General features: G+C 63.8%; 53 protein-coding genes and 1 pseudogene (2 of these 54 cut by a window edge). 21 read left to right on the top strand and 33 right to left on the bottom strand.

Annotation, left to right across the window (positions count from 1 at the left end; genetic code table 11):
• From ACZ5KW_RS05485 to pyrH, 4 genes are all read right to left on the bottom strand, one after another.
• On the bottom strand, window positions 1-357 hold the beginning of the coding sequence (locus ACZ5KW_RS05485) for a sensor histidine kinase (RefSeq protein ID WP_343775581.1). It extends 555 nt beyond the left edge of the window; the window shows 357 of its 912 coding nt (coding positions 1-357); its start codon is at window positions 355-357; its stop codon lies off the left edge, out of view.
• A 111-nt stretch (window positions 358-468) separates the two neighbouring features.
• Window positions 469-720, bottom strand: a complete 252-nt coding sequence (locus ACZ5KW_RS05480) for a DUF7573 domain-containing protein (RefSeq protein WP_343775584.1) — start codon at window positions 718-720, stop codon at window positions 469-471.
• Complete coding sequence (lysS, locus tag ACZ5KW_RS05475) at window positions 721-2,436, bottom strand: lysine--tRNA ligase (RefSeq protein ID WP_343775587.1); 1,716 nt, start codon at window positions 2,434-2,436, stop codon at window positions 721-723.
• Entirely contained in the window at window positions 2,433-3,152 is a 720-nt protein-coding gene (gene pyrH, locus ACZ5KW_RS05470; RefSeq protein ID WP_343775589.1) for a UMP kinase, read from the bottom strand. The genes lysS and pyrH overlap by 4 nt, the downstream gene beginning before the upstream one ends.
• A 132-nt stretch (window positions 3,153-3,284) precedes the next feature.
• Between pyrH and ACZ5KW_RS05465 the strand changes: the two genes are divergently transcribed.
• The 4 genes from ACZ5KW_RS05465 to ACZ5KW_RS05450 all read left to right on the top strand — a co-directional run bounded on the left by ACZ5KW_RS05465 (window position 3,285) and on the right by ACZ5KW_RS05450 (window position 7,007).
• Entirely contained in the window at window positions 3,285-4,109 is an 825-nt protein-coding gene (locus ACZ5KW_RS05465; RefSeq protein WP_343775591.1) for a molybdopterin synthase, read from the top strand.
• 360 nt (window positions 4,110-4,469) lie between these two features.
• Window positions 4,470-4,730 (top strand): DUF7123 family protein, encoded by a 261-nt coding sequence (locus ACZ5KW_RS05460; protein ID WP_343775594.1) that lies wholly within the window; start codon window positions 4,470-4,472, stop codon window positions 4,728-4,730.
• A 197-nt stretch (window positions 4,731-4,927) separates the two neighbouring features.
• Window positions 4,928-6,076 carry a site-2 protease family protein gene (locus ACZ5KW_RS05455; RefSeq protein ID WP_343775597.1) on the top strand — a complete coding sequence of 383 codons (1,149 nt, stop codon included), beginning with the start codon at window positions 4,928-4,930 and terminating at the stop codon, window positions 6,074-6,076.
• Between the two features lie 25 nt (window positions 6,077-6,101).
• On the top strand, window positions 6,102-7,007 hold the full coding sequence (locus ACZ5KW_RS05450) for an FkbM family methyltransferase (protein WP_343775600.1): 906 nt from the start codon (window positions 6,102-6,104) through the stop codon (window positions 7,005-7,007).
• A gap of 1 nt (window position 7,008) precedes the next feature.
• Here the strand turns inward: ACZ5KW_RS05450 and ACZ5KW_RS05445 are convergent, their stop codons facing one another.
• The 4 genes from ACZ5KW_RS05445 to ACZ5KW_RS05430 all read right to left on the bottom strand — a co-directional run bounded on the left by ACZ5KW_RS05445 (window position 7,009) and on the right by ACZ5KW_RS05430 (window position 10,749).
• The gene (locus ACZ5KW_RS05445) at window positions 7,009-8,682 is read right to left on the bottom strand and encodes an ABC1 kinase family protein (RefSeq protein ID WP_343775603.1); all 1,674 of its coding nucleotides are present in this window, start codon (window positions 8,680-8,682) and stop codon (window positions 7,009-7,011) included.
• Between the two features lie 3 nt (window positions 8,683-8,685).
• Window positions 8,686-9,060 carry an Hsp20/alpha crystallin family protein gene (locus ACZ5KW_RS05440; protein WP_343775606.1) on the bottom strand — a complete coding sequence of 125 codons (375 nt, stop codon included), beginning with the start codon at window positions 9,058-9,060 and terminating at the stop codon, window positions 8,686-8,688.
• A 147-nt stretch (window positions 9,061-9,207) separates the two neighbouring features.
• A complete protein-coding gene (locus tag ACZ5KW_RS05435; RefSeq protein ID WP_343775609.1) occupies window positions 9,208-9,894 on the bottom strand; it encodes a DUF2391 family protein in 687 nt (228 codons plus the stop codon).
• 84 nt (window positions 9,895-9,978) lie between these two features.
• On the bottom strand, window positions 9,979-10,749 hold the full coding sequence (locus ACZ5KW_RS05430) for an alpha/beta fold hydrolase (RefSeq protein WP_343775612.1): 771 nt from the start codon (window positions 10,747-10,749) through the stop codon (window positions 9,979-9,981).
• A 204-nt stretch (window positions 10,750-10,953) separates the two neighbouring features.
• Here ACZ5KW_RS05430 and ACZ5KW_RS05425 point away from each other — a divergent pair, with 204 nt between their 5' ends.
• A complete protein-coding gene (locus tag ACZ5KW_RS05425; protein ID WP_343775615.1) occupies window positions 10,954-11,205 on the top strand; it encodes an Hsp20/alpha crystallin family protein in 252 nt (83 codons plus the stop codon).
• A complete protein-coding gene (locus tag ACZ5KW_RS05420; protein WP_343775617.1) occupies window positions 11,202-13,469 on the top strand; it encodes a CDC48 family AAA ATPase in 2,268 nt (755 codons plus the stop codon). Before ACZ5KW_RS05425 ends, ACZ5KW_RS05420 begins: the two co-directional genes overlap by 4 nt.
• A gap of 30 nt (window positions 13,470-13,499) precedes the next feature.
• Here ACZ5KW_RS05420 and ACZ5KW_RS05415 read toward each other — a convergent pair whose 3' ends face one another.
• Complete coding sequence (locus ACZ5KW_RS05415; RefSeq protein WP_343775620.1) at window positions 13,500-13,742, bottom strand: hypothetical protein; 243 nt, start codon at window positions 13,740-13,742, stop codon at window positions 13,500-13,502.
• A gap of 425 nt (window positions 13,743-14,167) precedes the next feature.
• On the opposite strand from ACZ5KW_RS05415, the gene ACZ5KW_RS05410 reads away from it, so the two are divergent.
• Window positions 14,168-17,332 (top strand): adenosylcobalamin-dependent ribonucleoside-diphosphate reductase, encoded by a 3,165-nt coding sequence (locus tag ACZ5KW_RS05410; protein ID WP_343775622.1) that lies wholly within the window; start codon window positions 14,168-14,170, stop codon window positions 17,330-17,332.
• Between the two features lie 137 nt (window positions 17,333-17,469).
• On the opposite strand, the gene ACZ5KW_RS05405 is transcribed toward ACZ5KW_RS05410, so the two are convergent.
• From ACZ5KW_RS05405 to ACZ5KW_RS05390, 4 genes are all read right to left on the bottom strand, one after another.
• Complete coding sequence (locus tag ACZ5KW_RS05405) at window positions 17,470-17,916, bottom strand: hypothetical protein (RefSeq protein ID WP_371152243.1); 447 nt, start codon at window positions 17,914-17,916, stop codon at window positions 17,470-17,472.
• Between the two features lie 101 nt (window positions 17,917-18,017).
• Entirely contained in the window at window positions 18,018-18,173 is a 156-nt protein-coding gene (locus tag ACZ5KW_RS05400; protein WP_343775630.1) for a hypothetical protein, read from the bottom strand.
• Window positions 18,174-18,269: 96 nt separating this feature from the next.
• The gene (locus ACZ5KW_RS05395) at window positions 18,270-19,247 is read right to left on the bottom strand and encodes an aldo/keto reductase (protein ID WP_343775633.1); all 978 of its coding nucleotides are present in this window, start codon (window positions 19,245-19,247) and stop codon (window positions 18,270-18,272) included.
• A 117-nt stretch (window positions 19,248-19,364) separates the two neighbouring features.
• The gene (locus ACZ5KW_RS05390) at window positions 19,365-19,562 is read right to left on the bottom strand and encodes a hypothetical protein (protein WP_343775636.1); all 198 of its coding nucleotides are present in this window, start codon (window positions 19,560-19,562) and stop codon (window positions 19,365-19,367) included.
• 86 nt (window positions 19,563-19,648) lie between these two features.
• Here ACZ5KW_RS05390 and ACZ5KW_RS05385 point away from each other — a divergent pair, with 86 nt between their 5' ends.
• Window positions 19,649-21,346 carry a cryptochrome/photolyase family protein gene (locus tag ACZ5KW_RS05385; RefSeq protein ID WP_343775639.1) on the top strand — a complete coding sequence of 566 codons (1,698 nt, stop codon included), beginning with the start codon at window positions 19,649-19,651 and terminating at the stop codon, window positions 21,344-21,346.
• 28 nt (window positions 21,347-21,374) lie between these two features.
• On the opposite strand, the gene ACZ5KW_RS05380 is transcribed toward ACZ5KW_RS05385, so the two are convergent.
• Together ACZ5KW_RS05380 and ACZ5KW_RS05375 are read right to left on the bottom strand one after the other, a co-directional pair.
• Window positions 21,375-21,620, bottom strand: a complete 246-nt coding sequence (locus tag ACZ5KW_RS05380; RefSeq protein WP_343775642.1) for a hypothetical protein — start codon at window positions 21,618-21,620, stop codon at window positions 21,375-21,377.
• Between the two features lie 96 nt (window positions 21,621-21,716).
• Window positions 21,717-21,896: a DUF7470 family protein gene (locus ACZ5KW_RS05375; protein ID WP_343775645.1), complete on the bottom strand. Its 180-nt coding sequence runs from the start codon at window positions 21,894-21,896 to the stop codon at window positions 21,717-21,719.
• A 138-nt stretch (window positions 21,897-22,034) separates the two neighbouring features.
• Here ACZ5KW_RS05375 and eif1A point away from each other — a divergent pair, with 138 nt between their 5' ends.
• Together eif1A and ACZ5KW_RS05365 are read left to right on the top strand one after the other, a co-directional pair.
• The gene (gene eif1A / locus ACZ5KW_RS05370; protein ID WP_343775647.1) at window positions 22,035-22,325 is read left to right on the top strand and encodes a translation initiation factor eIF-1A; all 291 of its coding nucleotides are present in this window, start codon (window positions 22,035-22,037) and stop codon (window positions 22,323-22,325) included.
• Window positions 22,326-22,426: 101 nt separating this feature from the next.
• Window positions 22,427-23,353: an ATP-grasp domain-containing protein gene (locus tag ACZ5KW_RS05365; protein WP_343775650.1), complete on the top strand. Its 927-nt coding sequence runs from the start codon at window positions 22,427-22,429 to the stop codon at window positions 23,351-23,353.
• Between the two features lie 46 nt (window positions 23,354-23,399).
• Here ACZ5KW_RS05365 and ACZ5KW_RS05360 read toward each other — a convergent pair whose 3' ends face one another.
• Window positions 23,400-23,780, bottom strand: coding sequence for an Hsp20/alpha crystallin family protein (locus ACZ5KW_RS05360; RefSeq protein WP_343775653.1), 381 nt, complete (start codon window positions 23,778-23,780; stop codon window positions 23,400-23,402).
• Between the two features lie 196 nt (window positions 23,781-23,976).
• On the opposite strand from ACZ5KW_RS05360, the gene gap reads away from it, so the two are divergent.
• Together gap and ACZ5KW_RS05350 are read left to right on the top strand one after the other, a co-directional pair.
• A complete protein-coding gene (gene gap, locus ACZ5KW_RS05355; RefSeq protein WP_343775656.1) occupies window positions 23,977-25,029 on the top strand; it encodes a type I glyceraldehyde-3-phosphate dehydrogenase in 1,053 nt (350 codons plus the stop codon).
• Window positions 25,030-25,150: 121 nt separating this feature from the next.
• Window positions 25,151-26,377, top strand: a complete 1,227-nt coding sequence (locus tag ACZ5KW_RS05350; protein WP_343775658.1) for a phosphoglycerate kinase — start codon at window positions 25,151-25,153, stop codon at window positions 26,375-26,377.
• A 19-nt stretch (window positions 26,378-26,396) separates the two neighbouring features.
• Here the strand turns inward: ACZ5KW_RS05350 and lrp are convergent, their stop codons facing one another.
• Entirely contained in the window at window positions 26,397-26,855 is a 459-nt protein-coding gene (gene lrp, locus ACZ5KW_RS05345; RefSeq protein ID WP_343775660.1) for an HTH-type transcriptional regulator Lrp, read from the bottom strand.
• Window positions 26,856-26,981: 126 nt separating this feature from the next.
• On the opposite strand from lrp, the gene glnA reads away from it, so the two are divergent.
• Window positions 26,982-28,352 (top strand): type I glutamate--ammonia ligase, encoded by a 1,371-nt coding sequence (gene glnA, locus ACZ5KW_RS05340; RefSeq protein WP_343775663.1) that lies wholly within the window; start codon window positions 26,982-26,984, stop codon window positions 28,350-28,352.
• Window positions 28,353-28,480: 128 nt separating this feature from the next.
• On the opposite strand, the gene ACZ5KW_RS05335 is transcribed toward glnA, so the two are convergent.
• The 4 genes from ACZ5KW_RS05335 to ACZ5KW_RS05320 are packed head-to-tail and all read right to left on the bottom strand — an operon-like array spanning window position 28,481 to window position 33,032.
• Entirely contained in the window at window positions 28,481-29,458 is a 978-nt protein-coding gene (locus ACZ5KW_RS05335) for a calcium/sodium antiporter (protein WP_343775666.1), read from the bottom strand.
• 24 nt (window positions 29,459-29,482) lie between these two features.
• Window positions 29,483-30,487 carry a phosphatase PAP2 family protein gene (locus ACZ5KW_RS05330; protein WP_343775669.1) on the bottom strand — a complete coding sequence of 335 codons (1,005 nt, stop codon included), beginning with the start codon at window positions 30,485-30,487 and terminating at the stop codon, window positions 29,483-29,485.
• 45 nt (window positions 30,488-30,532) lie between these two features.
• Complete coding sequence (locus tag ACZ5KW_RS05325; RefSeq protein ID WP_343775672.1) at window positions 30,533-31,843, bottom strand: YihY/virulence factor BrkB family protein; 1,311 nt, start codon at window positions 31,841-31,843, stop codon at window positions 30,533-30,535.
• Between the two features lie 58 nt (window positions 31,844-31,901).
• On the bottom strand, window positions 31,902-33,032 hold the full coding sequence (locus tag ACZ5KW_RS05320) for a tRNA (guanine(26)-N(2))-dimethyltransferase (protein ID WP_343775675.1): 1,131 nt from the start codon (window positions 33,030-33,032) through the stop codon (window positions 31,902-31,904).
• A 180-nt stretch (window positions 33,033-33,212) separates the two neighbouring features.
• On the opposite strand from ACZ5KW_RS05320, the gene ACZ5KW_RS05315 reads away from it, so the two are divergent.
• The gene (locus ACZ5KW_RS05315) at window positions 33,213-34,016 is read left to right on the top strand and encodes a DUF485 domain-containing protein (RefSeq protein ID WP_343775678.1); all 804 of its coding nucleotides are present in this window, start codon (window positions 33,213-33,215) and stop codon (window positions 34,014-34,016) included.
• A gap of 515 nt (window positions 34,017-34,531) precedes the next feature.
• The gene (locus ACZ5KW_RS05310; protein ID WP_343775681.1) at window positions 34,532-35,809 is read left to right on the top strand and encodes a site-specific integrase; all 1,278 of its coding nucleotides are present in this window, start codon (window positions 34,532-34,534) and stop codon (window positions 35,807-35,809) included.
• 5 nt (window positions 35,810-35,814) lie between these two features.
• Here the strand turns inward: ACZ5KW_RS05310 and ACZ5KW_RS05305 are convergent, their stop codons facing one another.
• Window positions 35,815-35,991, bottom strand: a complete 177-nt coding sequence (locus ACZ5KW_RS05305; RefSeq protein WP_343775683.1) for a hypothetical protein — start codon at window positions 35,989-35,991, stop codon at window positions 35,815-35,817.
• A gap of 410 nt (window positions 35,992-36,401) precedes the next feature.
• Between ACZ5KW_RS05305 and ACZ5KW_RS05300 the strand changes: the two genes are divergently transcribed.
• From ACZ5KW_RS05300 to ACZ5KW_RS05280, 5 genes are all read left to right on the top strand, one after another.
• Window positions 36,402-37,079, top strand: a complete 678-nt coding sequence (locus ACZ5KW_RS05300; RefSeq protein WP_343775685.1) for a hypothetical protein — start codon at window positions 36,402-36,404, stop codon at window positions 37,077-37,079.
• Between the two features lie 225 nt (window positions 37,080-37,304).
• On the top strand, window positions 37,305-37,961 hold the full coding sequence (locus ACZ5KW_RS05295; RefSeq protein ID WP_343775687.1) for a helix-turn-helix domain-containing protein: 657 nt from the start codon (window positions 37,305-37,307) through the stop codon (window positions 37,959-37,961).
• Window positions 37,962-38,032: 71 nt separating this feature from the next.
• Window positions 38,033-38,386, top strand: a complete 354-nt coding sequence (locus tag ACZ5KW_RS05290) for a DUF7344 domain-containing protein (RefSeq protein ID WP_343775689.1) — start codon at window positions 38,033-38,035, stop codon at window positions 38,384-38,386.
• 368 nt (window positions 38,387-38,754) lie between these two features.
• On the top strand, window positions 38,755-38,934 hold the full coding sequence (locus tag ACZ5KW_RS05285; protein WP_343775692.1) for a hypothetical protein: 180 nt from the start codon (window positions 38,755-38,757) through the stop codon (window positions 38,932-38,934).
• Between the two features lie 1,176 nt (window positions 38,935-40,110).
• Window positions 40,111-40,407, top strand: coding sequence for a hypothetical protein (locus ACZ5KW_RS05280; protein WP_343775695.1), 297 nt, complete (start codon window positions 40,111-40,113; stop codon window positions 40,405-40,407).
• 263 nt (window positions 40,408-40,670) lie between these two features.
• Here the strand turns inward: ACZ5KW_RS05280 and ACZ5KW_RS05275 are convergent, their stop codons facing one another.
• Entirely contained in the window at window positions 40,671-42,551 is a 1,881-nt protein-coding gene (locus tag ACZ5KW_RS05275) for a hypothetical protein (RefSeq protein WP_343775698.1), read from the bottom strand.
• Between the two features lie 185 nt (window positions 42,552-42,736).
• Window positions 42,737-43,762: a DnaJ domain-containing protein gene (locus ACZ5KW_RS05270; RefSeq protein ID WP_343775701.1), complete on the bottom strand. Its 1,026-nt coding sequence runs from the start codon at window positions 43,760-43,762 to the stop codon at window positions 42,737-42,739.
• A gap of 264 nt (window positions 43,763-44,026) precedes the next feature.
• On the opposite strand from ACZ5KW_RS05270, the gene ACZ5KW_RS05265 reads away from it, so the two are divergent.
• Window positions 44,027-44,617 carry a tyrosine-type recombinase/integrase gene (locus tag ACZ5KW_RS05265; protein ID WP_343775704.1) on the top strand — a complete coding sequence of 197 codons (591 nt, stop codon included), beginning with the start codon at window positions 44,027-44,029 and terminating at the stop codon, window positions 44,615-44,617.
• 292 nt (window positions 44,618-44,909) lie between these two features.
• On the opposite strand, the gene ACZ5KW_RS05260 is transcribed toward ACZ5KW_RS05265, so the two are convergent.
• The 9 genes and pseudogenes from ACZ5KW_RS05260 to ACZ5KW_RS05220 all read right to left on the bottom strand — a co-directional run.
• A complete protein-coding gene (locus tag ACZ5KW_RS05260) occupies window positions 44,910-45,518 on the bottom strand; it encodes a hypothetical protein (protein ID WP_343775707.1) in 609 nt (202 codons plus the stop codon).
• A 96-nt stretch (window positions 45,519-45,614) separates the two neighbouring features.
• Entirely contained in the window at window positions 45,615-46,154 is a 540-nt protein-coding gene (locus ACZ5KW_RS05255) for a hypothetical protein (protein WP_343775709.1), read from the bottom strand.
• 108 nt (window positions 46,155-46,262) lie between these two features.
• Window positions 46,263-46,430 (bottom strand): annotated as a pseudogene (locus ACZ5KW_RS05250) (restriction endonuclease); the annotation flags it as partial.
• Between the two features lie 42 nt (window positions 46,431-46,472).
• Window positions 46,473-47,219 carry a hypothetical protein gene (locus ACZ5KW_RS05245; RefSeq protein ID WP_343775711.1) on the bottom strand — a complete coding sequence of 249 codons (747 nt, stop codon included), beginning with the start codon at window positions 47,217-47,219 and terminating at the stop codon, window positions 46,473-46,475.
• Entirely contained in the window at window positions 47,216-51,349 is a 4,134-nt protein-coding gene (locus ACZ5KW_RS05240) for an Eco57I restriction-modification methylase domain-containing protein (RefSeq protein ID WP_343775714.1), read from the bottom strand. The genes ACZ5KW_RS05245 and ACZ5KW_RS05240 overlap by 4 nt, the downstream gene beginning before the upstream one ends.
• 389 nt (window positions 51,350-51,738) lie before the next feature.
• On the bottom strand, window positions 51,739-53,865 hold the full coding sequence (locus tag ACZ5KW_RS05235; RefSeq protein ID WP_343775717.1) for a DUF7845 domain-containing protein: 2,127 nt from the start codon (window positions 53,863-53,865) through the stop codon (window positions 51,739-51,741).
• An 84-nt stretch (window positions 53,866-53,949) separates the two neighbouring features.
• The gene (secY, locus tag ACZ5KW_RS05230; RefSeq protein WP_343775720.1) at window positions 53,950-55,431 is read right to left on the bottom strand and encodes a preprotein translocase subunit SecY; all 1,482 of its coding nucleotides are present in this window, start codon (window positions 55,429-55,431) and stop codon (window positions 53,950-53,952) included.
• Between the two features lies 1 nt (window position 55,432).
• A complete protein-coding gene (locus ACZ5KW_RS05225) occupies window positions 55,433-55,930 on the bottom strand; it encodes an uL15m family ribosomal protein (RefSeq protein ID WP_343775723.1) in 498 nt (165 codons plus the stop codon).
• A protein-coding gene (locus tag ACZ5KW_RS05220; protein ID WP_343775725.1) for a 50S ribosomal protein L30 crosses the window boundary here: on the bottom strand, window positions 55,927-55,931 show its 3' portion. The gene runs 460 nt beyond the window's last position; only the last 5 of its 465 coding nucleotides appear in the window; its start codon lies beyond the right edge, outside the window; it ends in the stop codon at window positions 55,927-55,929. The genes ACZ5KW_RS05225 and ACZ5KW_RS05220 overlap by 4 nt, the downstream gene beginning before the upstream one ends.

The raw sequence follows: 55,931 nt of genomic DNA, 5'->3' as shown, positions 1-55,931 counted from the left end.
GTCGATCCGGTCCGCCAGCAGGTCGGTGTAGCCGCGGATCACGTTGAGGTCGTTGCGGATGTTGTGCCGAAAGACCCGACTCAGAACCTGTAGCTGCTGGTTCGAGGTTTCGAGCTCCCGGTTGGCGGCCTCCGCCCGCCGCCGATGGTGGGTGACGGCACCGTAGAGGATCGCACCCGAGCCGGCGACCAGCAGCCAGTCACCCGCGAGGCGCGCGGGCGTCCACCCGACCGCGGACCCGCTCACGGACGCGACCGCGACGTCGACCGCGAGCGCGAACAGCGCTCCGCCACAGAGGTACACGGCGGTGAGAACCGTCGCCGACCGCCCGAAGAGGTGTTCCGAGGTATATTTCATTTATATTTAGTTTTACACCCGGTGGATTTTCTTCGCAGGAAACATCTCGACGGCCGACGGCTTAAGTTTTCACCGGCGACCCGCCCGGACCGCCAGCGACGGCGACCGGGTTCACCACGGCGCGCAGTCCGCACAGACGAGGGCGTCACCGTCGCGCCAGCATCGTTCGACCCGCTCGCCGCACCGGTCGCAGTCCGCGCCGTCGGCGTGCCACGTCGAGGTGGGGCTCGCGGGGTCGACGCGGTCGACGTCGCCGTCGACGGCCGCGTTCGAGCCGTCGTCAACGGCAGCCTCCGAGCCGTCGGCTCCGGCCTCGGTGCCGGCGTCCGGAGCGAAGTCGTCGAGCGACCGGTCCTCGGACATCTACGCCTCCCGCCGGAGGCGGTCGACGACGTAGTCGCGCTCCAGTTCGCCGAGGAACTCGCCGAGCCGGGGGCCCTGCGTGTCGTCGAAGAACAGGCGGTACCCCGCCGCGAAGAAGTCGCTGACCTCGACGTCGTGGTCGCGAGCGGTCTCGTACATCGCCGCCTGAATCTCCTCGCCGTCGTGGCCGGCGGCGACGAAGTCGGCGAGGTCGTCGAGCGCGGCCGCGACCGCGTCGTCGAACTCGACCGCGGGGAGGTCGGTCTGGAGTAGGTAGTCGTACTCGTTTTCGGTCCGCTCGGCCCAGTTCCGCGCGTTTTCGACCCTGGCGAGCGCGGCGTCGACGGCGTCGGCGTCCGCGTCGGGGGGGACGTGCCCCTCGTCGCGGGCGAGGCGCTCGCGGAAGTCGGGGTCGTCGACCATCCCGAGGACCGCCGCGAACGTGTACGGGAGCCTGAGGGGTTTCTCCGTCGGCGGGTCGTCCGCTCGACCGACGACGAACGGGTACGCGCGCTCGGCGAACGCTGTGAGGTCCTCGTCGTCGACCTCGCCGAAGTAGGCGCGTTCGAACCGGTCGAAGCGGTCGACGAGTTGGTCGAGCCGCCCGATGTCGAGGTCGCGGGCCTTCTTCGGGTGGAGCGCGAAGAAGAAGCGCAGCACCTCGGGTTCGAGCAGCTCCAACAGCTCCTGTACCGTGACGACGTTCCCCTCCGAAGAGGAGAACGCCTCGCCGTTGAGCGTGAACCACTCGTACACCATCGGCACGGGCGGCTCCTCGCCGAAGACGTTTCGCGCCACGTCGACGCCGGAGGGCCACGAACCCTCGGCGTGGTCCTTCCCGAACGGCTCGAAGTCGACGCCGAGGACCCCCCACTGGGCGGGCCACTCAAGCCGCCACGGGAGCTTCCCCTCGCGGAACGTCGCGGTGCCCTCGTGGCCGCAGCCCTCGATGGTGTTGCCGCCGGCGTCCATGTCCGTACAGACGTACTCGACGGTCTCGCGGTCGAGATCGATCGCCGTCACCGTCTCCGTCACCTTCCCGCACTCCGCACAGATCGGGTTGAACGGGACGTACTCGTCGTCGACCTTGTCCTGGTACGGGGAGAGCACCTCGCGGACGCGGTCCGCGTCGGAGAGGACGGTTCGGACCGCGTCGTCGAAGTCGCCTTCGGCGTACAGCGCCGTGTTCGAGAGCATCTCGACGGGGACGTTCAGCCGGTCCGCGTCGGCCTTGAGCAGCCCGGCGAAGTGGGCCGCGTACGACTCCGCCTCGCCGAACGGGTCCGGGATCGCGGTGTACGGCTTCCCGAGGTTGCGGCCGAGCGCGCCCGCGTCGACCTCGCCGAGCCCGACGATGTCGCCGTCCGCGTTCGCCAGCTTGCGCGGCACCTTCCGCAGCGGGTCCTTGTCGTCGGAGGTGAACACCTGCCGGACCTCGTGGCCGCGGTCGCGCAGCACCTCGGCGACGAAGTAGCCGCGCATGATCTCGTTGAAGTTGCCGAGGTGGGCGACCCCGGACGGCGAGACGCCGCCTTTGATGACGATCGGCTCGTCGGGGTCGCGCGCTTCGACCTCGTCGGCGACCACGTCGGCCCAGAAGGCGTGGTACGCCTCGTCGCTTCCGTCGGCGGAGTCCCCGTCGTCGAGCGCGGACCCCCCCGAGAGAATGTGTGGGGAGTCGTCGCCTTCGGGGGGAGCGGCGTCGTCCGCGCTCATCTGTTCCCCGCCCAGCGGCTCGGTTCGTCGGCGTCGACCGGGACGACGTCGGTCCCGGTGTGGTCACCGCGGAGGACCGCGTCGACGACGGCGGTCGGGTCGGTCCCGTCGAGAACGACCGAGCGGATCCCCGCCCGGTCGATCAGCTTCGCCGCGAGCAGGTCCACGGGGGCGGACGCGCCCGCGTCGCGGCTCATCGGGAGGACCACCTCGACGAGTTCGGCCGGCGACAGGGTCGCGAACTGCGTCGCGTCCGGGTCGGCGTTGGGGTCGGCGTCGTACACGCCGTCGGCGCTCGTGGCGTACACGAGCAGGTCGGCGTCGACCGACTCGGCGAACGCGGCGGCGACCGCGTCCGTCGTCTGCCCGGGCGTGACGCCGCCCATCACCGCCACCTCGTCGCGGCGGAGCGCCGCGCCCGCCTCCTCGTAGTCGGTCGCCGGCGCGAGGTTCGCGCGGTCACCGAGGGCGGCGATCAGGAGCCGGGCGTTGAGGCGGGTCGTGCCGATACCGAGCCGGTCGAGTTCGACCTCGTTGGCGCCCAGGTCGCGGGCCGTTTCGATGTACTCGCGGGCGACGCCCCCGCCGCCGACGACGACCCCGACCTCGCAGCCGTCGGTGACCAGCCGTTCGATCGCCTCGGCGTACGCGGCCACGCGCTCGGGGTCGAGGTCCGGCGCGAGCACGCTCCCGCCGATAGAAACGACGACTCTCATTGGCGACGACTACCCCTGTCGCGGTCTTAAGGATTGTCAAGCCCGGACGCGGCGGGAAGCGGACGGGCGGTACTCTCGGAGCGGTCGAGCCGACCGGGAAACGCCTAAGCCGGTCGCGGCCCGCCCTCGGGTATGCGACCGATATCGATCGTCGGTGACGGGGCGTCGGCGCTGGCGCGGCGGCTGGCGGCGCGGCTCGACGGGCGGGTCGCGGTCGTGGAACGCGACGGCGACCCGGACGAGACGCCCCGGTCCGAACCGGAGCCGAGCGACGACGCGTCCGGAGCGGACACCGCGATCGCGTTCGACGGGGACGGGAACTGGAGCGGTCGGGGGACGGTCGAGGGGTTCGACGACCTCCTCGACGGCCTCGCGCCCGACCACGACTACCTGCTCGCGGTCGGCGCGTCGCGGCTGCGCGTGCCCGCGGTCCTCCTCGGTCCGAACCCGGACCCCGAGGGCGTTCCGGGGACGGTCCTCGCGACCGCGGCCGAACCCGACGACGTCGACCTCGACGCCCTCGTCGCCGACCTCGACGAGGCGGAGCCGTGGATCACCCGGGAGGCGCTGGTGCGGCGCGTCGAGGCGTCTGCGGACGCCGACCGATCGGGCGCGATCGCGACGTTCACCGGGCGCGTCCGCGCCCGCGACGGCCCGGACGACGACCGGACGACTCACCTCGCGTTCGAGAAGTACGAGGGGGTCGCCGGAGAGCGGATGGACGCCATCGCCGACGAACTCGCGGCCCGGGACGGCGTCTTCGACGTGCGGATGCACCACCGGACCGGCGTGATCGAGGCGGGCGAGGACATCGTCTTCGTCGTGGTGCTCGCCGGTCATCGGGGTGAGGCGTTCCGGACGGTCGAAGACGGGATCGACCGGCTGAAAGACGAGGTTCCGATCTTCAAGAAGGAGGCGACGGAGTCGGAGACGTTCTGGGTACACCGCCGCGACTGAACGGAGGGGCTAATCGGTCCGACCCACCCGACCCGTCGCTTCAGATCCGGCCGCGTCGGAGCGCCCGACCGAGCGCGCGGCGGCCGCGTCGGCGCCTCGGAGGGAGCAGCATGCGGCTGTTTTTGCTGGCAGTTGGCGAGCGAGCGGGGTATCGGTGAGCGACTCGGTGGTCTGGTTTCCGTTCGAGGAAACGCCCTTAGAACAGAGCATAAAATTTCTAAAGCGCTTTGAAACGTTTCTGAAGAGTCCGTCAGACACGTTTTAGCCCGCGAGTTTCGATGAAACGCGGTGAAACCCCCTGAACGTCGCCCAACGGTGTCACCTTTATAACACCCTTCGGCGGCAAGCGTGGGATGTACTATGAGCGCGACGACGAACCCCTCCACGAACGCGAGCGCGAACGATGACCGCAGTAAGGAAGAGCGGCTGAAGCGGTACCTGATCGACCGCGCACAGGACGGTGAGATGTACTTCAAAGGGAAGTTCATCTCCGAGGATGTCGACCTCTCGCCGAAAGAGATCGGGGCCCTGATGGTGAAGCTCCGCGACTCCGCGACGGAGCTCACCGTCGAGAAGTGGTCGTACACGGGCGCGACGACGTGGCGCGTCGAGCCCGCCTGAATCGGTCTCGGGCCGCGAACGAACCGTACCCCGCTTGATCCCCGCCGCGCTCGGTCCGCGGCGTGGTCCCCGTAACGCGCTTTTCGGACTGACCGACCGCCCGCTTGACCCCGCCACCGACCGGTTCGACCGGCCGGTTCCGGTTCCCGTACCCGCCGACGCGGGGTTTATACTCGCCGACGAGTTACGACGTGACGATGCCAGAACACGAGGACGCGGCGACGGCCGCTGACGGCGCGCCGCGTCCCGAACCGCTCCGGACGTTCTTCCGGATCGACGAGGTCCGGCAGGAGGACGGCCGCGTGCGGTACCGCGGCGAGTCGTACGTCCCGGAGCGGACGCTGTTGCGGAAGCTGACCCCCCACTTCCGCGAGGCGGGCTACGAGGTCGACGTCGAGGCGGTCGAGGGCGGTCACGTCGTCGTCGCCACGCCGTTCGACCGCGGGCGAGACGGGATCCCCTGGGTGAACCTCGCCATGTTCGCGGCCACGGTGCTGTCGACCCTGTTCGTGGGCGCGTACGGCTGGTACTACGTTCCGCTCGCGGAGATCCAATCGAACCCGCTCACCCTGCTTCAGGCGTGGCCGTTCACCGCCGCCGTCCTCGGGGTGCTGATGACGCACGAGCTCGGCCACTACGCCGCCGGCCGCTATCACGGCGTCCCCGTCTCGCTTCCGTACGTCATCCCGTTCGTCTTCCCGTTCGGGACGCTCGGCGCCGTCATCCGTATCCGCGGACGGATGCCCTCGCGGAAGGTGCTCTTCGACATCGGCGCGGCCGGGCCGATCGCGGGGTTGGTCGCGACGGTGACGGTGACCGCGATCGGGCTGTCGCTCGACCCGATTCGGGTGCCCGCGGAGCTCGCGAACGCGTCGGAGACGATGATCCGGTTCAACAACCCGCCGCTTTTGGGCCTCATCTCCGATCTCCTCGGCCGGCCGACGAGCTACGCGGACCCGCAACTCACCGCGCATCCGGTCGTGATCGGCGGATGGGTGGGGATGTTCTTCACCCTCCTGAACCTCCTGCCGGTCGGGCAGCTCGACGGCGGCCACATGGTCCGGGCGATGGTCGGCCCGCGGCAGGAGACGGTGGCGGCGCTCGTCCCCGGCGTCCTGTTCGGGATCGCCGCGTACCTCCACTTCTGGCGGGGCCTCGGGCTGAACGAGTCCGTCGGGCTGTGGGCGTTCTGGGGCGTGTTCGCGGCGGTGATCGCGTTCAACGGTCCGGCGAACCCGACGGACGAGGGAGGGCTGGGACTCGCCCGGCTCGCGGTCGGTGTCGCCACGTTCGCCGTCGGCGCGCTCTGTTTCCTCCTCGTTCCGATCCAGGTCGTCGGCGCATGACGGCGAAACGGGTGATATCGACGCCGTGACCGCCGTTCTCTCCCGGCTGCGAACTGGCGTCGAGCGGCTCGGCTTCCGGACGCTGTACCGGCTCGCCGACCTGACGTACGCTCTCGGCGTCGCCACCCCGAAGCGCACGGTCGCCGGGGGGTACTGGAGCTACGAGCCGACGAACCCGCACGGCGACGACCCCGGGCTCGCGGCGCTCGACCGACTCCCCGACGACGCGGTGATCCTCGACGTGGGCGCGCACGTCGGCGAGCACGCCATCCCGCTAGCGCGCGGTACCGACCGGCGCGTGGTCGCGTTCGAGCCCAACGGCGAGAGCGCTGACCGGCTGGCTCGAAACGTCGAACGGAACGGGCTCGGGGAGCGGATCGACCTCAGGCGGGCCGGCCTCGGGGACGCGAACGCGACGCTGACCTTCTATCGGTCGACGTTCTCGAAGTGTTCCGCGTTCGACCGCGACCTCGCGACGAGGTGGGGCGCGAGCGTCGCGGGCACCGAGCGAGTGCCGATCCGCCGGCTCGACGACCTCGTCGAGCGAGTGGGTGACGGCGACGGAGCGGGCGAGGGTGAAGAGACGGACGGCGCCGACGAGGCCGACGAGCCGGGCAGCACCGGCGATACGGAGGGCGCCGAGCCACTCGACTCGGTCCCGCGGCCGGACGCGATCAAGGTCGACGTGGAGGGCCGCGAGGCCGCGGTGCTCCGGGGCGCGGCGGCGACGATCGCGGCGTGTCGCCCGCTCGTGGTCGTCGAAGTCCACGGCGAACCGGCGGGCGACGAGTCGACACGAGCCGCGACCGGGCCGGCGGAGTCCGACGCGGCGGCTCTCCTGACGTGGCTCGAGACGCGGGGCTACGCGGTCGAGGAGGCGGGAGACGTGTGGGTCTGTCGGCCGACGAGAGAGCCGAACGGGGAGGCGTGAGTCAGTCCTCCCGGCGCTTCTTCATTCCCTGCCGGGTGAACTGCGGGGTGGCGCGGAGGCCGCGCTTGCTCCGGAACGACCGGTACAGCGCGATCGCGAGCGGTGCGGCCAGCGCGAGGACGACCGCCGCGAGCCGCCAGTTCTCCGCGAACGAGTAGAGGATCGTCGCCGAGAGGACGCCGACAGCGAGCAGCACCGAGTAGGCGATCCGCATCGCCAGCTTCTCTAAGACCTTCGTGTCGTCCTCCAAGACGACGTTGACGGTCAGGTCGTCGCGGTTGGCGCGGTCGAGGAACTCGTCGGCCTTCGGCGGGACCGTGAACAGCGCCTCGGTGGTCCGCTGGACCTGCCTGCCGGCGTCCTCGGCGAGGTCGCGGGCGGTCTGCTCGTAGTACCCCTCGTCGCGGAGGTAGTCGGTCGCCGTCGAGATGAAGTCGAAGTCGGGGTCGAGCGTGACGCAGACCCCCTCCACGACGGTCGCGACCCGGAGGACCAAGGCGAGGTTCGGCGGGAGCCGCAGCGGGAACTCGTAGATGGTCGACTCCACCTGTTCGATGATCTGGTTCACCTGGTACTGCTCGATGTCCTCGCCGCTGGCGTCGGCGATGGCCAGCTCCATCACGTTGCCCATCACCTCGCGGTCCGCCTCCGGCGAGAGCGTGCCCATCGAGATCAGCGTGTCGAGGATGGCGTCGATGTCCTGTCTGGCGACCGCGACGTAGAAGTCGACGATCTTCTCCTGGATGAACGGGTCGACGCGGCCCGCCATCCCGAAGTCGTAGAAGATCACGGCGCCGTCGTCCGCGACCGCGAGGTTCCCGGGGTGGGGGTCGGCGTGGAACACGCCGTCTTCGATGATCATCTGGAGGTACACCTCCTGGAGCGTCTCCGCGATGGCCGTCCGGTCGTGGCCCGCCTCGTCGAGCCCGTCGATGTCGCTGATCTTCGTGCCCGGGACGTACTCCATCGTGAGCACCCGCGGCCCGGAGACGGCCTCGTACGTCTCCGGGATGCGGATCTGGTCGTTGTCGGCGAAGTTGCCGCGGATCTCTTCGAGCATCGTCCGCTCGCGGTCGTAGTCCATCTCCTCGCGGATCGTCTTGGCGAACTCGTCCGCGAGGTTCTCCAGCGAGAACGCTCGGCCGGCGCCGGTGAACCGCTTGATCAGCGGGATCGACCAGCGGATCGTCCGGAGGTCGGCCTCGACGAGCGACTCGATCCCGGGCCGGCGGACCTTCACGGCGACCGAGTTCCCCTCGTACTGAGCCGTGTACACCTGTCCGAGGCTCGCGCCGCTTATCGGGTCGCGGTCGAAGTCGTCGAACGTCTCGTCGACGGGGCCGAACTCGTCTTCGAGGACGACCTTCGACTCTTCCCACGGGGCGGGCGGCACGTCGTCTTGGAGCCCCTCTAACACCTCGATGTACGCCGGCGGCAGGATGTCGGGCCGGGTCGAGAGGATCTGTCCGAGCTTGATGAACGTCGGGCCGAGCGTGAGCAGGATGTCGAGCAGGACCGCGGCCCGCTCGCGCTGGGTCTCGGCGTCGACCTCGCGGCTCCCGCCGAACAGGAAGTACCGCCGACTGTCACGCCAGTAGGTGATGATGAGCGGCGAGAACTGCCGCAGAACGACGACGAACCGCCAGTACGCGCGAAGGTTGACCAGCGTGACCACCCGTCAGGCGTCGCCCTCGTCGTCCGCGTCGTCGACGGGGATGCTCCGAGAGACCTCGCGCTCTCGCTTGGGGAGGGAGATCTCGAGGACGCCCCGGTCGATCTCGGCGTCGGCTCCGGCGCCGTCGGCGTCGGTGGGGAGGGGGAGTTCGGCGTCGAGGAACAGCGGGCGGTCCTCACGGACGTACTCGAACCCGTCGGGGACGGCCTTGTCGCGGCGTCCCTCGATATCGATCCGTCCGTCCTCGACGAGGACCTCGGTGGTCTCGGCGGTCGCGCCGGGGAGGTCGACGACGAGCACGTACCCCTCGTCGGATTCGAGGAGATCCGCAAACACCGCGTCCGGGAGGTCCCGGAGCGCGTCGCGTAGCGCTGACATGGACGATGGTAGGGTCGCCGCGGCGAAAAAGCTGTGGAAAGGGCGGGTTCCGGCCGCGTGACCTCGCACCGACGATGGCGACGCCGCCGGCCGTCCGCGCGTTCGTCAGGCCGCCTCGAGGGCCCCTGTGACCCTCGTCAGTCGTCGTCAGTCGTCGTCGCCGATGTCGAGGTCGAACTTCCCGAGGTCCTCGCCCTGCGATTCGCCGGGGAGGATGTCGCCGAGCCCCGCGCCGAACGCGGCGGCGGCCCAGACGACCGCGATCCGCCCCGCGCGCTCCGCCGCGGTCGGGTCGCCCTCGTGGAGCCGTCCCCAGAACAGGAGCATCACCGCCGAGGTGGTCAGCGACACGAGGAGAACGCCGGCGTACCGACGGGGAATGAGCCCGAATATCGGGTGGCGGATCGTGATCTGCCGGAAGTCCGCGAAGTAGAGGAGCCCGGCGACGGCGGCGAGCACGAACCCGACGTGGACGAAGAGGAGGACGGGGACCCCCCGGACGGTCGTCGCGGCGAACCACGCCGCGATCTCGAAGACGCCACCCTCGACGAGGAGGGGGAGCGCGAACAGCACCGCCCCCACGAACGACTCGGCCAGGTCCCGCGAGGTGTACTTGGTGATCCGCTCGGTGAGCACCGAGCGACCGGGCATCCGCTCGACGAGCGAGATGGTCTGTTTGACCTTCTCGCGCTCGCGCGGGTCGTCGACGGTGTCGCTGAGCGAGTCGAGGTTCGCGAGCAGGTCGTCGATGTCGGGTTCGGCGGGGCCGTGGTCGACGTGGGGTTGCGGCTCCGCCTCACCGGCGTCGGGGTCTCGCTCGTCGCTGTCGACCATATGTCGCCGGGACGCGCGAGGGCGCCAAAAGGGTACTGACGAGCGGGCTCGCGCGCCTCGGTACGAGAGCGGCGCCGCTCTCGCTCAAAGCGAGTCGAGAAAGCCCGACAGGGCGTCGTTGAACGCGGCCGGACGCTCGATCATCGCGAGGTGCGCGGCGTCCGGGACCGTCGTCCACTCGGCGCGGGGGACGTTGTCGGCGAGGTACTCGTGGTACGCCGGCGGGGTCAGTTCGTCGTGTTCGCCGACGACCGCGAGCGTCGGGACGCCGATCCCGTCGAGGCGGTCCCGCACGTCGAAGGCGTGGCAGGTCAGGAAGTCCCGTTCCGTGACCTCTCGCCCGCACGCACGCATGGCCGCCTCGGAGAGGTCGACGTACTCGGCGGGCGCGTCGTGGAACAGTCGGCCCGGCGCGTGAAGCAGCGAGACGGCCCGCTCGAAGTCGTTCGCGAGCGCGTCGCGGAGGGGGTCGGCCACGCCGAGCTTCGCGCCCGTGCCGGCGAGGACGAGCCCGTCGAGCCCGAGGTCGCGGTCGAGAGCGATCCGGAGCGCGACCGCGCCGCCGAGCGAGTTGCCACAGAGCGCGGTCGCGTCCGTCGCCTCCATGACCGCGACGACGTCGTCCGCGTACGCGTCGAGCGTCTCCGGGCCCGCCGCGGTCCCGACGTCGTCGCTGTCGCCGTGCCCGGAGAGATCGACGGCGACGCCGGGGTATCGGTCCGCGAGCCGTGCCTGCGACTTCCAGACGTCCTTCGTGCCGCCGCTCCCGTGAACGAAACAGACCGTCGGCCCCTCGCCGCCGCGGTCGAAGCGGCGGTACGCCGTCGCGCGACCGTCGTGGGTGACCCGTTCCATGTCGAGACGGTTCGACGCCGAGCGGTATAAACGCCGGAGGGAGCCGGGGCCGCAGCGAGATCGGTGAACCGAACGCCCCGGCGGCGGCCGGGTGTGGCGTATTTCGACCCCGAACCGCTACACTACCGAAGCGAGTGAATAGCGCCACGTCTTGCGGTTTTGAGCGACAGCTTTAAATATCTACACCACTAACTCGTAGTTAGGATGAATCACATACAAACTCGATCGACCGGCGACGGCGCGTTGCTCCGCCGGTACGAGTACGACGACGGCTGGATCGTCGCCGCCGATCTCGGCGTCGACGACGAGGCCGTCACCGTCGACACCGTCGGCACGACGGCGATCGTCGTCGTTGAGGGACCGGACGAGCCGGTCGAATCTGAGTTCGAGCTGCCCGGGACGGCCACGTCCGCGAGCGTCACGAACGGGGTGCTCACCGTGGAGGGCGAGCGATGAAGCTCACCGTCAAGCCCCTGAAACAGAAGGACGCCGGCCGACGGCTCGCGGCGATCGACCGCGTCGCGGCCGACGAGCTCGGGCTCTCCGGCGGGGACATCGTCCGCGTCGAGGGTGGCGAGGGCGCCGCGATCGCGCGCGTCTGGCCCGGCTACCCCGAGGACGACGGGACCGGCGTGATCCGCATCGACGGCCGCCTCCGACAGGAGGCCGACGTGGGGATCGACGACCGCGTGACCGTCGAGGACGTCGACGTCTCGCGGGCGGACGCGGTCACGATCGCCTTCCCCAGCCAGCTGCGGGTGCGGGGCCAGATCGCTCCGTTCATCCGCGACAAGCTCTCCGGACAGCCCGTCACCGAAGGACAGACGATCCGCACGTCGATGGGCTTCGGCCTGATGGGCGGCCAGTCGCAGGCCGTTCCGATGAAGATCGCCGAGACGAGCCCGGGCGGCACGGTGGTCATCACCGACGAGACGGAGATCAGCATCTCCGAGATCTCCGCCGAGGAGATCGCCGACCGCGGCGAGGCCGGGAGCGGGACCGGCGAGGGGCCCGACGTCACCTACGAGGACATCGGCGGGCTCGACGACGAGCTCGAACAGGTCCGCGAGATGATCGAGCTGCCGATGCGGCACCCGGAGCTGTTCAAGCGCCTCGGCATCGACCCGCCGAAGGGCGTCCTGCTCCACGGGCCGCCGGGCACCGGGAAGACGCTGATCGCGAAGGCGGTCGCCAACGAGATCGACGCCAACTTCCACACCATCTCCGGCCCGGAGATCATGTCGAAGTACTACGGCGAGAGCGAAGAGCAGCTCCGTGACGTGTTCGAGGAGGCCGCTGAGGAGGCGCCCTCGATCATCTTCATGGACGAGCTTGACTCGATCGCGCCCAAACGCGAGGAGGCCGGCGGCGACGTGGAACGCCGCGTCGTGGCCCAGCTCCTCTCGCTGATGGACGGGCTCGAGGAGCGCGGCGAGGTCGTCGTCATCGGGGCGACGAACCGCGTCGACGCCATCGACCAGGCGCTCCGACGGGGCGGTCGCTTCGACCGCGAGATCGAGGTCGGCGTGCCCGACCGCGACGGTCGCAAGGAGATCCTCCAGGTCCACACGCGGAACATGCCGCTGACCGACGGGATCGACTTAGACGAGTACGCTGAGAACACGCACGGCTTCGTCGGGGCCGACCTCGAGTCGCTCGCGAAGGAGTCCGCGATGCACGCGCTGCGGCGCATCCGCCCCGAGATCGACCTCGAATCGGACGAGATCGACGCCGACGTGCTGAACAGCATTCAGGTCACCGAGGACGACTTCAAGCAGGCGATAAAGGGCATCGAGCCCTCGGCGCTGCGCGAGGTGTTCGTCGAGGTTCCGGACGTCAGCTGGGACCAGGTCGGTGGCCTCGAGGGCACCAAAGAGCGGCTCCGCGAGACGATCCAGTGGCCGCTCGAGTACCCCGAGGTGTTCGAGGAGCTCGACATGCAGGCCGCCAAGGGCGTCCTCATGTACGGCCCGCCGGGCACGGGGAAGACCCTGCTCGCGAAGGCCGTCGCCAACGAGAGCGAGTCGAACTTCATCTCGATCAAGGGGCCCGAGCTGTTGAACAAGTACGTGGGCGAGTCCGAGAAGGGCGTCCGCGAGGTGTTCAGCAAGGCCCGCGAGAACGCGCCGACCATCGTGTTCTTCGACGAGATCGACTCGATCGCGACCGAGCGCGGCAAGAACTCCGGCGACTCCGGCGTCGGCGAGCGCGTCGTCTCCCAGCTGCTGACGGAGCTGGACGGCCTCGAATCGCTGGAGGACGTGGTCGTCATCGCGACGACGAACCGTCCGGACCTCATCGACTCCGCGCTGCTGCGCCCCGGTCGCTTGGACCGGCACGTCCACGTGCCCGTCCCCGACGAGGAGGCGCGCCGCCGGATCTTCGAGGTCCACACGCGCAGCAAGCCGCTGGCCGACGACGTCGACCTCGACGCGCTGGCCCGCAAGACAGAGGGGTACGTCGGCGCCGACATCGAGGCGGTCGCTCGCGAGGCGTCGATGAACGCCTCCCGGGAGTTCATCGGCAGCGTCACGCGGGAGGAGGTCGGCGAGTCCGTCGGCAACGTCCGCGTGACGATGGCGCACTTCGAGGACGCGCTGAACGAGGTGAACCCGAGCGTCACCCCCGAGACGCGCGAGCGGTACGAGGAGATAGAAAAGCAGTTCCAGCGGTCGGAGGTCAACCGCGACGAGGCCGAACCGGGCGCGGCGTTCCAGTAAGGCGCGCTCCCGACTTCGCGGCCGCGTTTTTTAGATCAGTCCGATCGCCGACAGCAGGTAGAACGCGGCGACGACGACGATCCCGATCGTCACGAGCCGCCACGCCAGCTTCAGGACGAACTTTCCGACGACGATGACGAGCGCGACGGCGACGAGCGCGACGAGCAGTTGGCCGAATTGACTGCCGAGCAGCGCGGCCTGTGCCGGCGCGAGTAGCCCGGCGAGCGCGAGCGATGATGCGGTCATGTGCGGGCCCACGGCGACGCCGGGCATAAGCTTGTGGGACCGGACCGCGGGGACAGTTATGGAAATCTGATAGGTTCGTGGCAAGATCTGCGGGAAATCCGGACGTACACGCGCCGACACGGCGGGTACGACGACGGCAACGTCCGTCTACACCGCGGGAAACGCCGGCGGCGACCCCCCTTTTCTTCCGGTGGGAGACCCCTTCCTCCGTGCGGTTTCCCCGAGTACCGTTCAGTTTCACTCCGGTCTGGCTACGCTTATGTGTCCGGAACCCGTCCCTTGGTGACGTACCGGAGTTAGCGTCAGACGCGCGGCACAGACGTTACATAGCGAATCGGACATATACGCGCCGATCGGGTCCGAACATCCGAACCTACAAGGGCCCGCCTCGCCAGTACACCAACACTACAAATGATTCAGATCCCACGCCAGTCCAGCGGGGTGACCGTCGAATGAGCAGCGACGGTGTCACCGCCGACGACCTCGAACTGCCGATCAAACGCACCACCGGCGACACGATGGAAGAGCGCCTCACGGGCAACGCCTATCACAACATCCTGCCCGCGCGCTACCTCCGGAAGAACGCCGACGGCGAACCGGACGAGGACCAAGAGGAGCTGTTCGACCGCGTCGCGCGCAACGTCGCGCTCGCGGAGGCCGTCTTCGAAGCCGGACGGCAGGGCGTCGACGTCACGGTCACGCCCGACCAGCTGAAGCCCGACCACCCCCGGCGCGACGAGCTCGCGGCCGAAGTGTTCGGAACGGGGACCACGGCCGGCGACGACGTCGAGACGACGCTGACGGAGGACAACGTCAATAAGTTCGCGTACGACACCGTCGTTCCCGAGCTGCCCGACGACGTGCGCGACCACGTCGAGTCGACCGCGGAGACGTTCCGCGACGGGATGGAGTCGCTCTCCTTCATGCCGAACTCGCCCACGCTGATGAACGCGGGCGACGAGCTCCAGCAGCTCTCCGCCTGCTTCGTCGACTCCCCGGGCGACGACATCACCGACATCCACCAGACCGCCAAGGAGGCGGCCGAGGTGTTCCAGTCGGGCGGCGGCATGGGGTACGCCTTCTGGCAGCTTCGGCCCTACGGCGACGCGGTCGGCTCCACCGGCGGCATCGCCTCCGGGCCGATCACGTTCATGCGGACGTTCGACCAGATGTGCGAGACGATCGCGCAGGGCGGCGCGCGCCGCGGCGCCCAGATGGGCGTCATGCGCATCTCGCACCCCGACGTCATCCAGTTCATCCACGCGAAGAACAAAGACGTCTCGCTGGCCCACTCGCTGCGGCTCAACGACCCCGACGACTTCACGCACAACTCCTTCGCGGACGCCTTAGAGGAGGCGCGCGAACTTATCGACGACGACGGCAAGGTGCCGGAACACCTCCGGAACGCCGTCGAGGGCCACCTCTCGAACTTCAACATCAGCGTCGGCGTCACCGACGACTTCATGGACGCCCTGCGGAACGACGAGGAGTTCACCTTCACCAACCCCCGCACCGGAGAGGCCCACGTCGCGACGCCGGAGACGAAGGAGCTCTACGACATGTTCGGGCTCGGCGAGCACGTCGAAGTCGGCGAGGAGCTCTCGATCCCGGCCGCCGAGATCTGGGACGACATGATCGAGGGCGCCCACGAGAACGGCGAGCCGGGCGTCGTCTACCTCGAGCGGATCAACAAAGAGCACTCCTTCGACGTCGAGGAGAACCCGGACCACCGGATCCTCGCGACGAACCCCTGCGGCGAGCAGCCCCTCGAGGAGTACGAGGCCTGTAACCTCGGTCACATCAACCTCTCGACGCTCGCGGACCTCGACGCGCCGGACTGGCGCGTCTGGTCCGACGAGCACGCCGACGAGTACGACTCCGAGGCGGCCGCGATCGACGCCTTCCTCGAGGAGGCAATCGACTTCGAGGAGTTCGACGACCGGATCGCGTACGGCACGCGATTCTTAGAGAACGTCGTCACGATGTCCGACTTCCCGGTCGACGAGATCGAAGAGAAGGTCCGCGACATGCGGAAGATCGGACTCGGCATCATGGGGCTGGCGCAGCTGTACATCCAGCTCGGCGTCCGCTACGGCTCCGAGGAGGGCAACGAGATCGCCCGCCAGCTGATGACCCACATCAACCACGAGTCGAAGCTGGCCTCCCACGAGCTCGCCGAGGAGCGCGGGACGTTCAACGACTGGGAGGACTCGAAGTACGCGAACCCGACGGAGTACGGCGACTGGTTCGAACACTACACCGGGCTCGACGCCGACGAGTGGGCGGACGGCTTCCCGATCCGCAACCACAACACGACGACGATCGCCCCCACGGGGACGACGTCGATGATCGGCAACACGACGGGCGGCTGTGAGCCCATCTACAACGTCGCCTACTACAAGAACGTCTCCGACGACGTTCAGGGCGACGAGATGCTCGTCGAGTTCGACGACTACTTCCTGCGCACCCTGGAGGCCAACGACGTCGACGTCGAGGCCGTCAAGGAGGAGGCGCAGACGCAGATGGCAGAAAACGAGTTCGACGGCGTCGACGGGCTGGAGACGGTTCCGGACGCCATCGGCGAGCTGTTCGTCGTCACCGGCGACCTCTCGGCGAAGGACCACGCCGGGGTTCAGGTTGCCTGCCAGAAGGGCGTCGACTCCGCCATCTCGAAGACCGTCAACGCGCCGAACGACTCCACGCTCGGCGACGCCAAGGAGGTCTTCGAGTACATCTACGAGAACGGCGGGAAGGGCGTCACCTACTACCGCGACGGCACCCGCTCGAAGCAGGTGCTCACGACGCGCGCACAGAACACCGAGTTCGCCGACGAGAGCGAGGCCGCGGAGACGATCGTCGAACAGATCGGCGAGGTGTTCGGCGGTATCGAGGCGTTCCTCGACAACGAGGACGTCCAGGCGGCCATCGACACGGAGATCGCGGACCTGCTCGAAGCGACGGAGCAGCCGCAGATCGACTACAGCGAACGCAGCCCGCGCCCCGACTCCCTGTCGGGCGTCACCCAGCGCGTCGAGACCGGGTACGGCAAGCTGTACGTCACCATCAACGAAGACGAGAACGGCCGCCCCTTCGAGCTGTTCGCGAACATCGGCCACTCCGGCGGCTACACGAACTCCTTCACCGAGGCGCTCGCGAAGGTGATCTCGACGGCGCTCCGCTCGGGCGTCGACCCCGAGGAGATCGTCGACGAGCTACAGGGCACCCGGAGCCCGAAGGTCGCGTGGGACAAAGGCGAGCAGATCCAGTCGATCCCGGACGCGATCGGCACCGCCCTGCGCCGCTACCTCGACGACGACGTCGACAAGGGGATCCCCCAACAGCAGAGCCTCGACGACGTCGAGGGGAGCGCGGTGAGCGAGTCGGCCGGCCGACCGGGCCAGACCGACGGCGGCGCGGCCGCCGACGCGGCGGCCGACAAGGGCGCACTCGACGCGCCCGAGGCGGCCGAGACGGACGACGCGGCGGGCGCGGACGACGCGATGCAGGAGCTCATCGCGGCGGGCGAGTCGCCCGAGTGCCCCGAGTGCGGCGGCATGAACCTCTACTACTCCGAGGGCTGCAAGACGTGCGAGTCGTGCGGCTGGTCGGAGTGTTGAGCGGGCGGTAACGAGCGGCCGACGACGCCGTTCCTTTTATTGAACGCCGGATTCCGTCAGCGGCGGCTTCGTCGGTCTAGAGGCGAACGCGACGCTCTCTGGGGGCGAGAACTAAGAGGAACCGCTACCGCACCGGGTCAGTCGTCTTCGAGCGCCTGCGCGATGCGCTGGAGCTGTCGCGTCGCGTCGCGGACCTCGTCGCGGAGCTGGCGCACTTCGCGGACGAGCTCTTCGTTGCCGCCGTCGTCGCCGCGGCCGCCGCGCTCGCCCTGCGCGCCGGGACCGCCGCCCATGCCGGGGGGGCCGCCCGCGCCGCCGGGGCCGCCGCCGCCGCCCATCATGCCGGACATCATCTGCGCGAAGGGGTTCCCGCCGCCGCCACCGCCCATCCCCGGCGGGCCGCCGCCGCCCATCATCTCCTCGGGGTCGGGCCGGTCGCCCTCCTCGCGCTCCTCCTCGCGTCGCTCGCGGATCTCCTCGACGCGCTCGCGGAAGGACTTCTCCTCGCCGTCGTCGCCCTCGGGGGCGTCGCCCTGTTCGCCGGCCGCGCCGTTCTCGGGGTCGGTCGCGTCGTCGTCTGCCATGGGCGAGCGTTCGTCGGCGCGGCCGAAAAGGGTTGCCGTGGCGTCCGCGACGGTGCGCTTATAAGTCGGGGGCGAGCGGCGGCGCGGACGGCCCGCCCGCGTCAGGTCCGAACCATGCGGTGGCAGTTCGGGCACTCCGTCGCCTCCGTGTTCCGGCCGGCCGCGGGCACGCGGTCGCCGCAGTTCGGACACCGCGTCCGGGCGCGAGCGTACTCCGTGCTCGATCGGACGGAGGATCTGTCTGCGTCGTCGGCCATAGACGCGTGTTACTGGTTCTCATAAAAATACGTTGTCGACATATCCCTAAAACACGATTTAGGCCGACGAGCGCGCGGCGTCCGCGCGCGCCGCCCTCACTCGTGGCCGGAGACGCGGACCGGCTCGTACGGTTCCTCGAGCCATTCGAGGTCGGACGTCGAGAGGTCGATGTCGAGCGCCTCGACCGCGTCTTCGAGGTGTCCGACGCTCGTCGTGCCGACGATGGGCGTGTCGACGCTCTCTTTGTGGAACAGCCACGCGAGCGCGATCTGCGCCATCTTGACGCCCTTCTCGTCGGCGAGTTCCCCGACGCGCTCGTTGACCGCCGGCCCGCCCCCCTCGCGGTAGGGGTGCGCGTAGAGGTGGTCTTCGGTCTCGCCGCGGAGCGTCGCGTCCACCTCCTCGTGCGGGCGCGCCAGGTAGCCGCGCGCGAGCGGGCTCCACGGCATCACGCCGATCCCCGCTTCCTGACAGAGGGGGAGCATCTCGCGCTCCTCCTCGCGGTACGCGAGGTTGTAGTGGTTCTGCATCGTGGCGAACCGCTCGTACCCCTCGCGCTCGCTGGTGTGCAAGGCGTCCGCGAACTGGTGGGCCCACATCGAGGAGGCCCCGACGTACCGCACGTCGCCGCGCCGCACGGCGTCGTCGAGCGCCGCCAGCGTCTCCTCGACCGGGGTCTCGTAGTCCCAGCGGTGGATCTGATAGAGGTCGATCGTGTCCATCCCCAGTCGGTCGAGGCTGTTAGACAGCTCCTGTTCGATCGCCTTCCGGGAGAGGCCGCCCGAGTTCGGGTTCGACTCGTCCATCTGGAAGTACCCCTTCGTGGCCACGACGAACTCGTCGCGGTCGTACCCGTCGAGCGCCTCGCCGAGGACGCGCTCGCTCTCGCCGTTCGAGTACATGTTGGCGGTGTCGAAGAAGTTCACGCCGAGGTCGATGGAGCGTTCGACCAGCTCTTTGCCTTCTTCCTCGTCGAGGACCCACTCGCGCCAGTCGGAGTCCCCGAAGCTCATACAGCCGAGACAGATCTTCGAGACGGTCGTGCCGGTGTCGCCGAGCGTCGTGTACTCCATACCGCGATCACTCCGAGCCGAAATAAAAAGCTACGCGCGGGGGCGACGCTCGTCGGTAATCGACGCGTCGGGCGCGGCGGCACGTGCCGGGCGTTTCGGACGGTGCCGGTTCCGGAGCTACAGGTCCCGAAACGACGCCGTGTACACGAGGAACGCGCCCGTGAGGATGACGAACGCGAGGAAGGTCACGAGCGCGAGCACGTTCGCGATCGGCGCGAGCGCGACGAGGAAGGACTGTCCGGTCGAAGCGAGTACTAGGACGGCGAGGAGGGCGGCGATCAGGCCGAGCAGCCAGTTCGTGAGGACGTTGTCCATGCGTCGCCCGAGACGAGGCGCTAACAAAAAGCCGCGGATGACGCGGCGCCACCGGAGCTATACCGCTGGCTCCCGTATCGATCGGCGTGAGCGACCGGACGACCTGCTGGCTGCTCGGCGACCAGCTCAACCCCGACCTCGACGCCCTCGACGACGCCGACGACGTGCTGATGATCGAGGCGCATGGGTTCGCCGACCGGAAACCGTACCACGCCCACAAGCTGACGCTCGTGTTCTCGGCGATGCGGCACTTCCGCGACCGGCTCCGCGATCGCGGCCTCGACGTGACGTACGTGCGGGCGGAGTCGTTCGGCGAGGGGCTCGACGAGTTCTTCGCGGAGCGCGAGCGACGAGCGGCCGACCGCGACGGGGGTGACGGCCCGCAACTGCGGCTCATGCGCCCGGCGAGTCACGGCGCCGGCGAGCGGCTCCGGGACCTCGTCGCCGAGCGCGGCGGCACGCTGGAACTCGTCGACAACGAGCTGTTCTGGACGACGCCGGCCGACTGGCGCGAGTGGGCCGGGGGGGAGGAGACCGATATCGGTCCCGACGGCGCCGCAGAACGCACCTACCGGCAGGAGAACTGGTACCGACACGTGCGCCGGGAGACGGGCGTGCTGATGGACGACGGCGACCCCGTCGGCGGGGAGTGGAACTACGACGACGCGAACCAGGAGACCCCGCCGGACGAGTGGGAACCCCCGGCCCGGCCGACGTTCGAACCCGACGACCTGACCCGCGAGACCCACGCGTGGGTTCGGGAGCGGTTCGACACGTGGGGGAACGACTCGCTCGACGGGTTCGCGTGGCCGGTCACCCGCGCCGAGGCGCGCGAGGCGCTCGATCGGTTCGTCCGCGAGGGGCTCCCGGCGTTCGGGCGGTATCAGGACGCGATGGTCGGCGGGGAGCCGTTCCTCTCGCACTCGCTGCTCTCGCCCGCCATCAACCTCGGGCTGCTGGACCCGCGCGAGCCTGTCCGAGCGGTCGAGCGCGCGTACGCGGAGCGCGGAGTCGAGCCGGGCGAGTACGACCCGGCCGAACACGGCGGGGGCGCCGCGGCGACCTCGCTCGACGAGTTCGGCGGCGGCGGGGCCGGCGGTGACGGGGCGGCGGCGGACGAGGCGCCCGCCCCCGTCCCGCTCAACGCCGTCGAGGGGTTCATCAGGCAGGTGATCGGATGGCGGGAGTTCATGCGCCACGTCTACCGCGAGGCGATGCCGGAGCTGGCCGACGCGAACCGGCTGTCACAGGAGCGGGAGCTGCCGCCCGCCTACTGGGACGGCGAGACCGACATGGAGTGTCTCTCGGAGGCGGTCGAGCACGTGCGCGAGTTCGGCTACGCCCACCACATCGAGCGGCTGATGGTGCTGTCGAACTTCGCGCTGGTGTACGGCGCCGACCCGGCCGAGTTGAACGAGTGGTTCCACCTCGGGTTCGTCGACGCCTACCACTGGGTGACGACGCCGAACGTCGTCGCGATGGGGTCGTTCGGCACCGACGTGCTCTCCTCGAAGCCGTACGCCTCCTCGGGGAGCTACGTGAACCGAATGAGCGACCACTGCGCCGACTGTCCGTACGCCGTCTCGCGGACCACGGGCGAGGGCGCCTGCCCGTTCAACGCGCTCTACTGGGACTTCCTGAAGGAAAACGAGGAGACGCTTCGTGGTACCGGACGGATGGGACTGATGTACTCCCACGTGGACGGCAAAGACGACGCGGAGTGGGCGGAGATCCGCGAGCGCGCAGACCGGGTGCGAGAGCGAGCGCGCGACGGAGAGCTGTAAGGGTCGGGCGGCGCGGCCGGACGACCGACTACTCGCCGCCGGCGAGGCGGCGCAGCCGCGGGAGCGCCTGCTCGTACCCGAGCCCGACGACTCCGACGTACAGCGCGAGCAGTCCCATGACGACGGCCCAGGCGCCGAGCACGAGGTCGCCGCCGGAGACCGCGGAGAGACCGAACTGTTCGAGCACGACGCCGATCGCGGCCGCCGCGCCGGCGCCGACCGTGACGGCGAGGAGTTCGACGAGTTCGACCGCGACCGCAGGTACTTCGACCATAGCCGAGAGGGGCGGTCGCGGATTATGACTCTTTCGGGAGAACGGTGGACCGCGTCTCGCCGACCGGGTCGCCGGCGCCGACCCCCTCGCGGGGGGTCACTTCAGTCCGAACGACCGCATGACGGTGTCCGCGAGCCCCTTCGCGATCAGCGCCAAGCCGGCGAGGAGCACCATCATCGCGCCGGCGATGACCGGGTCGCGGTAGGTGATGATACCGACCGCGGCGACGACGAGGAGGAGACCGACGATGCCTTCGAGGCCGAGTTTGTCTCGCATGTCGTCGCGTCGCCCTCGAGCGTTCTTAAATCGGACTGTTCTCGACGGCGGCGGAGCCGACGTGGACGGGAACGCGTCGGCACCGCGGCGACGGAGAGCGGCCCTTTTATTTCGGCGAGCGCGTATCACCGCGTACGCATGAGCAACGGAGACGGTGGCGGTCGAAACGACCTCCGGATGCCCGACGACGACGAGGTGTTCGCGGAGGTCGTCGAGATGCTCGGGGCGAACCGCGTCAAGGTGCGCTGTGCGGACGGGAACGAGCGGACCGCGCGCATCCCCGGGCGGATGCAAAAGCGCGTGTGGATCCGCGAAGACGACATCGTCCTCGTCGAGCCGTGGGACTGGCAAGACGAGAAGGCGGACATCTCGTGGCGCTACGAGAAGAGCGAGGCCGAACAGCTCCGCGAGGAAGGCCACCTCCAGTGAGTCGGCGGGCCTCGGGCCCGCGGCGGCGGTGACCGCCCGCGCACCGGCCGCCGTCTCGCCGCGCACGTCGTTTTTAAGTCCGCACGGGCCGCAACGAGCGTATGCTCCGGCTCGCGGTGACGACCGACGCGGAGACGTTCGAACGGGTGCGCGAGCCCCTCGCGGAGCGCGGCATCGAGGTCGCCCACGTCCGAGCGAAGGAGCGGGCGCTGCGCGTCTCCGGGGGGGCAGAGCGCGGATCGGTGTCCGTGAGCGCGAGCGGCCCCGGCGAGTTCGACGGGTTCGACGTCGGACTCGTCTACCCCACTCGGCTCATGGAGGGCGCCGTGGTCGCCGAGCGGCTCGGCGTTCCGTGGGTGAACGGCCGGGACGCGGTCGTGACCTCGCGGAACAAGGCGGGCGTCCTCGCCGCGCTCGACGCCGCCGGCCTCCCGACGCCGCGGACGGCCATGGTGTCGAACCCCGTCGACGAGTCGGTCGTCGTCGACGCCGTTAGCGGCTTCTCGTATCCGGTCATCGTCAAGCCGAACTCCGCCACTCGCGGCGTGGGCGTCGCGACCGCGAGCGACCTCGACTCGCTTCTGGGCGTCGTCGACTACCTGAACCTGATCCACGACTACCGGGCCACGGGCGATAAGTCGTACCTGGTACAGGAGTTCCTTCCCGACGCGCGCGACTACCGCGCGATGGTCGTCGACGGCGGATACGCGGGGGCCGTGCGGCGCGAACTCGACGCGGACGCGCTCGCGGCCGGCCGCTGGAAACACAACGTCCACAGGGGTGCGACGGCTCGCGGCGTCGACCTCGACCCGGAGGCGCGCGACCTCGCGGAGCGCGCGGCCGACACGCTCGGGATCGACTACCTCGGCGTCGACCTGCTCGCGACGGACGACCGACTCGTCGTCAACGAGACCAACGCCCGGCCGACGGTCGACGTGGCGACGAAGTACGAACCGGACTTCTACGACCGGCTCGCGGCGCTGATCCGGCGAACTGCGGACGAGAGTAATCGGGCGAACGGGGTGTAGCGGGGGCAGGAGGGAGCGACGGGCGGAGAACGGAACGCGGCGCCGTTCAGACCAGATCGATCGAGGCGCTGTCGTCGTCGCGGTCGAACGAGACCTCCAGGACGCCGTTGTTGAACGTCGCGTCGGCCGAGTGTTCGTCGACGGGAGCGGGCAGTTCGACGGTCTCGTCGTACTCGCGCCGGTCGGAGACCGCGGAGATAGTGAGCGCGTCGCCGTCGCATCGCAGGGAGAGGTCGTCTTTCGAGACGGCGGGGAGGTCGGCGATGAGACGCACCGACTCCTCGGTGGTGTACGCGTCGACGTGGGTGTCGGAGCCGAACCCGGCGTCGTCGGCCGACGGCCCGTTCGCGTTGGCCATGTCGTTCATCATCCGCTCGATCTCCTCGAAGAAGTCTCCGAACGGATCGTCGCGGTCGTCTCTGTCCATACCGGACGTGAAGTCGCTGACCCCGATAAGCCTTCTGTCGGTCACCGTTTCGGCCGCAATTCGTCTCGCGCGGGGCGACGAGTTCGCCCGCCGTCGCCGCCGGTCGACTCGGCCGATCGTAACAAATTCGAACGATTATGACGATCTCTGGACGACTGAGCGAGATTTAAGTAGTTGGGTCGCGGCTTTTTCGAACATGAGTAAATCGCACCTAGCTGCCGGCGACGACGTGAGCGACGACGAGGTCGTTCGAGTGGGGCTCAACGGCTTCGGTCGCATCGGACGTAACGTGTTCCGTGCGGTGTTAGAGCACCCGCGGATCGAGCTCGTCGGCATCAACGACGTGATGGACTTCGACGACATGGCGTATCTCGCGAAGTACGACACCGTCATGGGCCGGCTCGACGGCGTCGAGCGCGACGGCGACACCCTGACGATCGGCGACACGTCGGTCCCGCTGTTCAACGTTCAGGACCCCGCAGACCTCCCGTGGGACGACCTCGACGTCGAGGTCGCACTGGAGTGTACGGGCGTCTTCCGCACCCGCGAGGACGCGAGCGCGCACCTCGACGGCGGCGCCGACACCGTGGTCATCTCGGCGCCCCCGAAGGGCGACGAGCCGGTCAAACAGCTCGTGTACGGCGTCAATCACGACGAGTACGACGGCGACGACGTGATCTCGAACGCCTCCTGTACGACGAACTCCATCACGCCCGTCGCGAAGGTGCTCGACGCGGAGTTCGGCATCGACGCCGGCACCCTCACCACCGTCCACGCGTACACCGGCTCCCAGAGCCTGATCGACGGCCCGAAGGCGAAGACCCGCCGCGGTCGCGCGGCCGCCGAGAACATCGTCCCCACCTCGACCGGCGCCGCGGGCGCCGCCCAGAAGGTCCTGCCCGAGTTGGAGGGGAAAATCGACGGAATGGCGATGCGCGTCCCGGTCCCGAACGGCTCCCTCACCGAGTTCGTCGTCAGCCTCGACGAGACCGTCACCGAGGAGGAGGTCAACGACGCCTTCCGCGACGCCGCCGACTCCGGCCCGCTCGCGGGCGTCCTCGGCTACACCGACGACGAGGTCGTCTCCTCGGACATCGTCGGCCTTCCCTTCTCCAGCTACGTCGACCTCCAGTCGACGAACGTCGTCGCCGGCGGGAAGCTCCTGAAGATTCTCACCTGGTACGACAACGAGTACGGCTTCTCGAACCGGATGCTCGACATGGCCGCGTACGTCCACGACGAGGCGTAACCGGTCGACCGCGGCTGAATCGCAGCCGGCCGGCCGCGGCCGTCCGTCGAGCAGGCCGACCGCCCGGCGGCGCGCCACCGGAGAACCACTTGTTAAGTACCTCATCGACGACCGATCACCCATGCCCGCCTTCGACACCATCGACGACCTCCCGGCAGACTCGCGCGTCCTCGTCCGACTGGACCTGAACTCCCCGATCGAGGAGGGTGAACCGCAGGACAACCGCCGGTTCGAGCGCCACGCGGAGACGATTCGCGAGCTGGCCGCCGCCGGTCATCGCGTCGTGTGCCTCGCCCATCAGGGGCGACCCGGCCGCGACGACTTCACCTCGCTCGCCGGTCACGCGGCGATCCTCGCCGACCACGTCGGCCGCGACGTTGCCTTCGTGGCCGACACGTACGGCGACGAGGCGCTGGACGCGATCGACGCGCTCGGGGCGGGCGAGGTGCTCCTCTTGGAGAACACCCGGATGTGCGACGACGAGTTGCCCGAGGAATCGCCCGAGGAGAAGGCCGAGACGGAGTTCGTCCGGACGCTCGCGTCACACGTCGACGCGTACGTCAACGACGCCTACTCGGCGGCGCATCGGTTACACGCCTCGCTGGTCGGCTTCCCGCTGGTCCTCCCGGCGTACGCGGGCCGCGTGATGGAGACGGAGTACGAGGCGAACACCGCCATCGCGACCCGGGAGTTCGACGGCCCCGTCACGATGGTCGTCGGCGGGACGAAGGCGACGGACGTGATCGGCGTGATGGACGCCCTCGACGACCGGGTGGACCGGTTCCTCCTCGGCGGCGTCGCGGGCGAGCTGTTCCTGCGCGCCGCGGGCCGCCCCGTCGGCCACGACGTGGGCGGCACGGAGCTGTTCGACGAACAGTGGGAGGCCAACCGCGAGCTGATCGAGTCGGTCCTCGACGAGCGCGGCGACGCGATCCACCTCGCGAGCGACCTCGCGTACCCGGACGACGACGGCGACCGCGCGGAGATCGCGGTAAGCGAAATCGACGAGAAGACCGAGGGATACCTCGACGTGGGCTCGGAGACGGTCGCCGACTACGAGCCGCCGCTCCGCGAGTCCGACGCCGTCTTCGTGAAGGGCGCGCTCGGCGTCTTCGAGGACGAGCGGTTCGCGGACGGTACCGTCGGCGTCCTCGAAGCGATAGCGGACACCGACTGCTTCTCCGTCGTCGGCGGCGGCGACACCTCGCGGGCCATCGAGATGTACGGCCTGAGCGAGGACGACTTCTCGCACGTCTCGATCGCGGGCGGGGCGTACATTCGCGCCCTGACCGGCGAGCCGCTCCCGGCGGTAGAGGTACTCGAAGCGGCGGCGGAGCGGAACGAGTAGGACCGCCGGTTCGGTAGCGCTACTCCTCGACGTCGAGGTCGAACTGCTCGTTTTCCGTGACCGCGTTCAATACGACGCTCGTGTTCGACTCGCGGATGTCGGCGTCCGTGAGAATCGACTTGATCTGATCGTTCATTCCGTCAGTGTCGGTAAACTTGCCGATCGCGATCACGTCGTAATCGCCCGTGACCTCGTAGACGCTCACCATCTGTTTTTCTTGCCGCAGCTTCTCCGTGACGTCCGGCAGAGCGCTGCCTTCCACCTTGAGCTGGAGGACGGCCGTCACGTCGTAGCCGATCTTGTCGTAATCGACGATCGGCGTGTACCCCCGAATCACGCCCTCTTCTTCGAGGTCGCGGAGATGGTTCGAGACCGTCGTCACCGAGACGTCGAGCTCGTCGCCGAGACTCCGAAGGCTCGCGCGTCCGTTACTGAGCAGGGAGTTAATGAGCTTCGCATCGAGGTTTTCGTACGTCATCACACCAAACCACGTCACCAGGGGTTTAGAATTTTACGAACGTCCAGCAGTTTTGCGAGTCTGGCGGTTCATGCGCCAAGCGATAAGGCCTTTATACTGGGAGATAACGAATCAAACGTCCAAAACATGACGGACGAACACGCGAAACCGGACGGCGGCCTCACGGCCGAAGAACAGGCGGTACTCGACGAGATAGAGGAGCAGAACGTCGATTTCCTGCGGCTCCAGTTCACCGACATCCTCGGCGTCGTAAAGAACGTCTCCGTGCCCGCCCATCAGGCGGAGAAGGCGTTCACTGAGGGGATCTACTTCGACGGCTCTTCTATCGAAGGGTTCGTGCGCATTCAGGAGTCCGACATGCGTCTCGTCCCGGACCCCGACACGTTCGCGGTGCTGCCGTGGCGCAGCGACGGTAGCGGCGACAGCGGGGCCGCTCGGCTCATCTGTGACATCGTCGACACCGACGGCGAGCCGTTCGCCGGCGGTCCGCGTCAGGTCCTGAAGAGCGTCCTCGAAGAGGCCGAGGAGATGGGCTACTCCGTCTCCATCGGTCCCGAACCGGAGTTCTTCCTGTTCGAGAAAGACGACGACGGCAACGCGACGACGATCCCGCACGACAACGGCGGGTACTTCGATCTCGCGCCGAAGGACCTCGCGTCCGACGTGCGCAAGGAGATCATCTTCACGCTGGAGAAGATGGGCTTCGAGATCGAGGCCTCGCACCACGAGGTCGCCGAGGGCCAACACGAGATCAACTTCAAGTACGACGACGCGCTCACGACCGCGGACAACATCGCGACGTTCCGCGCCGTCGTCCGCGCGGTCGCCGAACAGCACGACCTCCACGCCACGTTCATGCCCAAGCCGATCGCCGACATCAACGGTTCGGGCATGCACAGCCACATCTCGCTGTTCGACGAGGACGGGAACGCGTTCGCCGACGACGACGACGAGTTCAACCTGAGCGAGACGGCCTACCAGTTCATGGGCGGTATCCTGAACCACGCCCCCGCGTTCACGGCCGTCACGAACCCCACGGTGAACTCCTACAAGCGGCTGGTGCCCGGCTACGAGGCGCCGATCTACGTCGCGTGGTCCGACACGAACCGCTCGGCGCTCGTCCGCGTGCCGGACGCCGCGGGCGTCTCCGCGCGCTTCGAGGTCCGCAGCCCCGATCCGTCCTGTAACCCCTACCTCGGGATGGCGTCGCTCATCGCCGCCGGGCTCGACGGGATCAAGACCGGCGCCGACCCCGGCGACCCGGTCCGCGAGGACATCTACGAGTTCGACGACGAGAAGCGGCAGGAGTACGGCATCGAGACGCTGCCGCCGAACCTCGGCAAGGCCGTCGAGGCGCTCGAATCCGACGAGGTGCTCCAGGAGGCGCTCGGCCCCCACACCTCCGAGAAGTTCGCCGAGGCGAAATCTCAGGAGTTCAGCGAGTACCTCACCCAGGTCTCTCAGTGGGAGGAGGACCGCTACCTGGAGACCTTCTGAGCCGGCGCGCCGCCGTCCGACGCGACTCGTCTTTTTTCGATCGGTCGGAGGTTCCGGAGTAGCGTCTCGGGTTCCACCCGTTCGAGTTCGGTCCGGAAGCCGCGCGTCGGTCCGGCCGGCGGGACATCTCACCCGAATATCCGAAGGATACCGAGTGTCCACCGGGTTATCTCCGAGAGCACCAAGAGCAACCCCTCACCGCGCGAGAGCCGGCGCCCGGACCACATCGCTGCGACCCCCAACACCGTCACGACCACGAGCCAGAGGCCCGCCTCCGCGGCAGCTCCGCTCGTCGTCAGCGGCCGCAGCACGACTGCGACTCCGAGGATACCGAGGACGTTGAACACGTTCGAGCCGACGACGTTGCCGACGGACATCCCGACGTGGCCCTCCCGCATCGCGACCAGCGACACCGCGAGCTCCGGTGTCGACGTGCCCGCGGCGACGATCGTTCCCCCGATCACCCACTCAGAGATACCGGCGCCGCGCGCCAGCGACGTGGCCGCCTCCACCATGAAGTGGCCACAGATCAACACCAGCGCGAGCCCCCCGACGAGCAGGACCGCGTCCCGGCCGCGAAACCGGGCGTGGTCCGCGAGCGTCTCGGTCACGCGGGAGTCGGGGTACAGCGTATCGATCGACGGCCCCCCGCGTTCGTCGCGGAGGAGGTACCCCGTGTACGCGAGGAAGCCTGCCGCGAGCAGCGCCCCCTCCGGACGCGTCACGACGCCGTCGGAGACGGCCCAGACGCCGGCGAGCGTCGCGGCGACGAGCGCGGCTCCGTCACGGTGGACCAGCGAGCGCTCGACCGGGACGACCCGGATCAGCGAAACGACGCCGAGAATGAACGCGAGGTTGTACACGTTGCTGCCGATCACGTTCGCGACCGCGACGTTGCCGACCCCCGCGAATGCCGCGTCGATCGACACCACGAGTTCCGGCGCGGAAGTCCCCATCGCGACGATCGTTAGCCCGATCGTCAGTTCGGAGACGCCGAACCGACGCGCGAGCCGGACGACAGCGTCCACGAGCGACCGGGCCCCCACCCAGAGGCCGAGGACGCTCGCGGCGATCACCGCGACGTCGACGGCCGGGGTGCCGAGCATACCGAACGTGACGGGGGAAGCAACTTAAACGGCAGCGACGCGCGACGGGAGCGACGGCAACGCGACCACCACCACCACCGCGACCGTCGTCGCGGCCACGGTGACGGGCAGGGAGCCGGCGAGGGCGTACGCGCCGACCCAGAGGGCGCCGGTGACCGCCAGCGCCGGGACGGCGACGCGGGCCGTCAGCGCGGACTCGTCGCCGTCGACGAGCAGCCACCCGACCGCCCCGCCGGCCCCGGTGGCGATCCCGATCCCCGCCTCGACGACCTCGCCGGGGTGGCCCGCGGCGAACGCGACGCCCGCGGCGACGGCCGAGAGGACCGCGGCCAGCAGGAACGCCGGCGTGGGGTCGAGGGCCGCGGTCGGCCCGGGGTCGGACCCGGAGCCGTCGGTGGCGGCCGGCCCGTCGTCGGGGCCGGCGCCCCCGGCTCGAAAGCGCGGGTCGCCCGCGAGCCACAGCGCGCCGGCGACGGTCGCGGCGCCGACGAGGAGGCCGGCGACGACGTCGACGAGGTAGTGGACCTCGATCACCACGCGGGAGGCGGCGACCGCGCCCGCCAGTACGACGGCCGCCGCCGCGCGGCGACGGACCGTCCACAGTCGGTCGTACAGCAGCGCGAGCGCGCCGTACGCGGCCGCACCTCCGGTGGCGTGGCCGCTCGGGAAGCCGAACCCGTCGGAGAGCACCTGCGCCTCGTACCAGCCGGAGAGCAGTCCGGGAAGCCACGTCGGCACGTTCGCCGGGGGCATCGCACCCGGCGGGCGGGGGACCGCGAACCACGCCTTGCCGAGCGCGGTGACGGCGTACGCGCAGGTGACGACCGCGATGGCCGTCGCGCCGGCGCGGCGCGGCGACGCGGCGACGCGGTCGCTCGCGAACCAGTAGCCGACGGCGAGCAGCGCGAAGAGGAACCACGGGTCCGCGAGGTGCGTGACCGCCGCGAAGACGACGACGACGACCTCCGGGAGGGCGTCGACGACGACGGTCTCACCGATCCCGCGCTCGGCGCCGACGAGTCCGGTCACGGGTCGGCCACCCGGTTAGCCGTCCCCGCGGGAGTCGACGCCGACTCAGTCATCGCCGCGACCGCGGGCGTAATCGAGCGCCTTCCCGGGCGTCTCCAGTAGGTTGAGACCGATGCCGACGACGATAAATATCGTGTAGAGGCCGAGCGTCGACAGTCCGAGGACGACGATGGCGCCGATCGCGTAGAGTCCGTCGAGCGACGACAGCGCCGCGAGCGTCAGCACCGTCCCGTACAGCAACACGAGGTACGGTCCCCAGCCGCGGGCGTGTCCGCGGCGCATCCGTGACCGGACGTACCGCTTCAGCTCCGACTCGACCTCGGGTTTGTCGACCGTGCGGCGCTCCACGTCGTCTTCGAACTCGTCGAGTTTCGACCGCAGCTCCCGGACCTCCGCTTCGAGGGCGGCGACGTCCGGCGCGCCGTGCGGCCGCCCGTCGTCGTCCGCGTCACGGTCCGACTCGCCGTTCATACCCGTGGGTCGAACGCGGTCCTGTTGTAACTGCCGGTCCGCGGCGTGGTCGGTCGGCGCCGCCCCGCCGCCGAGACCGGCGCCGCTCGCCGGGACGACTCCGTCGCGGCCGGCAAGCACCACGTTGACGACGCCCCCGGTCACGACGACGACCGCCGCGAGGTAGAGCCACGTGACGAGCAGGAGGATTCCACCGATGACGCCGTACACCTGAAACTGTCCGGCGCTCGCCGCGTACACCTGAAAGCCGGCCTGTAACAGCGTCCACCCGAGGGCGGCGACGGCCGCGCCGGGTAGCGCTTCGCGGAACGCGATGTCGGGCTCGGGGAGCAGGTAGTACATGGGGAGGAAGACGACGGCGAGGAACCCCGGTAAGACGAGGATGCTCGCGGCCTCCACCAGCGGGATCGCGTCGGCGGCCGCGACGAACGCCCCGACGACGACCATCACGCCGATCCCGACGCCGACGGCGAGGATCACCGAGCCGGCGTCGGTGAGCTGTTTCAGGATGTCCGGCGGCTCCTTGACGCCGTACAGTTCGGCGAACGCCGTGTCGAGTCCGCGAAACACCTTCAGCGTCGACCAGAGCAGCACCGCGACGCCGAGCACGCTCGCGCCGGTCCGACCGCCGGCGGAGGCGATCGCCGCGGTCACCGCCTCCTCGCCGGCCGGCGTGAGGAGGTCGCCCGCCCCCGCTACCAGCTCGCCGGCGATCGTCTCGCCGAAGACGGCGGTGGCGACGACGACGAGCAACAGCAGCGCGGGGACGAGCGAGACGAACGCGTAGTAGGCGATGGCGGCGGCGAGGAACGTTACCTGCCGGTCGACCGCGACGTCGACGACGCGCCGAGCCGTGCCGAACGCGGTGCGCGAGTGTCGGGACACGTCCCGCCCTTCGACCGACCGCGACAAAAGCGAGGGGGTGCCGACGGCGGAGGAGCTCTCAGTCCCCGTCGCCGCCGAGGACCGCCCTGCGCATCTCGGGGATCGACGCCGTGCTCTTGACCGCGGTCCCGCGGTAGTGGGCCCGACTGGCCTCGTAACCCGCGTCTCGGAGGGTCGCCACGAAATCGTCCATCCCGATCGCCGGCTCGCCCCACTGTTTGTAGAGGCGGTGTTGGTCGTAGTGGGTCGGCGTGTCGAGCTCCGTCGCCACCGTGTCGAGCAGCTTTCGCGCGCGTTTCGCCTCGCCCATGTCGTCCGTGACCTCGGCGCGGACCGCACGCGCGAAGTCGCCGTCGGCGACCGGCCCGAGCCAGATCGGGCCGGCCGTGAGCACGCGGTCGCTCCCGCACTCCGGGCAGGCGTCGACCGGGTCGGCGATCCGGCCGGGGGTCGCGGCGCGCCAGAGGCAGTCCTCGCAGCCGTCGACGTGCCCGAGGTGTTCGAGGCAGTCGTCGGCCGCGCGGGCGCCGGACTCCAGTTCCAGGTAGGTCCGCGCGTAGTGGCGGGAGACGTGTGAGAGGACCGGCGTCGCCGCCTTGTCGTAGCGCGCCGCGGTCCGCACCAGGGCGGATATCAGCGTCCGAAGCCCCATCTCCGGGTGGTAGTCGGTGTTGCGCGGGACCGCGCCGTACTTCCGGATCCCGCTGTTGAGGTGGGCACCACACAGCGGCGCGGTGTCGGTCGCGGTGACGCAGACGAGGTTGCGGCCGTTCGCGACCGCGGCGTCGGCGAAGGGGATCGGCGTGCCGTACGGGTCCAGATCGACCACGTCGAACGGTCCCTCGTCGTACAACAGGGCGTTGACGTCGCGGTTGACCGCCTCGCCGTCGAGGCCGTTCGCGTCGAGGTTGGCGGCCGCGAGGTCGACCGCGTCCGCGTCGATGTCGGCGCAGGTGACGTCGTACCCCTCCGCGGCCGCGCGGACGCCGCGGACCCCCGAGGCGGCCATCGCGTCGAGATACGAGGCCACGCGCGGCTCTCGGTCGCGGTAGGCGCGCAGCGTCGCGACCGTGACGTCTCGGTTCAGCTCCTGTGTCGGGTTGAAGAAGACGCCGCCGCCGGTCCCCTCGCTGGCGCCGTCGCGGGCCTCCGGGACGGAGACGGTGAGTCCGCCCTCTTCGATGTCCATACCGTCGGTTCGCCCATCCGGGCTAAAAGGCTCGCGCTCCGAGGCGCTCGACGCCGGTGGTGTCCGCGAGAGAGCGCGACGAGGAGGCTTTTAGCCCGCCGGCACAGAAGGTGACCGTATGAACGGAGACGCCGTGCGGCAGCGAATAGACGGAGTCGGTACAGAGACGGAGGAGCGGCGATGGTAAGTCCGGCGCGAATCGACGCGCTCACCGACCTCGCGTACGGGGCACTGATCATCCTGTCGGTCGTGCTCATCGCGACCCTCCAGGTGACCAACGTCGCGATCGCGTTCGGGATCGGCGTGTTCGCATCCTACGTCGTCCACGTCGTCTGGAAGATGGCCCGGTTCGACCCGGACTGGATGACCCGCGAAGTGGCGGACGAGGTGGGCAAGCAGGTCGAGGAGAGCGTCGGCCAGACCGTCGACAAGGAGGTCGAAAAGACCGTCGGCGAGACCGTTAACAAGGAAGTCGAGAAGACCGTCGGCGAGACCGTCAGCAAGGAGGTCGAAAAGAGCGTTGAGGAGACCGTCGAGGAGACGGTCAGCAAACAGGTCGAAGAGAGCGTCGGCGAGACCGTCAACAAGGAAGTCAGCGAGGTCGCCGACAACGTGAGCGACACCGTCAGCGAAGAGGTGTCGGGTAAAGTCGAAGAGACGGTGGGCGAGACGGTAGAGAAGACCGTCGAGGAGACCGTCGGCGAGAAAGTCGAGGAGACGGTGGAGAAGACCGTCGAAGAGACCGTCGGAGAAAAGGTCGAAGAAACCGTCGGCGAGAAAGTCGAAGAGACGGTGGAGAAGACCGTCGAGGAGACCGTCGGCGAAAAGGTCGAAGAAACCGTCGGCGAGAAAGTCGAAGAGACGGTGGAGAAGACCGTCGAGGAGAGTGTCGGCGAGAAAGTCGAGGAAGCCGCCGAGAAGGCGGCCAAAGCGAGCGGCGACGAGGGAGACGACGACGAAACCGATCGGCGCGACGACTCGTAGGCGGCGCCGACCGGGAGCCAGGTGGATTTTCTCCCGCTTTCGCCGCTGAACCGCGTGTTTTTCCGATAGCTACGCCGTGTTCGGCGACGCCATCGAGCGTCGCCTGCGCGCGCTCGCCGAACTGCTCGCGGGGCAGGCTCGCCGGGTCTGTTCCGAGAGGTCGTAGTGACCGAGACCACGACCGAAAGCGACGAGCGGTCCTCGACCGACCCCGGCGACAGCGGCTCGGGGTCCGGCGGTTCGAGCGGAGCGAGGACCGTGTCTGTCGCGGCCCGCGCTTGGCCGCCCGACACGGTACTCGGAGAGTCTCGAACGGCGGCGATCGGAGGACGGGAACATCGTCAGGACGTTCGCGTCCTCGATCTGCGCAGCGAGTCCCGGAGGCGGGGGAGCCGTCGCTCGGCGGTCGAGCGCGGAATAAAACGATGTCGCGGCGTCGCGCTACTCGTTGCCGAACATCTGGCGCTTGTTAATACAAAACCTCTTAATATCTGGCTTGAGTTAGGCAATATACGATGGATGTCGACGACGCCAGCAACACACAAAATAAGCTCGATCGGCAGTGGACACTGCTTGAGGAGAGCAAAATCGACGGATCCGACCGAAAAGCGATCCACGATTTCGTTCGAATGGAGCGACAGGGGAACCAAGACATGGCCCGCAACACCCTGTACCGGGACCTCAGTAGTCTTCGAAACGCCTCCGACCGAGCTGAAGTACCGCTTGTCGAGATGGACCGATCCGATTACCGCGATCTCATTCGGACCCTCACCAAGCCGAAGGATCAGGGCGGATACGGACTCGAACCCAACGGCAGCGGCATGAGGGGGTACAAGGCGGCTATCAAGGTCTTCTTCGAGTGGTTGGACGACGAACCGGAATACGGTGAATTCGGCTTCTACGAGGGGATCGATACGCCCTCCCAGAGCATCAGCCGAGTCAACGAAGACCAAATTCTCGAACCCGAGGACATCGAAGCGCTGAAACAGCACACCAAAAACCACCGAGACCCGGCGCTCATCGAGTTCCTGGTCGATAGTTGCGCTCGCGCGTCCCTGGCACTTCAGCTTCGAGTCAAGGACATCCACGACCTCAACACCAAACGCCCCTACTTCACTCCAAATCCGAACGGTTCCGGTCACAAGGGTGCCCCAGACAAGCGGTACCCGATCCTTCAGAGCGCTGCCGAACTCCGCACCTGGCTGAACCAGGGCCACCCTGACTCCCGTGACGAGTCTCCACTCTGGCCGGTCCTCCGAAACTACGATTTCGACAACCCCGAGGAGTGCGCCCTCAGTACGGACGCGTTGCGCAGTATGCTCAAGATCTGCGCCGACCGTGCGGGCATCGAAAAGCCGGTGAACCCCCACAACTTCCGACACACCGGAATCACCCGCTTGTCCCGAGAAGGACTCCAGCCCCAGCAGATCCAACACATCGCCGGCTGGAATGACGACCGGATGCTCCAAGCCTACGACCACACGACCGACCGGCAACGAAACGAAAAGATCCGTGTCGAGACCGGGTACGTCGAGGAAGCGGACGACGATACGGGTCCGTCGAAACCGAAGACCTGTGGTAACTGTCGCGAGACACTCAAACCGACCGCCCAGTTCTGTCCGCGGTGTGGCGCTCCCGCCGACCGGACCACCGAAGACGCCATTGACGAACAGGACGACCGCATCATCGAGTCGGCCGCACAGGCGGACACAGAACTCGCCGGCGCTGTGTTGGAGTTTCGGCAACTCCTCGACGAATCGCCTCGGCTCCGGCGCGAGCTGCTCGACGTGTGAGCAGCTCACTGGTCTTCTCCACCGTCAGTTAGTGCGATAGCTTTCTCGGCGTCTTCTGAGATTGGTAAGTTAGAGTCGGCGAGTTCTGAGAACGTATCGAAGTGGCTCTCGATGAGCTCTTCGACTGATGCCTGTTCGTCGCGCTGTGCTGCTGGGTCCGCGTTATCGTGGGATTCGGTCATATTGTCCGTTTGGTGCCGGGCGATCCCGGTCGACGTGTACGGACAGGCTCACCGATAGGGGGATTTTCGACGAAAACCCCGAAACACCTTTGTTAGTCGAAAATCGACTTGAGGATAGCCGGTAAGGGTTAGCCGTCACGGTTGACCTGTCCGGTCGTAGTTCGTTTCAGATGTCGGCGGGGATCCTTGGGCGGAGTCCGCTGACATCGCCTGATACAACGCTGAGCGCTGTGTACAGTAGGACCGGGCTGTTTCCGGTCTCGTGCGTGGTTTCTGGCCGACTACCGTACTCGTGGCCGCTGGCCGTGAGTTGAGTCGGGTGTCTTCCACGCTTATCTAGACGAGTGGCCGCCACCGATAAAATTATTCCGGCACACAGAAAACAAGTGATTAGGTGGATTTCGACTTGTATGAGTAACGGTGATCAAAACAAGGGTCGCGAGCTGTTCACGGGTGTCGAAGAAGCCAACGACGACTTCCCCAGCGAATCGCTGTTAGACCCTGTCGACCGTCCACGCGGTATTCTCTCTCCGACCGACAGAGAGTACCTCTGCGGGCTGAAAGACTATAGCCACGACCAGACGGTACTCAACCGTCGTCAAGCGATACGAGAGCGAACTATCGAGGGGATCCGTGACTTCAATCTGCTCTGGCTCCTGCTAGAGCAGACGGAGTGGGAGAAGGTCATGGAGGCATTCGACACCGAGGAACTCAATACTGCCTTCTCGTCAATATTGGCGTTCATGTACATCGGAATCAACCAAGACACCGGTCGAATGGGAGAGATATTGGAGCGTGGTCTCTACCTCGGTGCCAACTACGATATGTCTGGCCGATGGTCAGGGAGAGCAAACACTGTTGATGTAGACATCGACATCGAATACGAGCCTAACGTCGACCAACTCTATAAGAGGATACAGGAGGGCGAAGGAGGTCAGTTGACACCTAGCGAGATTGGTGCGCTAGTCAAGGCGGGAAAGCTCGACCCCGCAGACCTCGAAGAGCTTGAGAACACAGATGAAGAGTTCCCAGGTGTCTACGCTGGAGGTGCGGTTGAGTCTACCCAAGACGAAGATACCGGCTCATAACGTTGAGGTAGGGCCAACCCTTTGGCATGTCCCTGCTGCTGTAGCCTCAGCTACTGAGGGTGTTATAGAACTCTTCTCACACCTCGTTGACTGACCTGTGGATCGCTCAGTACAGAGGAAGTATCGATAGGTGTAGTACGTACAGGACTCAGTTACACCGTCCATTTTACATTTCATCAAACATAGGGGAGTAACCACTACAAGACTGGCGCTCCGATCCGTGGTATGAGCGTCATTCTGGAGTTCTCAATCCCGGCCACAGAGTTTCAGCTCGGTGAAGTCCTATCGGGGTCATCCATGCAGATTGAACTTGAACGGATCGTCCCGACCGGGGATATGATCATGCCCTTCGTGTGGGTGACCGGCGACGACCATGACACATTTGCGGACATGGTACGCTCTCAATCCAACGTCCAAGAACTCCTCCCACTCGATAGAATTGGTGAGAGTGGGTTGTACCGCATCGAGTGGGAAGAGCCTCCGATGGACTTGATCGAAGGGATTGCCCAGGCGGACGGGGTGGTTCTCGAAGCTCGCGGCCTTGAAGACTGGACGTTTCGCTTGCGGTTTCCCGATCACAGCAACCTCTCAACGTTTCACAACTATGTTATTGAGAACGATATTCCTCTGCATATTGACCGGACGTACACGTTAACCGAAGCAACCGGTGTCGGTCGTCGCTTCGACCTTTCACAAGAACAGCGTGAAGCACTCCTTCTCGCCCTCGGGAATGGATACTTCGAGACACCAAGCGAGATAAGTCTCGACGAACTAGCCGACGAATTGGACATCTCTCGCCAAGCGCTCTCGAATCGGATTCGACGCGGCAACCTGAAGATTCTCCGAGAGGTGTTACTCTCGACTGGTGAGAAATACGAGTAACGGTACCGCTTATTAAACCGGTTGACCAGTCAATCAAAGCTCCTTCACAGTAGCAATCAGTACAGTACGACGTGGTTGGGACACATCCAGACAGTCAAGCCTTCACCGCGCTCGCCAATCCATATCGCCGCCAGCTTCTTTTCGCCCTTTACGACGCGAATCCACAAGATGACGATTACCTCGACCCATTAGACCTTCTGGTCGAAGGGGAGACCACTGATGACCGTGCTGCCACTCGCATCGAATTGAGACACGCGCATCTTCCGAAACTTGCCGATATGGGATTCATTGAATGGGAGCGTGAGTCAGGCGGACTCTCTAAAGGGCCGAGTTGGGAAGAGGTCGTCCCACTTCTCCAGTTGATATACGAGCATCGTGATGAACTGCCCGATGAATGGGTGTCGGGGCTACCCATGGAGGCGTGATGGTCTTCCGAATCGTTCACGGTCACGATTCCATCGGGAAAGTGCCGTTCCGACGGTAGATCGTTCAGTACGCAAGCGCGTTCTATCGGCTGATTCGGCTGTATATTCGCGAAATAAATGTCGTGGCAACTCTTCTATGACACCCTATTTGAGAAAATAACGCAGTCCCCGTGCTGACTACATCCTCTGTATCTCGCACGGTGGTCCTGTCAGTTCTTAACGGTTTTATCAGAGTCACAATGCCTGGTTGTGTGATAACCCGGAAGTAAATGGAGAATCGGCGGTCACTCCCAAGACAATATCCCCCGTATCCCGGTCAATTCTAATCAGAAACAGGATACTTCACGACGGAAATTCTGGTAACCAACATGCGACTTGAGGCGGCCGAGGGCGAAGACATCTTCAAACTGTGGATGACCGACGACGACCTCGACCAACTCCGTCGAGCCACCGTCTCATACCGGGACGATGTGATACTCCAGTTGGGCGGATTCGTCGGGTTTCGCGCCTTCGAGATCCCCCAGGTTAAGCTGACGCACGTCCGCTAAACCGACGCCGACCATTACCGTCTCCGGGTGCCCCGAGGGAAGGACACCACAAGCTCGAGCGGGAAGCCCCGAAACGCCTACTTCCCCAAGGATGTCGAGCGGTCTCTCCGGCAGTACCAAAACGCCGAGAACATCGCCCCCGACCAACCCGTCGTCGACGACGCTTTCGAGTCCGCCGGACTTCACGGGTAACGCCCTGAGAGAATTGATCGGGGACCCCGAAAGACGCTTCAACAGAATTGGTCGGGAGTTCCCTTATAACCCTGAACAGCCCCGGAAGATACCGGGGGGAATTCGCTTCCCACATCAAGGGCACGAGCAGGAGTTCTTTTGACTATCCGAATTCGGAAGGTCTGGTCGGAGTGAAACAGTGGAATCGAGCGATATTATGCTCAGCAACCGCCGACCAATGAGGCGGAGAGGGAGAAGTGGGGTGTCACCGGGGTACCGCTGGTATGCGCCCCCTGTCCGAAACGGCCCCGGAGAATTGGCCGGGAGTCCCGGGGGATATCTAGGGAGTCTCCTGTTAAGGATCGGGCGTGGCACGTGTCTCTACAGGATAGGGAGTACCCGTAATATCCGAATTCAGGATTTTTGATGGGACTCAAACGCCGAAATCGACCGATACTTCGGTCAGCTACCACCGGCCATGTTAGGGATAGTAGAACAGCTCTGGTGGGCGGGGTCGGAGGTATCCGGTTCTCGGAGGGCCCCAGAAATCCCCGGGGAGTTGGTCGGGACCCCACGGGGCTACTACCGGGGAACATCTCGGGAAAGACTGGGGATCAGTTGAATCCCCAGATCTATGGAGAGGGGTAACATCCGTAATACTCGAATTCGACAGTTTTGATGGGACTAAAATGCCGAAATCGGTCCTCTGATTGTTAGCTGTCCCCGTCTTCAGCAGGAGATTGTACAGCGTCTCCGAGGGACCGCACTAGCTGGACCCCGTTCTCGTAGTCGATGGTAACCTGATACCCGTCTTCGTCCTGTTCGGTGACGCCCACAGTCGGGTGGGCAAGCGCTGAAGGGCGGACCGGACTTGTTCGGTTGTCGGGACGTCGTCGGAGTTCCTCGTCCCCACGACGATGTATCGGCTGTCCCCTGCCGTTTCCAGGCCCCATCGGCGCGTTCGAGAGCCCGGACGGGTGCGAGGAAAGTCTCTCCGGAATCAACGTGGTCCTGAATGGATTCATCGGAGAGATCAAGCCTGTCTGGAAAACCCCGGAATGGGTCAGGAGAGCTAGGGTCTCCTCCGAGAGAATAGCGTATCGGTTCGCGGCCAGGAACCTCGACGAAGTTGTCTCCAAAGGTGTCGTCGGAGAGGCCAATCTCGCCACCACGTTGGTAGAGCCGTCGGTGGGTGCTGACGACGTCCAAGGGGGCATAACCCCATCATACATCGTCCGGAACTCGATAGTGCGCTCAATAGCAACAGACGTCGACTCGGTCGTGGCCGTGTGGTACTCTTAGTTGAGGAGGTTCGCCCTGACCTCCAATAGCCGGCGGGCACGGTGAAGTTGGACTAACTCCGCGTCGTCGATTGTAAGCCCTCTTTGATCATTTCGAGGCAGCCTCGAAGGTTTGGCCATCTTCACCAATTGGCCTCGGCTTTACCCACCGACGGGCTTACAGCTTTGTCCGGAGGTAGAGGAATTAGTCGGGACCGACTAATGAGATAGCGTCATCAAATTACAGATAGGGATTGGGCCGTTATATGAGTCGAAATTGTGTCATTATGAGAACAAGTCGACGATTTGCTTCACTAATTCGGACATCGTGCTAACAATATCATTGCCTCTACTAGATTCAGTATTTGATTCGTTATCAGTTGTATCCCCAAGTACGCCATCAGAATTTGTTGATTCAGCGGTTGTTCCACCATCGGGGGATGATGAATCGGATGTCTCGATAGTGGGGTTTGTTTGTCTTTGTAGTACTTTTGATATTTTTGAACTTTGCTGTACACTAAGATCGCTTATAGAGGTGGTATCAAGGTCTCCCGTTCTTTCAAGGTTATACGCAATTAGAACGTAGCCTTGCGAAAGATTGCCTTTGATTTTGTCAGTTGATATTACCTCCCCAGTTACTTTGTAGGTACCAGTTCGCTCTTTGCTGAGCTGATTTTGGGTTATTGAAGAAGCCGCTATCACACCAACTAGATCATCACGAGTATCCGGTTGTCTGTCCCACGCCACACCACCGTGTAGGACTGTATCAATCGGAGGCATTTTGGTTCCTGTCGATTCAATAATACGCTTGCTGCTTATTGTCTTCATATAAAGGCTCGATTCAAACTGGACCGTGTCACCCTCGTAAGCGGAGGGATCCTCTGAAATCTCCGAGATGGATACACTCTGTGGGTTGTATTGACTATTGGTGACGTACAGTACTGGCGTATCGGGGTCTGTCGGGAGGGTATTGTATTTTTGTTGAGATCGAATAAATTCGCCGGCAGGAGATTCGGGCGATGTTACGATGCCAGTCATTGTAACGGCTGTATTCTGCCAATAACGGGCTTTGGTATCAGGTTCTGTCGTGATAATATGGGGTCGAGAAAGATCACCCAGAACCCCGCCAACAGTGTCTCTATTTAATTGGTCTAACATGGCATGTGACTGTCCACCAATAGTTCGGAACAGCTCTTCAGACTCTATCGGATCATCAACCAGTACACCGGTCGTTAATTTGTAATCACTCTGTTCGTCGTCAATAGCAATGCTCCGATGATTGGCGGTGAACTCAACGTAGTCCCTGCGGTAGTCGTCCGTGTTCCGATAAACCCTTCCGACGCTTGCTTTGGATGGCTCTTGGTACTCAACCCCGGTGGCTCGAACTGGTTTAAATTCTAAACTATTTCTTCTATCCAGTGAGATTTCATTAGCATCAAGCTCGGTCCCCTGGATGGAGGCGTATCCCTCCACCGGCTCCTTATCAGTGAGTACAAGATACAGGTTATCCGACGTAGCTAGGACGAACGCATGTGAGACGCGATCTTCACCGAGAGGGAGCGTTTCTCGGAGATCATCTACCTGATCCTGAATGGAACCAGGGGCAACAAATGCTGCCCCTTCGGTAGAGATCTCAGGTCCTAACTTATCGCTCGTACTATCTACCTGATCGCCAATCGATTCATCGCCTCCTGGTGTATCTCCAGTCTTCGTGGAGGAAGGGTCCACGATATTGATGATCTTTGACGGTGTTGTTCGATCAATACTCGAAGATTGCTCAGTTAGAGCTCCTTCTCGTGTCAGTTCGCCTGTGACCTCAAAATAGATTTCCTTGGGACCAGCCTCTTCAAAAGAGTGACTTAGGGAGACATCAACAGTCTCACCATCTTCAACACTAACCTCCTGAGTTCCTAGTTTGCTGTTATTAGCATATGCTGTAAACTTAAGTTGAGCAGACCAGTCAGCCGGAAGGTCAGAAATCGTTGCGTCAGATGCCAATTCAGCTTTTTCATCGATGTCAACCTCAGATGGCGTAGTCACCTCACTAATTTTCAACTCGGAGGTATCGACTTCTTCTTGAGCGGTGACAGGGGCTGTTAGCCCTGCCAACACGACTACTGAGACTAGAATGACAGATATGATTTTGTCTTTTTTTAATAGACTCATGTAGAATGAGAATCGCGTAGAACACATATACCTGGTGACAAAAATATCAGAATTAAGAATATCGTAGCATGAATTGGTGTATGAGTGTGCTGTTCAGAGGGCCGCATCTACACTTCTTATCTGCTAATTAGGTTATTTCATCAGATCGAATATTAATAAATTCGCATATCTCAGTATTTAAATTATCAGACAGTTATCCGGTTGATTAGCTCACTTACTATTTCACTGTGGTAACGGATAGTGTATACAATCCCTGCCAAGAGTGGAATAACAAGTAGTCCTAGTGCGAATATATTCCAAGATGGCATATTAGGAGCCGCAAGATATACAATTATTGGTGCTTGGACCAGGAAATTCCAAAAGACTGGTTTTACATCCAATCTGAGATTGTAATAGTCATCAGCAGTCCCCCAACCTACTGCTAAGACGGTTCCTATGAGACCATTAGCAAAAATGACGCCTCCGAATACTCCGAGTAATCTACCAAGCAATGAAGGTGAAAATAGAGTTACAGGCAACAGTAATATGACCCCAAGGAATCCTAATCCGACCGCATAAGGTATTGAATAGGCGTCTGATTCGGGACTATTATCTATCTTCTGATAGTCTTTCCGCAAAGATTCAAACGAGATCAGATAGATGGCCCGACCTCCAAGAACCATAAGAAGAAAGTAGAACCCGTAGTCGCCACCAATTAAGATAGAACTGGCAGGTAGAAAGATGGCTAAGGTCAATATCAAAAAAACACCTAACCGGAGAGAATACGCGGCATAGCCGCTGTTTTCAGCTGTACGCCCCTGTAGAATCCAATCATACCAAGGCCTATTCTCGCTTTTATATTCATCTTGACTGCTGTTATCGTCTCTTTGATTGCGCCGGCTACGGGTCTGAGAGTATGTGGATTTAGCTTGAGAGATATTTTTTCCATTGTTTACCAACTGTACATCTGTAGCTTCCTTAATTTCTTTAGATGAATATCCCCCGTGTTGATTTACAAATTCATCGTGAGAAATCTGATTGTATTTTTTCCTTTTTTTCGGGTTGTTGAGCACCTCATACGCAGCTTTGATCTGTTGAAATCGTTCTTGCGCATTCGGCAGGTCGCTCACGTCTGGGTGATATTCTTTTACTAGGTCTCGATATGAACGACGTACTGTGTCGTACGAATCGTTTCTTGAGACATCCAGCAAGTCATAATAATCTGAACTCATATTATAATAAGCGATTGCTAGTTACGTTGTACTCAATGAACATACTGGTATCTCCTATGCTGCTAATAAGATGGTTTTGGCGAGATACTCATACTTGATAATTCATAAAATAGCATAGTAGTTATTCGAGTGGGAATTTTTTAGTTCTGATCCGATAATTGGGGAGAAGCCGGACGGATCTAGCTTCTATCAACCCTGGATAGCCTCAAATTGGGGGACAGACCTCATCTTTATGTCCGGTTAGCATGATAACCGGACGCCACGATGAATCTGCGGGATCATCAAGAAGACGAGGCAGGCAAGAAGGTGTGGCTTAGTCAAGCGGAGGTAAAGCAGCTTATCGAGATCGCCAGCGACACCGAGCACCGGGTCGCTTTCGAACTCGGAGCACGTTGCGGCCTGCGCTCCGGAGAGATCACCGATGTCGCTCCGCAGGACGTCGCCAGCACAGATGCGGGCCCGATGCTTCGGGTACCAGACGGGAAAGGCGAAAAATATCGTGAGACGCCCATGCCGGCGAATCTCGCAACCACTATCCAGACTATCGGCGACGTTCGCGACGCACCCTCCGACGAACCAGTCCTATCGATACAGTCAACGCGATCACTGCGTCGGTGGGTCAAAAACGCTCGCGAGCAGCTGGCCGGAGAGACTGTCGATGAGGGCTGGAGGTATCTCTCGACACACGACCTCCGTCGGACGTGGGCAACATCGCTCGCCGAGAAGGAGGTAGACCCGCTTTTGGTGCTTGACTGGGGCGGGTGGGAAGATTTAGAAACATTCCTTGACCACTATAAAGGCACATATAGCCCAGCAGCGCAGCGTCGCGCTCGTGAGAAGGTCGGCTGGCTCTAGAGCCGTGAGATAGCCTTTGGTAATTCCGGGTGAGGTTAGTATGATACTCAATGCTGTAGGTGCTATAGAATAGTACACGTACTTTGTTGGATGACCTGTAGATCACTCAGTACAGTGAACTCAAAACGATATGACGATAGTATCTCTTTGTATATGCTGGAGTTGCTGGATATATCAGTGGTTATTGTTTTAGAGGACGGAGATCCAGATTGGTATGATTCTGGCGGGGTTGGCGATGAAAACTAACCGAAAATATTGTTCTCTGTCATCTTCCTGATGTTCTCCCTTTGTTCTACGATTTGATTTCCCACGTGATCGCCGCCCCCTGTGCCTGTACCGAATGTTGTAGTCCGTCAAATTTTGCGACCCCACACACGTCGATGTCGATATCGAACCAGTACTCAACATCGCGAGCCGTCTTCTCGGCCAACCGCTCCGCAGTGAACCGTTCAGAGAGATTCGCAACCGATTCAGGGTCGTCATCCGATCGCTTGTAGAAGAGCCCGAGCAACCCGCCGTCGCGCTCGAATCCCGACGTGCTAAGCTTCTGTGCGTCGGTCAGCAACGTATTCTCGTGAAACGGACTGAAGACCTGCTTCGGCATGTAGTCCTCCGAGTCCCCGTTTGCTCGCCAGTACCGGAGTAGCTTACACTCAACCGGGATCTCGCCCGGAAGCACAAGATCACAGCTTCCGGACCCGCTCGGATACGGGACCTCCTGTCGGGTGCCCTGGTATCTTGAGCTGTAGCGCTGTAACTCGTCGACGAGCAGTTCCACCTGCCGCGGTTCGTCTTCCGAACCGATTCCGTCTCCATACTGTCCCTCAGTGTTCGCGTCGACGGTCGGGATGATGGTCGCGATGTCTTGTGCTAATCGTGTGAGAGGCTCTTCGCTGCTCATGAGTTCATCTCTCCCGCTATCCTGATGAAATCCCTGCCGCTGGTGCGGCGGAAAGGCGACGTGGAGACCGGCGACGACGAACAGCTAGTCTTTCGCTCAGTACCCGATAAGGAGCGTCTCGAAGGGCAGTTCGATCCGCCCCGACGCATACACCGTGTCGATCACGTCGTTACTCTTCTCATACGCCTTGCTCTCGGTCGTTCGACCGCCGCTGTTGTACCGATACACGTTCGGCACCACGAGTACGAGCGTGTCCACCTGGACCATCACCGCAGCCTGAATCAGGTCGCGATACAGTGCGTTCCCCAGTACGGCTCGCGACGCCTCCACCTCCAGTCCGTAGCGCTTCCCTTCGTGGTACCCGTCGACCTCGTACTGGAGGTCCGGCTCGCCGTTCTCGCCGAAAAGGACCGGGCGGTGGATCTTCTCCTCCTTCTTCTTGCCTTCCTCAATGTCGAAGCCGATCGCCACCAAGTCGTCGCGAACGACATCGAGTACGTCGTCACTTTTGAGCCCATTGTCGCCGTCGACGGTCGAGATCGCGTCCTCGTTTGCTCGGAAGGCAGCGGCGACCTCGTCGACGAACTCCGGTGGAGCGCGCGTTCGTGGGTAGTAGCAGTAGCAGATGTCCGACATAGATCGCCTCTCGACGCCCGACGGTAAGAATCCGCATGACGATTCGGTCATCGAGCACTTATTGAAATCCTATATAACTGACCTATTGGAAACCGAGCCTCACAGAGCCTACTTCTCAACCGCCTTCTCAACGAGATCGATCTCCTCGTCGGCCAGCCCGTACCACTCATATACAATCTCGTCGATAAGCTCGTCCGTCTGTTTGATCTTCGCGTCGAGCTCCTCGGCGGGCTATTTCGTCTCCAGGTAATTCTCCAAGTCGTCGGCCACGTCGTCGCCGTCTCTGGAATATTCAGGACGCTGTCCGTCTCTTCACGGTTAGTTCTCTTCAAACACCGATTTAACGTGCTTCGGTAGGTTCTCGGCGGCAAAAGCAGGGACAAACTCCTCAGCGAGGTGTTCACGTTCGTCTGATGCCCCTGACGAAAAACTCCCTTCAATCACATTTCGACGGCTCGCAACCTTTCTGACGACATCAGATATGTCGACCTTTGGGTTGTGTCTTCTTTCCTCGCCCGTATGGATATCTTTCATCCAGAGTGTCCAGCGGAATCCGTCTGTCCCAATCCCTACTAAGTACCGCTGGTCGAGATCGCGAAGGAATTTACAGAAGGCATCTTCTTCGAGGTAATCCTGAATGTCGTCACTCGCGCGGGTTTTCGCACCCGTCATTCGCTCCCGGTTCACCGCTTTCGCTTCAACGATACACACGATGGCTGGATCGATATTCTTCAGGAGATAGTCGGGTTGTTTCGGCTCGACCTTTCGATACGTTATCGGCTGGCGGATAAAATGCGGTCCAGATCCGTCGTATTCTGCCGAGGCAGAACTCAAGTATCCAAGCCCGTGGAGAACCGGTCCGATGAGATACTGCTCTGTGAAGACCTCCGGAGCCTGTTCAACGCGTGCTCCTGAGAATTTCTTCGGACTGCGAAAGAGTTCACTAAGCTGTCCGCCCTCACCGAGTTCTCGGAATTTCTGTGGAAACACCTCCAACTGTCTTCTGACCTTTCCTGCGATTTTGTCGTCTTTCGTCAGCGAATCGAGTGACCGATACTCGCTCACTCCCCGACCGCCTCCTCAACGATCTCGATCTCCTCGTCGGTCAGCCCGTACAGCTCATACACGATCTCGTCGATGAGCTTATCCGTCTGCTCGATCTTCGCGTCGAGCTCCTCGGCGCGCTCCTTCGTCTCCAGGTAGTTCTCCAAGTTGTCGGCCACGTCGTCGACGTCGGGCAGTTCGATCGCCTTCAGCCGGTCGATCAGCGAGTTCGTCTTCGTCGCCGTCTCGCGGAAGTTCGCGAAGCCGCCCGCCTCGTCGACGGCGACCGGAACGAAGTGCTCAATCAAGTCCGCCTCGCGTTCCGTGAGGTCCGTGATCCGGAACGCCGGCAGGTACTCCGTCTCCGTGTAGCCCCACTGGTCGGTCTCGTGTGCGTCCTCGTCGTCGGGCTTGTAGCGAGCAGTGGCTTCAATTGTAACCGTTGGGCCGTTCTGCTCAACGCGCACACTTCCAGTACGGAGGTTTTCATAGTCAGTGGCGTCCGACTCAAGAATGTTCTTCTCTGTGGGTTGTAGCAGTCCAATCTCTGAGAGTCGTTTCTCGCCGGAATCACCCCCGACATAATCAATCAAATTGAGATTAAGTGATTTGTACGTCAACTTCTTTTCCTGTAACTCATTGGTCAATTTTGAGAGTGTGTCGAGATAAGATGACTCTCCAAAGTTGTGGTCAGAATTATTAATCGTAGCACTCTGCGATAGCGTGTTGAGTGTTGGTAGTGGCAGTTTCCGCAGATCTTGGGGATAGATGCTTGTGTAACTACCCTGTAGTGTGTCTGTTGCTAGGAACTTACTGAAATAATAGCTCAAAACATTTGAATTGATTATTGCCGTCAAACACGCGGTATTAAAATCACTTGCGCGTGGATGAATATCGAATTCCTTTGGATTTTGTTTCTTTCTGATTTCTGGGGACCAATTAACCAGATTCGTCACGTTGTCGTTATTATAGTATCCCGTTTTATCGTAACACGCACTAATACGATTGCCAGAGCTACTGATCCGTGGGACAACGATTTTATCAGATTCAAATAACTCCCTAAATTTTGGCCTGTGGAAGTGATTTTTCTTTGATACGTAATCAATGTATTCCCCTTCCCAGTTGATGCTGTATCTCTCTATGTTGCTACCTTGGATGTATTTTTTAAATCCATCCCCATCTTCCATGTGAATAACGTCATCTTTCTTAAATTCCAACTCGCTTTCTGACGCGCTGTGTGCTACGACGCCGACGTTAACACAACAGACCCTGCCTAGTAGGGTGGAGCTTGATTCCAACTTGTTTTTGATTTCCATGTCTGTACCTGCTAAAGATGGTCTTATGGAATAATTCGAATATTCCAGAAACATAGACTGATCGACATCCAATTCAGGACTGAACGAGGTCCCATCGTACTCAATAATCTGAGTTTTTCTATTTGTGTTGGCACCCGGAGAAGAGATGTAGATTAGACACTGCCGATCCACTTCTTGGAAGATAGAGCGCTCTCCAAAGTGGATGAGTTGACGGATATCCGTCTCTTCAATGAGATATTTACGGATATTCCGCGCGTACTTTTCTGTACCGAGCGAAGACGGTGTGATAAAAGCATGTTGGCCGTTATTCTTTTGAGTCAACTGAAGTGATTTATAACAGAATAGGACATACATATCCCAGTGACCCACTGCCACTTCCGGATAGATTGACTCCAAGCGTTCGGGAAGATCTTTGTTTGCTTCTGTTAACTCCCAGTTTGATACCCACGGTGGATTCCCGACAACGACATCAAATCCAGAACCATCCAATTTCTCCCCGTCTCCGTTGAAGAACACCTCGGGGAACTCTAGTTCCCAGTGGAAGAAGTCCTGCTGGTCGGCTGTCGCCTGTGCCGCGATAAACCAATCCTTCTCGCGGATCTCCGCCCAGTCGTCCGCATCTTCGATCGCTCCCGCCATCTGCTCATAGGCGTCCTCGGGCACGTCACAGCCGAACTCCTCGGCGGTGTGGACGTTCGCCAACTCGAAGAGGCGCGTGTACAGCGGATCGTCGCGGATCTCGTCGTACAGCTCCTCCATCGATTTCACGCTCTCCAGCGAGTCGTTGTCGTACGCCAGTAGGTCCGCCATCAGGTCCATCACGTGTCCGAGGGTGTCCTGCCGAACGCGTGCGAAGGCCTGTGTGAGCGTCAACTGGCCGCCGTTCTCCTCGCTGTCGTCGGAGAGGACCTCCGTAATGTCGCTCCCGACGAGCGAGTTCCCGTCCTTCAGGTGGTGGTCGAGGAACGCGAGCGGCTGGTCCGCCGCGAGCGTCTCCAACCACATCGAGAGCTTCGCGAGTTCGACCGCCATCCCGTTCAGGTCGACGCCGTAGATGACCTCCTTCGAGATCGTCCGGCGGAACTCCTGCTCGTCGTACGACTGAATCTCCTGCTCGCGAACGACGCTCATCACGTGCTCGGTTAGGTAGCCCGTCGCCTTCGTCAGGAAGTGCCCGGACCCCATCGCGGGATCAAGAACCGTCAGGTCCGTCACGCGGTCGTAGAACCGCCGGAAGTACTCCCCGTCGCTCTGGGAGAGTCCGTCCGCTTCGAGGTCCGCGTGAATCTCGTCGATCAGTGGGTCGATCGTCTCCTCGACGATGTAGGTGACCACGTAGTCCGGCGTGTAGTACGCCCCCGTGGCCTTGCGCTCGCCCTCGTCGTTCACGACGTACAGCCCGCCCTCGTCGACGACCTCGACCGCGTCCGCGACCGAGACCTCGTCGCCCGGCTTCCACACCTGTCCGCCGTCCTCCGCGACCGCGGCCATGCCCGCCTCCGGCGCGATCCGGAACTCGTGTTCGAGCAGGCCCTCGTAGATCGAGCCGAGGTGCCGCGTGTCGAGGTCGGCGTAGTCCGCCGGGACGTACTCGCCCTCGTCGTTTTGCGTGGTCGACAGCCGGAAGATGACCTCCGCGATCGCCGGGTCCGAGACCGAGTTTTCCGAGAGGAACTCGTGGTCGTCGTGGTCGAACAGCCCGCCGTTGTACGGCGGGATATCGAGCTCCTCCTCGCCCTCGTCGATCAGTTCGAACAGCCGCGAGAGCCGGTTCCAGATCGTCGTGGAGAACGTACTGTACTCCTCGCGGAACGCCGCCCCAGACTCGACGTCGCCGCCCTCGACCGTCTCCATGATGTCGCTTCGCACCTCTTCGAGGCTGAAGTTCTCGTGGTACTCCGCGTTCGCATCCGGCTTTTCCGGGTCTATCAGTCCACGCGACTCCGCGTAGAGGACGAACATCAGCCGGTACAGCAGCACGAGCGACTGCTCTTTCAGTTCGTCGGCGCTGAGACCGTCCTCGTCTTCTAGGTCGATCTCGATATCGTTGTTCTCGACGAACCCCTTCCCGAGGACTCGCAGCGCGGTGAACACGTTGTCTTGGAGGTCCTCGCCGAGTTCCTGTGCGGCGGTCTCGGACTCTGACCAGACGGTTTCGAGGAACGAGCTACCCGCGACCTCGACGAACGCCTTGGGCCGGAAGAAACAGTAGAAGTACTTGAACTGCTGGAGGTCCCCGGATTCGAGTAGCTCCGGGAGGTCGACCTCGTAGTACGTTTGTGTCTCGTAGTCTTTCGTCCCGTAGAGTCGCCACTTCTTCCCGTCCGTGAGGAGCCCCCACTTGAGGTCGGGCGGCGTCCGTTCGAGGTAGTACTTAACCTGGTGTGAGGCGTCACGATAGGGTCGTTCGTCGCTGAACCGCTTCTCGAAGTCGTGGCCCCACTGTTTGGCTTCGAGCAGCGCGGAGGCCCCCGCGAACATCCCCTCTCGGTCGTCGTTCTCCTTCCGGTCGACAGCCGCGTATCGGTCGTCTCTCGACTCGTAGAGCAGCCGGTCGACGTACCCGCCGCCGCCGGGAAGCGTCCCCTCGGAGATCGTGTCGAACCCGAGGATATCGAGGACCTCACCAATCCACTGGTCGATCAGTTCGTCCTCGCCATGCGAGGCGACGTACTCTCCCTCTAGTTCCCAGAGTTCGCGGAGGGCTTCGAAGGCCGCTTCGGCCTCGTCGTCGGATTCCCAGTCGTCGAGGTCAGCAACACGCTCGTCGAGATAGTAGCCAGAGAAGAGGTTGGAGTTCCGATAGGGACCACTTCCAATCGTCGCTTGGCTCATGTGATATCAGATTCACACGTCAGCGCGAGTAAATAGATGACGGAGCTGCTATTAAGTCAGAATATTCACAAAAGGTTTCGAACAAGCGTTGGTAGCGGTATCAATGTAAAATTTCAAATCAAGGCGCGCCGAGTCAGGCGCGCCGACCCCCTGCGTTTCTGCTGGAATCTGCCGAGCGAAGCGAGGCAGTGGTTTACTCTAGTGGCTCCTTAGCCACACACGTAACTGAGAGTTGGGCACCCCACCTCGAAGTTACGCCGGTAGGGGAAACGGTGCGGACGCTCAGGGATCGCATCATCAGCGAACCACTCGCGAATACCCCGCGAAAAGTAGCAAAATAATCCTCTAAATACCCGGATCGATAGTGATGCCTCTCAGGAGGCCCCGCGCTATCCGGGAGTTCCTAACGCATCGGCAAAGTACCGAGGCTCGTATACACTCCCGTCGACGAGAGTGATCTTCGGCGCGAACTCGAACGCGAACTGCCGAAGCTTCTCGTCCGTTACCTTCGACCACTGACTCGCCCCACTACGGAGGAGCCGTCGTGCCTCACTGAGGGTCTCAGGCTGGAATCCGATGTCGAGCTCGTCGGGATCCACGCCTTCCGTGCGGCTAATCTCTCCGCCGTATCTGTCGAGCCAGCGACTCCACGGGTCGTCGTCACCGGCGTGAGCCTCCGCTCTAGTAAGTCCGTCGAGCGCGTTCTCAAGCCCAGACTTGATACTGTTCGACACCGCATCGATATAGCCCGTCAATTCTTGGGCGATGTACTTCGACCCAATTTGAACCTCTCCGTAGGTATGATCCACGAGCGGCGAGAGCCGCTTGAGAGCGCGATAGACGGTGTCGAGATGAACACCGATGGAACGGGCCAACTCTTTCGGCGACGTCTCTCCGCCGTCCGTGAGCAGCGTCTCGACCAGCTCCGTGTCCGTCTCGTTCATCTGCGCCGCTGACGCGAAGATCTGATCATCTTGTTTGGTCTCGATTCGCGGTAGACGGTCGGGAAGGATCTTCCGCCACCGACGAGATCCGGTCACCTCGAAGTAGTCGTCGTCGACGAACATCTGGCCGTCCGGACGAGTAGGAATGTTCGACCAGTTGAGAACGTTCAATAGCGCCTCGTCGAGTTCGGTGACAAGCGTGTCGAGGTCACTCCAGTACAGCGTGTCGTCGTGGATCGAGTTCTGGAAGGAGACGCCAATCTTCGGGTTTTCGAGCGCTGTCCCCTCGACGGCGTCGGGGTTTCGCATGTGGTAGTGTTTGAACTCCTTCGCTAGCTCGTGGCTGCCGACTAACTCGCCGGCACGACGAGAGTCGATAGTCGCGGTATGATAGTGACCAGGACACTCCCGGTCGTCACGGACCGACTTCGTGTAGCCTTCGCGGTCGCCGGCCAGCAACAGTGAGACCTCGTGAAGCGTCCCATCGTACGCGATGACCTCACCGGTCTCCCCTTTGAGCACTCTGACGTATAGCTCCGCGTCGACGATATTCGACGATCTATGGAGCCGATCCTCATCGAAATCGGCCGGATAGATGGGCGTCGGACTGTTGAATCGGAACCCCTGACGCGTCGCGAGCGCATCGAGCGACTGCCGGAGCACCGACGGGTACTGTTCGAAGTCCCAGTATGAGCCCTCAACCTCTACGTCGTACCCCTCCAAGTCGTAGGGGTTGGACATCGCCCTGTTCCCCTCCTTTGTCTCTATGTCTGGCCACCGGGGAGAGATTCGGAAGTACGCGCGCTTCCGAGCTTCTGACTTGGCAGCACCCCACGAGTCGTACCCTTTCGGATAGACATACACGAGGTACTCCCGGACCTCATCGAGTTGGAAATTCTCGGCAGCGCGTGGGGCTAGCCCGGAGGATTTGAAACCGAACTCAACGTTCCACTCGGTCCCGTCGATTTCGGCCGTCGTCCTGAGTCGCCCGTGTTGCTCGAAGTCGTGCTCTCCCTGGAGGGAGCGCAGGCCGAAGTACGATCGGAGCGGATTAGCGAGGTCCTCACAGTTCCATTTGAGATAGGCGTGGAACTCGTGAGGCTGCGGATCGATGAACGTACGGGCGAAGTGTTCGTCGTCAGAATTGGCCGCCTCGGTGGCCTCGTCAGTGTCGGTCGCATCCGACTCACTCTGTTCTTCGAGACGCTTCTCGGCTTGCTGGTACGCCTGACACGTCTTGAGATGGTGGGTCGGGTCGTCGTCCCAGGTATGCGTCTCGCGGCAGTACCGACACTGTGAGACTGCTTCAGCGTCGCACCTGCCCTCATGCCTCACCGCGATACGGTGTTGTTTGAATTTACACCGACAGAACCGACATCTAGCGATGTATCGAGGGTCAACGGTTCTTTGCCGTGGCTCCGTGGATGCGGTTGAGTTGGCTGTCGTATCCGCACCTGCCCGGAGTGCGTCTGCTTCCGTCTGCTCGACCGATGTTTCGATAGAGTCCGTCTGGTCGTCAGTAACCGCCTCGGCCTCGTCGAGCTGCCCGAAGAAGTCGTCTGGGTCGGTCACTGCGACCACCCCCAGATGGGAGCCAACTGAGGATGGAGCGGCCGCTCAAGGTCGAAAAAGAATTTAAAGGAGTGTAGATGTTCGTTACTCGTTTCCGAACATCTGGCGCATCATCGGGTGCATCTCCATCAACTGCTCTTCTGCGATCTCCTCGTACAGCTTGTACGTGATAGAGACCGCCAGCAGCAGTCCGGTACCGGAGACCTGTCCGATGGTGCCGAGCAGGTTCGCCATCACGGCGAGCAGCCCGACGAGGGCGCCACCGATGACGGTCACCTGCGGGATGTACCGCTCCATGACCTTCTCGACGACCTGCGGGTTCCGGCGGAAGCCGGGAATCTGCATGCCCGAGTTCTGGATCTGCTTCGCGGTCGCCTCCGGCCCCATGCCGGTGGTCTCGACCCAGAAGATCGCGAAGATGGCGCCGCCGACGATCATGAACGTCAGGTCGACGGCGAGTCGGACCGCGATCATCCACGGTTCGACGGACGCCGGAATCTCACCGAGGAACCACATCCACTGTCCGCGGCTCTGGATCGGGTTCAGGTAGTAGAACAGCCCGGAGATGGGCTGTCCGGCGTCGCTGTACTCACCGAGTATCGCCGGCATCCCCGCCCACTGCGAGGAGAGGATCTGCCCGAGGAACTGGATGTTCGCCTGTAGCGCGCGAACGAGGATCATCGGGAGAACGGACGCGTAGATGAGCTTCACCGGGAAGCGTCCGCGGGCGCCCTTCACGCGGGCGTGTGACAACGGGATCTCGACGCGGACCGACTCCGCGTACACGACGATTCCGAAGATGAACACCGTCGTGAAAAGCGCCAGAATGTTACCCGGATCGAACAGCAGGTTCTGAAGTCCTTCGGCCGTGAACGGCGACATCGACACCGGCACGTCGCCGAAGATGACGCCGTACCAGTTCGCGAAGAAGCCGGAGGCGCCGAGCGCGGAGAAGCTGAAGAAGCCGCCGACGATCTGCTGGCTCACCGACGCGATGATGAACAGCCCGACGCCGGAGCCGACTCCCCACTTGCTCACGATCTCGTCCATGAACAGGATGAGGATGCCGCCGACGAAGATCTGCGCGAAGATCAGCACCTGCACGCCGAATATGCCGATCCCGAGCGCGCTCGCGACCGCGTCGTCGGCCGGAAGGAAGCTGCCGGTGAACACCATCGGCGCCGCCGTCACCGCCGAGATGATGACTACGAGCAGCTTCTGGAGGCCCTGATAGAGGACCTGATCACGCGGGTCGTTCTCCGTGTCGAGCCCGAGTAGATTCGCACCGCCCAACAGCTGTAGCACGATGGACGCCGTGACGATCGGTCCGATACCGACCTGTAACAGGGAGCCGGACGAGCCGGCGAGTACCGACCGGAACTGTCCGAAGAAGTCGGAGCCCTGACCGACGGCCAACCCGAACGGGTTGATGTTCGTGAGGAAGAAGTAGACGATCAGGATTCCGGCCGTCCACGTGAGCTTCCGTCTGAACGGAACGTGTCCCGCGGGTCGCTCCACGACGGGCATCCGCGAGAGCACCGGTTCGGCGGCCTCCTTCCAGCTCATATTACGCCTCGTCGTTCTCGTCGTCGGAAGTGCTTTCCGGTTCGTCAGCGGCGTCTTCGGCGCGCTCTGAAAGCGTCGCCTCGCCGCCGGACTCCTCGATGAGTTCGACTGCGCCGGCCGTGAACGCGTCGGCCGTGACGCGGAGCTCGCGGCGGACCTGCCCACCACCGAGCACCTTCACGACGTCGGCGTCGTGGCCGTCCTCGACGACGTCGCGCGCGTCGAAGACGTACGCGTCGCCGTCCTCCTCGGCGAGGCCCTCCGCGGCGTACAGCGCCGCGTCCTCGTCGAGCTTCTGGACTCGCACTTCGAGGACTTCCGTCTGCGCGTCCTCGGGGCGCTTGAATCCGTGCTTGCCGAGCGGGCCGTAGTTGTGGTACTCGTGTTTCGAGCGGCCGGCCGCGCCGCGGCCGCCGCGGTGACCGGCGCCGCGCCGGTTCTTGTGCGTGCCGCCGCCATGCGTCCGAGAGCCGCGCTGTCTGCGTTTCTTGCTCGTCATC

The sequence above is a fragment of the Halorubrum ejinorense genome, from assembly GCF_055389685.1.
This window is presented reverse-complemented; position numbering and strand designations above follow the sequence as displayed.

What these genes read in the sequence shown, in the direction of transcription:
- ACZ5KW_RS05270 (WP_343775701.1), bottom strand. Translation starts at nt 43,762, where the DNA reads ATGAGTTCAGATTATTATGACTTGCTGGATGTCTCAAGAAACGATTCG.
- eif1A (WP_343775647.1), top strand. Translation starts at nt 22,035, where the DNA reads ATGAGCAACGGAGACGGTGGCGGTCGAAACGACCTCCGGATGCCCGAC.
- lrp (WP_343775660.1), bottom strand. Translation starts at nt 26,855, where the DNA reads ATGACGTACGAAAACCTCGATGCGAAGCTCATTAACTCCCTGCTCAGT.
- ACZ5KW_RS05315 (WP_343775678.1), top strand. Translation starts at nt 33,213, where the DNA reads ATGGTAAGTCCGGCGCGAATCGACGCGCTCACCGACCTCGCGTACGGG.
- secY (WP_343775720.1), bottom strand. Translation starts at nt 55,431, where the DNA reads ATGAGCTGGAAGGAGGCCGCCGAACCGGTGCTCTCGCGGATGCCCGTC.
- ACZ5KW_RS05310 (WP_343775681.1), top strand. Translation starts at nt 34,532, where the DNA reads ATGGATGTCGACGACGCCAGCAACACACAAAATAAGCTCGATCGGCAG.
- ACZ5KW_RS05240 (WP_343775714.1), bottom strand. Translation starts at nt 51,349, where the DNA reads ATGAGCCAAGCGACGATTGGAAGTGGTCCCTATCGGAACTCCAACCTC.
- lysS (WP_343775587.1), bottom strand. Translation starts at nt 2,436, where the DNA reads ATGAGCGCGGACGACGCCGCTCCCCCCGAAGGCGACGACTCCCCACAC.
- ACZ5KW_RS05255 (WP_343775709.1), bottom strand. Translation starts at nt 46,154, where the DNA reads ATGTCGGACATCTGCTACTGCTACTACCCACGAACGCGCGCTCCACCG.
- ACZ5KW_RS05460 (WP_343775594.1), top strand. Translation starts at nt 4,470, where the DNA reads ATGAGCGCGACGACGAACCCCTCCACGAACGCGAGCGCGAACGATGAC.
- ACZ5KW_RS05405 (WP_371152243.1), bottom strand. Translation starts at nt 17,916, where the DNA reads ATGGCAGACGACGACGCGACCGACCCCGAGAACGGCGCGGCCGGCGAA.
- ACZ5KW_RS05225 (WP_343775723.1), bottom strand. Translation starts at nt 55,930, where the DNA reads ATGACGAGCAAGAAACGCAGACAGCGCGGCTCTCGGACGCATGGCGGC.
- ACZ5KW_RS05305 (WP_343775683.1), bottom strand. Translation starts at nt 35,991, where the DNA reads ATGACCGAATCCCACGATAACGCGGACCCAGCAGCACAGCGCGACGAA.
- ACZ5KW_RS05420 (WP_343775617.1), top strand. Translation starts at nt 11,202, where the DNA reads ATGAAGCTCACCGTCAAGCCCCTGAAACAGAAGGACGCCGGCCGACGG.
- ACZ5KW_RS05260 (WP_343775707.1), bottom strand. Translation starts at nt 45,518, where the DNA reads ATGAGCAGCGAAGAGCCTCTCACACGATTAGCACAAGACATCGCGACC.
- ACZ5KW_RS05410 (WP_343775622.1), top strand. Translation starts at nt 14,168, where the DNA reads ATGAGCAGCGACGGTGTCACCGCCGACGACCTCGAACTGCCGATCAAA.
- ACZ5KW_RS05275 (WP_343775698.1), bottom strand. Translation starts at nt 42,551, where the DNA reads ATGAGTCTATTAAAAAAAGACAAAATCATATCTGTCATTCTAGTCTCA.
- ACZ5KW_RS05365 (WP_343775650.1), top strand. Translation starts at nt 22,427, where the DNA reads ATGCTCCGGCTCGCGGTGACGACCGACGCGGAGACGTTCGAACGGGTG.
- ACZ5KW_RS05375 (WP_343775645.1), bottom strand. Translation starts at nt 21,896, where the DNA reads ATGCGAGACAAACTCGGCCTCGAAGGCATCGTCGGTCTCCTCCTCGTC.
- gap (WP_343775656.1), top strand. Translation starts at nt 23,977, where the DNA reads ATGAGTAAATCGCACCTAGCTGCCGGCGACGACGTGAGCGACGACGAG.
- ACZ5KW_RS05415 (WP_343775620.1), bottom strand. Translation starts at nt 13,742, where the DNA reads ATGCCCGGCGTCGCCGTGGGCCCGCACATGACCGCATCATCGCTCGCG.
- ACZ5KW_RS05300 (WP_343775685.1), top strand. Translation starts at nt 36,402, where the DNA reads ATGAGTAACGGTGATCAAAACAAGGGTCGCGAGCTGTTCACGGGTGTC.
- ACZ5KW_RS05395 (WP_343775633.1), bottom strand. Translation starts at nt 19,247, where the DNA reads ATGGAGTACACGACGCTCGGCGACACCGGCACGACCGTCTCGAAGATC.
- ACZ5KW_RS05380 (WP_343775642.1), bottom strand. Translation starts at nt 21,620, where the DNA reads ATGGTCGAAGTACCTGCGGTCGCGGTCGAACTCGTCGAACTCCTCGCC.
- ACZ5KW_RS05430 (WP_343775612.1), bottom strand. Translation starts at nt 10,749, where the DNA reads ATGGAACGGGTCACCCACGACGGTCGCGCGACGGCGTACCGCCGCTTC.
- ACZ5KW_RS05400 (WP_343775630.1), bottom strand. Translation starts at nt 18,173, where the DNA reads ATGGCCGACGACGCAGACAGATCCTCCGTCCGATCGAGCACGGAGTAC.
- ACZ5KW_RS05480 (WP_343775584.1), bottom strand. Translation starts at nt 720, where the DNA reads ATGTCCGAGGACCGGTCGCTCGACGACTTCGCTCCGGACGCCGGCACC.
- ACZ5KW_RS05440 (WP_343775606.1), bottom strand. Translation starts at nt 9,060, where the DNA reads ATGTCAGCGCTACGCGACGCGCTCCGGGACCTCCCGGACGCGGTGTTT.
- ACZ5KW_RS05425 (WP_343775615.1), top strand. Translation starts at nt 10,954, where the DNA reads ATGAATCACATACAAACTCGATCGACCGGCGACGGCGCGTTGCTCCGC.
- ACZ5KW_RS05360 (WP_343775653.1), bottom strand. Translation starts at nt 23,780, where the DNA reads ATGGACAGAGACGACCGCGACGATCCGTTCGGAGACTTCTTCGAGGAG.
- ACZ5KW_RS05335 (WP_343775666.1), bottom strand. Translation starts at nt 29,458, where the DNA reads ATGCTCGGCACCCCGGCCGTCGACGTCGCGGTGATCGCCGCGAGCGTC.
- ACZ5KW_RS05435 (WP_343775609.1), bottom strand. Translation starts at nt 9,894, where the DNA reads ATGGTCGACAGCGACGAGCGAGACCCCGACGCCGGTGAGGCGGAGCCG.
- glnA (WP_343775663.1), top strand. Translation starts at nt 26,982, where the DNA reads ATGACGGACGAACACGCGAAACCGGACGGCGGCCTCACGGCCGAAGAA.
- ACZ5KW_RS05465 (WP_343775591.1), top strand. Translation starts at nt 3,285, where the DNA reads ATGCGACCGATATCGATCGTCGGTGACGGGGCGTCGGCGCTGGCGCGG.
- ACZ5KW_RS05285 (WP_343775692.1), top strand. Translation starts at nt 38,755, where the DNA reads ATGCGACTTGAGGCGGCCGAGGGCGAAGACATCTTCAAACTGTGGATG.
- ACZ5KW_RS05350 (WP_343775658.1), top strand. Translation starts at nt 25,151, where the DNA reads ATGCCCGCCTTCGACACCATCGACGACCTCCCGGCAGACTCGCGCGTC.
- ACZ5KW_RS05320 (WP_343775675.1), bottom strand. Translation starts at nt 33,032, where the DNA reads ATGGACATCGAAGAGGGCGGACTCACCGTCTCCGTCCCGGAGGCCCGC.
- ACZ5KW_RS05455 (WP_343775597.1), top strand. Translation starts at nt 4,928, where the DNA reads ATGCCAGAACACGAGGACGCGGCGACGGCCGCTGACGGCGCGCCGCGT.
- pyrH (WP_343775589.1), bottom strand. Translation starts at nt 3,152, where the DNA reads ATGAGAGTCGTCGTTTCTATCGGCGGGAGCGTGCTCGCGCCGGACCTC.
- ACZ5KW_RS05265 (WP_343775704.1), top strand. Translation starts at nt 44,027, where the DNA reads ATGAATCTGCGGGATCATCAAGAAGACGAGGCAGGCAAGAAGGTGTGG.
- ACZ5KW_RS05390 (WP_343775636.1), bottom strand. Translation starts at nt 19,562, where the DNA reads ATGGACAACGTCCTCACGAACTGGCTGCTCGGCCTGATCGCCGCCCTC.
- ACZ5KW_RS05295 (WP_343775687.1), top strand. Translation starts at nt 37,305, where the DNA reads ATGAGCGTCATTCTGGAGTTCTCAATCCCGGCCACAGAGTTTCAGCTC.